The following is a 57,157-nucleotide window of genomic DNA, read 5'->3' as shown; positions in this document are numbered from 1 at the left end:
CCGCTGACGCGGCCGGAGCCTCCGGCGGGAGTATTTGGAACGAGATGAAGCCGGGGGATCCACCCGGGCTTCATCTCGTCCGAAATACTCCGGGGGAGTCCGCGCGCAGCGCGGACGGGGGCAGCGCCCCCCACGCCGTCGCAATTCAGCCGCCGGATCGAGCGAACGCCAAGCATGGCCGATGTCACCGCCCCCCGATCGGGGGGCGGGCCGCAGATGCGGTCATGTCTCGGGGCGCCGCCCCCGGGCGATGGGTTCAGCCGTATTCCCGCAGGTCCGCGGCCACCGCTTTCAGCATGTCCGCCATCAGGTCGGGATCAGCCGAATGCACCCGGTTCCAGGTCGGAATGAAGGGCGTTTCGGCCGGATTCTCCAGGAACACATGCCCGGCGGCAGTGATGTTCTCGGCGAACATCTCGATCGAGGCCTCCTCCTGGTGCCGGTCGACCCAGAGCCCGTTCATCCGCGCGTCGTTGTAATAGCAGTCCAGCAGGTCCAGCGCCGAGCGGTAATAGGTCGCCTTCAGCGTGCGGAACACCTCTTCGGAAAACACCGTCCCGTCGGCGGCCAGCTTGCGGAACACCGCCTTGCAGATGTCGATCGACATGCGCGACAGGCCCTGGCTCTTGTCCTCGGGGCTGAGATCCTGGTGCTTGTGGTCATAGGCATCCGCGATCTCGACCTGGCAGACCGACTTGGGCGCGAGGTTGCGCCAGGCCTCGGAGAGCACGCCGATCTCCAGCCCCCAGTCCGAGGGGATCCTGAGGTCCGGCAGGATCGAGGTCCGCATCGCGAATTCCCCCGACAGCGGATAGCGAAAGGCGCGCAGGAAATCGATGTAATCCCGGTCCCCGATCACCCGTTTCAGCGCGATCAGCAGGGGCGAGACCAGCATCCGGCTGACCCGCCCGTTGATCTTGCCGTCGCCGATGCGGGCGTAATAGCCCTTGGCCACCTGGTAGGGAAAATTCGGGTTCGCCACCGGATAGACCAGCCGCGACAGCATCTCGCGCTCGTAGGTGACGATGTCGCAATCGTGGATCGCCACCACCGCCGAATCCGCGCAGGCGATGAGGAAGCCGAGGCAGGACCAGACGTTCTTGCCCTTGCCCGGTTCGGTCGGCGCCAGGCCCAGCCCTTCGAGCCGGGCCTGGATTTCCAGCATCCGGGGGCTGTCGTTCCAGATCACCACGTGGTTCTGCGGCAGCACCGAGAAGAAGTCCCGCGCGTGGCGGTACTGCGCCTCGTCCGCCCGGTCCAGCCCGATGACGATCCGGTGCAGATAGGGCACCTTGGCCAGTTCCTGCAGGATGTTGGGAAGGGCGTCGCCCTCCAGTTCGGAATAGAGCGAGGGCAGGATGAGGCTGATCTTGCGGGTCGTGGCGAAATTGACGAGTTCGCGGGTCAGATCCTCGTCCGTTGTCGTGCGCAGGTTGTGGATCGTCGCGATATTGCCGTTCTGATGAAAATCCGTCACGCGGTCCGTCCCATGTCATCCGGCCGGGGTGTCGGCCTGATCCGAAACTAGCGGCAGGATCATTTCGTTCCAACCCGCCGGACCGGTTTTCGTGCTGCGGCGGATGCGACCTGCGGCTTCGCCCGGCAGTTCCGGCAGGCCCGGGCCATGCGGATTGGCGATGACGACGCCGATATCGGCCGTTGTCAGCATCTCGGCATCGTTGGGGGCATCGCCCAGGGCCACCATGCGGGTCCGGCCCAGCGAGGTGGCGAGTTCGGCCATCCGGTCGGCCTTGGTGCCGCCGAAGGACAGCGTCAGGTAGCGCCCACCCAGCCGGGCCGACACGCCCTGCGCCGCCAGCGCCGCGACAAAGGCATCGCGCCCGGCATCGTCGCCGCCCCAGATCCCCGGTTCCGAAAAGGCGCGGATGCGGGCCAGCCGCGCGCTTTCGGGCGGCAGGCCGGTGCGGCGGGCGACTTCGGCATCGGACCAGTCGCCAAAGCCCTCGAACCCGGCGCGCAGCGTCTCGGGCAGCCCCTTCAGCACCGCCCGCAGCCGGGGGTACTCCGGCCCCGGCGCATCGGCCCCCTGCCCCGCCGGCAGCAGCCCGGCGCCGTTCTCGACAATCGCGGGCCAGCGCTCCAGCCCCATCTCGCGGCGCAGCGGCGCGATCTCGGCCGCAGTCTTGGACGAGGCCAGCACCACCGGCACATCCAGCGCCGCCAGCCGGTCCAGCGCCGGGCGCGCCGGGCTCCAGTCATAGGTGGCATGGTCCAGCAAGGTGCCGTCGAGATCGGAAAAGACAATCAGGTCCAGGGCGGTCATTCAGGCTCTTGCTCCCTGCGCGCCGCTTGGGGTAGACGAAGCGCCACGGGTGATTAGCTCAGTTGGTAGAGCGCTTCGTTTACACCGAAGATGTCGGGGGTTCGAGTCCCTCATCACCCACCATCCGCATCAGGACAGCCCCTGCGTCACGGGTCCGCACCGGGCCAGCGGCCCCTTGGATTTCCAGGCATCGGACACTCGCCTGCCCTGCGCCCGGGCGCCCGGGCGGCGGCCCCTGCGGTCCCGCGCGACCTCGCCAATCCGCAAAGCTCCGGCCCCCGCCATCACATTTCGGACATCGGCTTGAGCCTCCCCCGGATCCGGCGTCTACTGCCCGGCGCAGACAAGGAGACGGGCATGCAGGCAGGACTCGACGCGGCGCTGGACAGCGCATTGGCCGAAAAACGCATCGTCGGCGCGGTGCTGATCGTGACCGAGGGCGGCAAGCGGGTCCATGCCCGTGCAGTGGGGCAATCGGACCGGGCCACCGGGCGGGCGATGCAGCTTGGCGACCGCTTCCGGCTCGCCTCGGTGACCAAGCCGGTGGCCTCCGCACTGTTCATGGCGCTGGAGGAGGACGGCACCTGGTCGCTGGACGCGCCGGTCACCGATTTCCTGCCCGGGTTCCGGCCCCGCCTGCCCGACGGCACGGCGCCCGAGATCACGCTGCATCACCTTCTGACCCACAGCTCGGGCCTGGGCTACAGGTTCCTTGAGGCCGAGACCGGCCCCTATGCCAGGGCCGGGATCTCGGACGGGATGGACCAGCCCGGCCTGTCGATGGCCGAGAACCTCGACCGGATCGCCGCCGCCCCGCTCTATTTCCCGCCGGGAACCGCCTGGCGCTACTCTGTCGGGATCGACGTGCTGGGCGCCGCGGCCGAGGCGGCCACCGGGCAGAGCCTGCAACAGCTGATCGACAGCCGCATCTCGGCCCCGCTGGGCCTGACCAGCCTGCGTTTCACCACACCGCCCGCGCCGGACCTCGCCACCGCCTATCTGGACGCCAGCCCCGAACCGATCCCGGCCGAGGACGGGATGCGCCCCCTGCTCTGGGACGAGGGCGGCGTGACCTTCGCCCCCTCCCGCGCCCATGACGCGGGTTCCTTCGCCTCTTGCGGCGCGGGGCTGACCGGATCGGCGCCCGATATCATGGCGGTGCTGGCCAGCCTAGCCGGGCATGGCACCCCGCTGCTGTCCCCGGACAGCGTGGCGCGGATGTCGCGGCCGCAGATCCCCACCGACATGCCCACGATCCAGGGCCCGGGGTGGAGCTTTGGATATGGCTGGGCGGTGCATACCGACCCGGCGGCATCAAACAGCGCGCTGCCCGCCGGCACGATGAAATGGGGCGGCGTCTACGGGCATTCCTGGTTCATGGACCCGGCGAACGACCGGATCTCGCTGCTGTTGACCAACACCGCCTATGAGGGGATGTCGGGCACGCTGCCGGACCAGATCAACAGCGCGATCTACGGCCCGGCCCCGGCGGGCTAGTCGTAGGCAAAGACCTCGTCCGACAGGTCGATGGCCTCGAATTCGTCCTTTTCGGTCCAGTAGTCCTGATTCAGCGCCCATTCCGGATCCGCCCCGCGCCGGGGCAGCACGTGCTGCCCGCGCAGCAGGTAGCCGGGGTTGAAGTCCGCTTCGTCCGCCCAGTCGTGGATCGGCATGTCCTTCTGCGAGGCGCGCAGCTGCGGTTCGACCCGGGATTTCTGCGTCTCCTGCATGTGGTCCAGCAGGCGGATCACGAATTTCGCCACGATCTCGGCCCGCAGCGTCCAGGACGAACGGAAATAGCCCATCACCCAGACCATGTTCGGCACCCCGGTGAACATCATGCTGCGATAGCCGACGGTGTCGTGGAAATCGACCGGCTGGCCATCAACCGAAAACGCCACGTCGCCAAAGGCGCAGAGGTCGAACCCCGTGGCCGTCACCACCACGTCGGCGGGCAGCAGATCGCCGGATTTCAGGCGGATGCCGTCGGGTTCGAACCGCTCGATCTCGTCTGTCACGATCGAGGCCTTGCCGCCCGCCAGCGCCTTGTAGAGATCGCCGTCCGGGATCCGCGCGATGCGCTGGCGCCAGGGCAGGTAGTCGGGGGTGAAGTGCGTGTCGACGTCGAACGCCTCGCCCAGGTACGCGCGGGCGACGCTCACCAGCTCGGCCTTCACCTGCTCGGGCTCGGAAAAGCACCGTTCGGTGAAATCATGGCCCATCAGCACGATCTCGCGGCGGACGATCTCGTGGATCCACTCCTCGCTCACCTGCAGGCGGCGCAGCTTGGTGGCGATCTCGATCTCGTTCTTCTCGGACCGGAAATAGGTGGGCGAGCGCTGCAACATGGTCACGTGATCGACCTGGTCGGTGACATTGGGCACCAGCGTCGCCGCTGTGGCGCCCGATCCGATGACCACCATGCGCTTGCCGGCGCCGTCGAAATCCTCGGGCCAGTTCTGCGGGTGGATGACCTCGCCCGCGAAATCCGCCATCCCCGGCCAGTCGGGCGTGTAGCCCTTGGAATGGCGGTAATAGCCCTGGCACATCCACAGGAAGCGGGCCGAAACCTCGTGCTCGCGCCCCGTGGCCTTGTCCGTCGCGGTCACGGTCCACAGCTTGCGGTCCGAATCCCATGCGGCGGTCGAGATGCGGGCGCCGAAATGCAGCGTGCCGGCCAGATCGTTTTCCTCGATCGTCTCGCGCATATAGGCGAGGATCTCGCCGGCCGTGGCGATCGGCGGCCCGATCCAGGGCTTGAAGCTGTAGCCAAAGGTGTGCAGGTCGCTGTCCGACCGGATGCCGGGGTAGGTATGGGTCAGCCAGGTGCCGCCAAAGCTTTCGTTGTCGTCCAGCACGGCAAAGCTGTCGCCGGGCCGCTCGGCCCGCAGGTAGCGCGCGGCGGCGATGCCCGAGATCCCCGCCCCCACGATCAGCACGTCCAGCGGCTCTGTCAGGGTTTCGAGCGATCCCGCAGCGCTCAGCCCGGTCATCTTGTTCATGCTGTCCTCCTCCAGACCCGACATTCGAAACCGATTGCACCGTTTTCCCGCGCAGATTGCAATGGCTGGCGGGCATCCGGCAGATGGATGGCAGGGCTGGCCACCGGCCAGGTCAGCGATGACACCGGAAGCAGAGGTCCGTTGAGCGGCCTCTGGGCGGCAGAGCGGTTGCCCCGCAGTCCGCGGGATACGACATGGGCTGGCTTGGCGAAGGCTTGGAAGACAGGGGGATCAGGCCGTGCCGCGCCCGATTGGTCGGCCACGCCCCCGGTTGTCGGGGAACCGATCCCCCTGCGCGCGACCATGCTGGCCGCAGTAGGCCGCCCCACCCGGCACCCGTCTGCCATCGACCGCGACTTCGACGCCTTGCCGTGCGACGTCGCAAAGAAGGGGCGCAAGCCAGGCCATCAGCGCCCCGGTCAGCCAGGAAAGGTCGCTCTTGTCTGCGCTGCGTTTTCCGGGCCGTGAATCACGCGGCGCATTGCAAATCGATGCATCCGGACCTTAGGTTGACCCCCCCGGAAGACACCTTGCAAAACGAAGAAAGGCCCCGAAATAATCGAGACCTTTCAAGGAATTAGATGGTGGGTGATAAGAGATTCGAACTCCTGACATCTTCGATGTGAACGAAGCGCTCTACCACTGAGCTAATCACCCGTGCGGCGGTGTTTAGCGTTACTCTTCCGCCTCTGCAAGCGGGTCTTTTTCGGCGGCTTCCACGGTGCCCGTGGACTGGCGGATGCGGGTGATCACAACCTTGCCGTTGTTCACGTTCTTGATCTTGTTGACCTTTATCTTGCCGAGCGGCTGCAGGTTCATTTCGCGTCCCGCGCCCAGAGCTTCGCCGAGGACGGCCATCACGGACTCGACCACCGGCTTCACATCCTTCTTCTTCAGGCCCGAGCGTTCGACAACCAGGTCGATCAGCTCTTTCTTCTTCAGCTCCGGCCCGGTGACGCTGGGCACGGTTTCGTCCACGACCTTCAGATCGGGCGTGGATGCGGCCGCGACGGCCGTCTTGGCGGCCGCGCTCGCAGTCTTGGCTGCGGTCGCGGTCTTGGTGGCGGATGTCTTCGTCTCCGCCGAACGGGTGGTAGTCGACTTGGCCATGTTTCAGTGCCCTCTGCTCAGGTTGCCCCCGTGCGCGGACCCTATCACCGGGGGCGGATCCAATCCAGTTGCGCCCAAAAATGGCCTTATTTTCAACGGCAACCGTCACCGCGAAACATCAGCGGCGCCCGGACTTCCGCCCGGCGACGGACCGCTTGACCTCAACCGCGGTTGAGGTTGCAGAGTGCGAGTCACCGGACTGGAACAGAGGCAGGCAGACATGAGCGAACACTCGACAATCGTCCCGGCAACGGCCGGGGCCACGGGCATCCTGGCCCCCGGGCAACGCGGGCCGGTCATGCTGATCTCGGCCGGGGTCGGCATGCATGCCTTCAACGACCTGGCGATCGCGGCCTCGGTCCCCGTGGCCTATTCCGATCTGGGCGCCCTGCCGATGCTGCCGGTGGCCTATGCGCTGTTCTTCATCGGCGTGGTGACCGGCGGGCTGCTGTCAGCCCGGCTCAGGTCGCGGTTCGGCGCGCGGCGGCTGGCGCTTGGCGCGGCGACGGTCTTTGTCACCGGGGTGCTGCTGACCTCCACCGCCCCGGCGGGCGCGGTCTTTGCCCTGGGCCGGGCGATGCAGGGGCTGTCGGACGGGCTGATCGTGGCGCTCTGCTACGGGCTGATTCCAGAACTGATCGCCCCCGCCCTCGTCCAGCGCGTCTTTTCGGTCGAGGCGGTCGTCTGGGCCCTTGCCGCCGCCCTTGGGCCGCTGGCGGGGGGCTTTGCGACCGAATATCTGGACTGGCGGGCGGCGATGCTGGTCTGCCTGCCCTTTGCCATCCTGTTCCTGATCTGTGCCACCCTGATCCTGCCCGCACGCCCGCCGCGCGCACCCGAACGGCGCGTCACCCCTTCCCTGCCGGTGCAGATGTGCCTGGCCGGGGCGGTGCTGCTGTCGGTCCCCGCCGCCCTGCCCGCCCTGCCCCTGGCGGCGCTGGCCATCCCCGTCGGGCTGGCCCTCTTTGCCGCCGCGCTGCACCGGGACGCGGGGGCCGACGACGCCTTCTTCCCGCGCGCGGCCTTTCGCACCGGCACCGTGGGGCGGGCCACATGGGCGCTGTTCCTGATGCCGGTGGCGCAGAGCGTATCCTCGGTCTTCCTGCCGCTGTCGCTGCGCGAGACCTTTGACATCTCGCCGGTCTGGGTCGGGTGGATGGCCGTCACCATGGCCATGTGCTGGAGCCTGTCGGCCATGTGGGTCGCGGCACGCCCGGCCGGGTTGCGCCACACATTGATGCGGGCCGGGCCTGCGTTCCAGGTGGCGGGCGCGCTGACCATCGCCTGCGGATTCTCGGCCGGGCTGCCCGGGCTGGTGGCGATCGGGCACGGGTTGTCGGGCGTCGCCTTCGGGCTGGTCTGGGGACCGGCGAACCAGGCGATCATGCGGGCCACGGCCGAGGGGGAGCAGGGGCGCACCAGCTCCTTCATGCCGACGATCCAGACGACGGGCTTTGCCGTGGGGGCCGGGCTGGGCGGATGGGCCGCCGGGCTGACCGGGCTGATCCCGGCGCTGCAATCGGGCTCCGGCACCGGGGCGGTCTGGGTGATCTGGGGCGGCGCGGCGGCGGTGGCGCTGGCGGGGCTGGCGGCGACGCTTTCGCTGCCACGGGCGATCCGGGACTGACCGGCCCCGGCCAGCCTGCGCGCCTGCCGCCGCGCCCACAGGCCCCGCCGCCAAGGCAGGGGGCGGCCCGCAAAACGAATAAGGCCCGCCACGGCAGATGCCGGGCGGGCCTTTGGTCTTTCGGTCAGGGCCGGGTCAGTGCGCGGTTGCGCCTTCGCCACCCTTTTCGCCCAGGGCACGGGCGGCTGCGGCGGCCTCTTCGGCCTCCTCATCCCATTCCACCGGATCGGGCTGACGGATCAGCGCCTGTTTCAGCACCTCGCGCACGTGGGTGACGGGGATGATGTTCAGCCCCTGCTTCACGTTGTCGGGGATGTCGGCCAGGTCCTTCTCGTTCTCTTCGGGGATGAAGACCGTGGTGATCCCGCCCCTGAGAGCGGCCAGCAGTTTTTCCTTCAACCCGCCGATGGCCGAGGCATTGCCACGCAGCGTGACCTCGCCGGTCATGGCGATGTCCTTGCGCACGGGGATCTGCGTCAGCACCGAAACGATGGCGGTCACCATCGCCAGGCCGGCCGAGGGGCCGTCCTTGGGCGTCGCCCCGTCAGGCACGTGGACGTGGATGTCCCACTTGTCGAAACGCGGCGGTTTCACCCCGATCTCGGGCGCGATGGAGCGGACATAGCTGGACGCGGCGTCGATGGATTCCTTCATCACGTCGCCCAGTTTCCCGGTCGTCTTCATCCGGCCCTTGCCCGGCAGGCGCAGCGCCTCGATCGACAGCAGGTCGCCGCCAACCGATGTCCAGGCCAGCCCGGTCACGACGCCGATCTGGTCGTCCTTCTCGGCCAGGCCATAGCGGAACTTCTTCACGCCCAGGTATTCGTCGACATTTGCCGCCGTCACCTCGACCGTCTCGGCTTCTTTCTTGATGATCTTGGTCACCGCTTTGCGCGCGATCTTGGCGATCTCGCGTTCCAGGTTCCGCACACCGGCTTCGCGGGTGTAGCGGCGGATCATCTCGTTCAGGGCGTCGTCGCTGATCGAGAATTCGCCCTTGCGCAGGCCGTGGTTCTTGATCTGCTTGGCCACCAGATGCTGCTTGGCGATCTCGCGTTTCTCGTCCTCGGTGTAACCGGCGAGCGGGATGATCTCCATCCGGTCCAGAAGCGGGCCCGGCATGTTGTAGGAGTTCGCGGTCGTCAGGAACATCACGTTGCTCAGGTCGTATTCGACCTCAAGGTAGTGATCCACGAAGGTCGAGTTCTGTTCCGGATCCAGCACTTCCAGCATCGCCGACGCCGGGTCGCCACGGAAATCCTGGCCCATCTTGTCGATCTCGTCGAGCAGGATGAGAGGGTTCGTGGTCTTGGCCTTCTTCAGCGCCTGGATGATCTTGCCGGGCATCGAGCCGATGTAGGTCCGACGGTGGCCGCGGATCTCGCTTTCGTCACGCACGCCGCCCAGCGAGATGCGGATGAACTCGCGCCCCGTGGCCTTGGCGACCGACTTGCCGAGAGAGGTCTTGCCCACGCCCGGAGGGCCGACGAGGCACATGATCGGCCCCTTCAGCTTCTGGCTGCGCTGCTGCACGGCCAGGTATTCCACGATGCGTTCCTTGACCTTCTCCAGCCCGTAGTGATCGGTATCCAGCACCTCCTGCGCATTGTGCAGGTTCTTCTTGGTGCGGGACTTCACGCCCCACGGGATCGACAGCATCCAGTCGAGGTAGTTGCGCACCACCGTCGCCTCGGCGCTCATCGGGCTCATGTTCTTGAGCTTCTTGACCTCGGCTTCGGCCTTTTCGCGGGCCTCTTTCGACAGCTTGGTATCGGCGATCCGCTTTTCCAGCTCGGCGACCTCGTTCTGGCCGTCCTCGCCATCGCCGAGTTCCTTCTGAATGGCCTTCATCTGCTCATTCAGATAGTACTCGCGCTGCGTCCGCTCCATCTGCGATTTCACGCGGGTCTTGATCTTCTTCTCGACCTGCAGGACGGACATTTCGCCCTGCATCAGGCCATAGACCTTTTCCAGCCGCTCGCTGACGCTGAGGGTTTCCAGCAGGTCCTGCTTCTGGCCCACGTCGATGCCCAGATGCCCGGCGACCAGGTCGGCCAGACGCGCCGGCTCGGTGCTTTCGGCCACGGCGGCAAGGGCTTCCTCGGGGATGTTCTTCTTGACCTTGGCGTAGCGCTCGAACTCGGCGCCGACAGAGCGCAACAGCGCCTCGATCGTGTCGCGGTCGCCCTCGGTTTCCTCAAGGTACTCGGCACGGGCTTCGAAGAAGTCGGGATTTTCCAGATATTCGACGATCTGCACGCGCGCCTGGCCCTCGACCAGCACCTTCACGGTGCCGTCGGGCAGTTTCAGCAGCTGCAGCACATTGGCCAGCACGCCGGATTCGTAGATTCCGTCGGTGTCGGGGTCGTCCTCGGCGGGGTCGATCTGGCTGGACAGCAGGATCTGCTTGTTGTCCGCCATCACTTCCTCAAGCGCGCGGACCGATTTCTCGCGGCCGACGAAGAGCGGCACGATCATGTGGGGGAAAACCACGATGTCGCGCAGCGGAAGGACCGGATACGACGGGTTGAGGGGATTCGTCATGCTCTATCCTTAGTTCAGGCGGAAAGCTCTGGCCCCGATGATCGGCGACCCGGCTTCCCCCGGTTTATGAAGGCTTAATCTGGGGCCCTGTCACCCCGGTTTCAACCTCGTTGCGGCCAGTGTGGCCTCAAGCGCGGGGCACAGGCAAGTTGCGAATGTGGTGCTTTAAGGGAAAATTGACAGGTGCCCGGTTAACCGTCGAATGGCGGACGTAACGGAAACTTGACGGCGCTCAGCCCGCCCCGGCCGGTGCCAGCCGCAGGTAGTCCGAAACCATCTGCAGCGCCTCGTCGACAAAGGCGGCGTCGTCCATGTCGCGCAGGGCCGAAACCTTCTGGACCGGGTCCAGCCGGGCGCGCAGCATCGCGGCCAGCTGGTCGATGGCGAAACCCGCCGCCGCCTCTGGCGCCGCATGCCCGATCTCGTCCCGGCGGGCCAGCACCAGCCCCAGCAGGGCGCGACGGGTCTCTCCCTGGATTTCGGCGTAATGCACGGCCAGCTCGGGCTGATCGGCGACCGCCGCCGACACCGCCGCCTTGGCCGCGCCGTGGTCGCGCGACAGGCTCAGCGTCACCTCCAGATAGCCCCGGAACAGGTCGCGGATGCGCGCGCCCTCCCACATCGCGGGATCGGAGGCCTGGCGGGTCAGCGCCGCGTAGGACTCGGTCATGCGGTTGAACAACGCCAGCAGCAGGGCCCGCTTGTCGCGGAAATGGTGATAGACCGATCCGACCGAGAACCCCGCCCGCCTGGCGATATCGGCGATCGAGGTCGCCTCGGCCCCCTTCTCCATCAGCAGCTCTTCGGCGGCATCCATCAGGGCGGCTTGGGTGCGCTCGCTGCGCGTCTGCTGCCCGGCGCGCCGCCAGTGCAGCTCGGAGGTCCAACGGTTTTCTGCCACGTCACGTCTCAAACTGAATTTGCGTTCGGTTTAATTGACAGGTCGCGGCGAGGATGTCAAAACCGAATCCAGATTCGGATTCACCCCATCGGGAGAGACACCATGAAAGACGTTGCACTGATCACCGGCGCCTCCAGCGGCATCGGCGCCGAAATGGCCCGGCTGCATGCCTCCAGGGGCGGCGACCTGGTGCTGGTGGCCCGGCGGCTGGACCGGCTGAATGCGCTGAAGGCCGAGATCGAGGCGAAACACGGCACCCGCGTGCTGGTGATCGCCGAGGACCTGAACGAAGAGGCGGCGTCGCAGCGGATCCACGACACGGTCGCGTCCGAAGGGGTCGAGCTGAGCTATCTGATCAACAACGCGGGCTTTGCCCTGCGCGGCAAGTTCCACGAACAGGACTGGACGCGGAACCGCGAGATGATCCAGGTGAATGTGATCGCCCTGTCGGCGCTCACCCGGCTGTTCCTGCCCGGCTTTGTCGCGCGCAACCGGGGGCGCATCCTGAACGTCGCCTCGACCGCCGCCATCGTGCCGGGGCCGCTGCAGGCGGTCTATTTCGCCTCCAAGAGCTTTGTGAAGTTCCTGGGCAATGCCATCGCCGAAGAGGTCAGCGACACCGCCGTCACCGTCACCACACTGATGCCCGGCGCCACGGCCAGCGAATTCGCGGCCACCTCGGGGATGGACAAGACGCCGCTGTTCGCCAACACCACCTCCGCCGCCGAGGTCGCCCGGATCGGCTATGAGGCGATGATGGCGGGAGAGCTGAACGTCTATGCCGGGGTCAGCCGGTCGCGCCGGATGATGATGCGGATCTCTCCGATGCTGCCGATGCGCTACATCCTGAAGACCGTGCGCAACATGCAGGAAGCGCAGCCGGGCTAAGGGGGCCTGCGGCGCCTTCCGAGTGGCCGGTGCGGGGCACATGCGGGGCTGCTGCCCCACACGGGGACGGAGCACGGACAAGGCCCGTGGAGGTCGCACTCCACGGGCCTTGTCCATGCTGGCATGGGGTCCGGCGCGGGGATCCCCGCACCGCGAGGCCCCGGCGCGGGGGCCGGGGGACCAACCGGGGGGCGGTGGTCAGCCGGCGGCCTGGCCTTGCTCGGCAGCGCCAAGGGCCGGGTAGTCGGTATAGCCCTCGGCCCCGCCGCCATAGAGGGTTTCGCGGTCGAGCTCGCTCAGCGGCGCGTCGCGGCGCAGGCGTTCCACCAGATCGGGGTTCGCGATGTAGGGCCGGCCAAAGGCCACCAGATCCGCCGCGCCCGAGGCCACGGCATTCAGCGCCATCGCGCGGTCGTAGCCGTTATTCGCCATGTAGGGCCCGTCGAAATGCGCCCGCAGCGCGGCGATGCTTTCGCCCTCGGCCAGCTCGCGCGAGCCGCCGGTCGCGCCCTCGACCATGTGCAGGTAGGCCAGCCCGAACCGGTTCAGCCCCTGGATCGCATGGGTGAAAAGCGGCGTGGGATCGGCGTCCGAAATCCCGTTGGCCGGCGAATAGGGCGACAGGCGCAGCCCGGTGCGCGCGCCGCCGATCTCGTCGGTGACGGCCTGCATCACCTCGAACAGGAAGCGGGTGCGGTTTTCGATGCTGCCGCCATAGGCGTCGTCGCGCCTGTTGGTGCCGGTCTTCAGGAACTGGTCGATCAGATAGCCGTTCGCGCCATGCACCTCGACCCCGTCGAACCCGGCCTCGATGGCCGAGCGGGCGGCGTGGCGGTAATCGGCCACCGTCGCGGCGATCTCCTCCACCGTCAGGGCACGGGGGGGCGAAGTCTCCTCGAACCCGTTGGCGGTGAAGGTCTTGACCCCGGCGGGCACGGCCGAGGCCGAGACGGGCGCCTGCCCCCCGGGCTGCAGCGAGACATGGCTGATCCGGCCCACGTGCCACAGCTGGATCACGATCCGGCCGCCCGCCGCGTGCACCGCGTCAGTCACCTTGCGCCAGGCGGCGACCTGGCCGGTGGTATGGATGCCGGGCGTGGCGAGGTAGCCCTTGCCCACGGGCGAGATCTGCGACGCCTCGGTCACGATCAGTCCGGCCCCGGCGCGCTGGCGGTAATATGCGACATGCAGGTCGCCGACCTCGCCGGTGTCGTTGTCGGCGCGGTTGCGGGTCAGCGGGGCCATGACGACCCGGTTCTTCAGCGCCATGTCGCCTGCGGTGAAGGGGGTAAACAGTGCTTCGGTCATCGAGCGTCCTTTCCTTGTGGGCCCGCCATACAGCCTGCGGCCCTGGACCATCCGAGGTAATGCCCCAACGCCGCATTACAAATGCCGGCAGCGCATGGCCCCGTCCCGTATTCGGATGCCCCGTCCCCCGGCGCCCGCGGTTTTGCGGGATGGTCAAAGAATGTTATCCTGCCCGAAGGTGTTGATGCTTCCGACAGGGACAGTCCCGATGCGCATAGTCCGAACCTTCCTTGCGGCCGTTCTGGCCGGCCTCGCCCCTCTGCCCGCCCTTGCCGTCGATCCGCTGGTCGAGCTGGGTTTCTGGTCCGAAATGTCCAGCGCCGCGAGCGACGGCATCCGGTCCTACCAGAAGCTGCAGGCCGAAACCGCCATGTGGAAGGCCGAGATAACGCGCCTGAAGGGTGAGTTGGACAAATGTCGTGGATGCGACCGGACGCAGCTGGAATCCGAGCTGGCGGGCTGGCAGCAGACGCAACAGAGCTTTCAGCAGTTCACCGGATCCGTGCTGGCCGGGATGGGCTACGACGCCAATGTGATGCGGTTCCTCGGGGTCGAGAACCCGGGCAGTTTCAGCGGATTGCAGGCCACCGGCCGGAGGGACCGCATCGACCTGTCCAAACAGCCCAGGCCAGCCTGGCTGGAAGACACGACACCGATGTGCAAAGGCATCTTCGACCAGTGGATGCAATGTTCGCAGGCCGCCATCGACGCGGGCCGCAGCTTTGCCGCCTGCAAGGAGATCGACAGGCTGGTCGCGTTCTGCGGCGAAGGCGACATGGCCGGCCTGCAGGACCGCCTGACCGTGCTGGAACTGCGCAAGGCCGGTATCGCGATCCCCGAGGTCAACGATGCCGGCTGGTATCTTGAAGTCGACTACGGCGTCTCGTCCCCCGAGGTCACGCCCCGCGTCGCCAAGAGCTGGCAGATGCGCGCGTATATGGACAAGAACTGGCAGCGCCGTTTCGTCGCCTACCGGTTCGACCGCCAGGGTGGCAGCTTCCTGCAGCGGGCCGAATATACCCGCTTCAACCTGGGCATTTCACGCGACCTGGCCAGCAAATGCTCGGGGCGGAACGTGAAACCCGAGCACGCGCGCGCCTGCGACAAGCTCAAGGCCGAAGAACACGGCATGCGGGCGGATCGGCATATCGGCGAGACAATCCTGCAATGCGATTACGGCACGCGCGCCTCCGGCATCGAACGTTACCTGTTCTGGCTGGGGCGCAGGCCGAGCTTTGCCGCCACGGCGGCCTCGCTCAGCCCCGAGGTCGGGCGGATGACCGTCGCGCACTTCTGCCCGATGAGTGAAGGCGCCGCACAGGCGCTTGCAAATGGCCGCCTGTCCCCGGAACGCGAAGCGGCGCTCGACTACACGCTGGATCTGCGCGACCTGGAAGACCAGGCCGATCTGCCGTCGAAAGAGGAGTACACCCCCGGCACCGTGCTGCGCCGCCTCGCCGGCTTTGCCGAGGCTGTGGAGGCCGCCGACCTGACCGCCGAAGAGCTGAACCGCGAGCGCGCGCGCCGTATGGCCCTGCTGGAACAGCAGGTGGGTCGCGCCGAACAGGCGGCGCAGGCGGCCAAGGCCCGCGCTGAAGAAGAGCGCAATGCCGCCGAAACCGCGAAGCGCGCCGAGCAGGCCGCGGCAAAGGCAACCGCAGCGGCCGCAGCGGCACCGGCAGCGGCGGCGGCGATTCCGCCCGATATCGTCGGCATCCGGCTACATATGACGCGGGCCGAGGCGCTGGCCGCCCTGGCCGACGCGCTTGGCCCCGTGCGGGCCGAATACCTGCCGCCGGTGAACGATGATCTGGAGATGCTGCGCGACACCGTGCATTACATCGCCGGGGACGGGTCGCTGGTGATCCTGGCCTTTGACGGACCAGGGCAGGACAGCCAGCTGATGGCCGCCGCCCGGACCATCGCGGCCGAACCGACCAGGGATCTGTGGCAGGCGTTCAAGGAGAAATATGCCGATTGGGGCCTCGCCCTGCCCGCCGGCAGCACCTGGGAAGACGAGCCCGGGCTTGCCATGTCGGCCGAGGCGACATGCACCTTGAACCCGACGAACCGTGCCGGGCCGATGGCCTTTGCCGGGGTCGCGACCGACCTGCACAAGGCGGTGGTCGGGCGCAGCGCGATCAGCCTGCGCTACAACGCGGCCGCGCCGGGCCGCTTGCGGGACTGCCCGGCCTCGGTCCGGGTCGATTTTCGCGAGGGCGCGGTGGCCACACTGATCGCCGATTTCGACATGATCGAGCGAAGGCATATCCAGCGCCTGGAGGGGGCGGCAAAGCCGAAGGCGCCGAAGCTCTGACCTTCCGGCGGCGGCCCGGGGGCCGGGGTCGAGGGTTCCGCGGCGGGGCCCCGGCGCAAGGCCGGGGCGTGGCAGATGCGGGGGGCGGTGGCGCGCCATCCGGGGCCGTGGTGCGCCATCCGGGGCCGAAGTGCGCCATGCGGGGCCGTGATGCGGTGCGGGCGGTGGCTGGTCCCCCATGCGGTGCCAGAGCAGTGCGGAGGGGCCGTTCAGGCCGCCTGCCCGGTCAGACCGGCTCGATATCCCCGGCGGCGCGGGTGGCGTGGAAATCGGCCTCCCAGGCGGCGAAAGTGCCGGCGGCGATGGCCGCGCGCATGCCCTGCATGATCTGCTGGAAGTAATGCAGGTTGTGCCAGGTCAGCAGCATCCCCGAGATCATCTCTCCGGCGCGGAAGACATGGTGCAGATAGGCGCGGGAATAGCCGCTGCAGGCCGGGCAGGTGCAGTCCTCGTCCAGCGGGCGGGGATCGTCGGCGTGGCGGGCGTTCTTGATGTTCACCTGCCCGCGCCGCGTCCAGGCCTGCCCCGTCCGGCCGGAGCGCGAGGGCAGCACGCAATCCATCATGTCGACCCCGCGCTTGACCGCGCCGACGATGTCGTCGGGCTTGCCCACGCCCATCAGATAGCGCGGCCGGTCCTCGGGCAGCATGCCGGGCGCATAGTCGAGCACGCCGAACATCGCCTCCTGCCCCTCGCCCACGGCCAGACCGCCGATGGCGTAGCCGTCAAAGCCGATAGCCTTCAGCGCCTCGGCGCTTTCGCCGCGCAGCGCCTCGGTCACCCCGCCCTGCTGGATGCCGAAAAGCGCATGACCCGGCCGGTCGCCAAAGGCCTCGCGCGAGCGGGCGGCCCACCGCATCGACAGGCGCATGGATTCGGCCACCCGCGCCTCATCCGCCGGAAGCGCGGGGCATTCGTCGAAACACATCACGATGTCCGACCCCAGCTGGCGCTGGATCTGCATCGAGGTCTCGGGCGACAGGAAATGCTTGGACCCGTCGACATGGCTGCGGAAGGTCACGCCCTCTTCGGTCAGTTTGCGCAGCTCGGCCAGGCTCATCACCTGAAAGCCGCCGGAATCGGTCAGGATCGGGCGCTCCCAGTTCATGAACCGGTGCAGCCCGCCCAGCCTTTCGACCCGCTCGGCGCCGGGGCGCAGCATCAGGTGATAGGTGTTGCCCAGCAGGATATCGGCCCCGGTGGCGCGCACGCTTTCGGGCAGCATCGCCTTGACCGTCGCCGCCGTGCCCACGGGCATAAAGGCGGGCGTGCGGATATCGCCGCGTGGCGTGCGGATCACCCCGGTGCGCGCGCGGCCGTCCACCGCCTTCAGCTCGAACGAGACCCGATCCGTCATGATCCGCCTTTCAGATAAATCCGCGCTTCTTTAACGGTCTTCACGCGGAATTGCCAAGGGGCGCGACATCCGCCCGCCTTGACCCGGGGGGCCGCCCGGGGGATGGTTTGCGCCGTCGTCGCCCGGGGAAAATCGCATCATGAAGGACGCGCCGCTCGTCACTCTGGTTCTGGCCGTGATCCTTGTCATGGCCCTGGGCTGGCTTCTGGTCGTGGGGCGGCCGATCCTGCTGCCCATCGTGACGGCGGCCATCTCGGTCTATGTCATGGGCTCGGCGACCGAGGCGCTGCGCCGCCAGCCGGTGCTGCGCCACCTGCCCACGCTGATCCTGCGCTCGGTCGTGCTGATCGCCTTTTCCCTGGCGGTGGTGGTGCTGGCGCTGGTGGTGACCTCGACCATCACCGACATCGTCGCGGTGCTGCCCAAGTACCAGGCCAACCTGATCGCCATGCTGGAACGCATCGCCGACCGCTACGATCTGGACAGCGCCGAGCTGTGGCAGGAAATCCGCAGCATGACCATCGACCGGATCAACCTGCAGAGCCTGACCCTGTCGATCCTCGGCGGCTTCACCGCGTTCGGCGCCACGATCTTTCTGGTCATCGTCTATGCCGCCTTCATGATGAGCGAACGCACCGTCTTCATGCGCAAGCTCAGCGCCGCCCTGGCGAACGAGGACTCCGCCGCCCAGACCATCCAGGCGGTGACCGACATCAACCGCAAGATCGGCGACTATCTGGCGGTCAAGACACTGGTGAACCTGATACTCGGCGTGGTGTCCTGGGTGATCCTGTGGTCGTTCAACGTGGATTTCGCCCTGTTCTGGGCCATCGTGATCGGGTTGTTGAACTACATCCCCTACGTCGGCTCGCTGCTTGGCGTTCTGTTCCCCTCGGTCCTGTCGCTGGCGCAGTTCGGCTCGATCCCCACTTCGGCGGCGCTGACGGTGCTGCTGACCGGGGCGCAGATGACCGTGGGCGGCGTGCTCGACCCGCGCCTGGTGGGCCGGCAGCTGAACCTGTCGCCCTTCGTGGTGCTGACGGCGCTGTCGTTCTGGTCCTCGCTCTGGGGCATACCGGGGGCGATCCTGGCCATCCCGCTGACCTCGATCGTGGCGATCATCCTGTCGCGGTTCGAGGCGACGCGCTTTGTCGCCATCCTGCTGGCGGAACGGGTCGACATGCCATCGCGCGAACGCAGGCCACCGCCGGATGCCAGGAAAGCCGCGGAATGACCGCGCACGCGCTGCGCCCCGCCACGCCCGCCGACGCGGCCGAGGTGGCCGCCCTGCATCTGACCATCTGGCGCGAAACCTATGGCGAGCTTGCCCCGCCCGAGGCGCTGGAGGCGCTCGACCTGCCGATGCGGCTGCGCCAGTGGACCGGCCTGCTGACCCGCACCGACGGCACCGGCGCGACCCTTGCGCTGGATGACGCGGGGCTGGCCGGGTTCGTCACCATCGGCCCGGCGGGCTATGACCAGATGGGCGAGCGGGGCGAGGTCAAGCACCTCTACATCGCCGCGCGGGCCCGCCGGTCCGGTCTGGGCACACGGCTGCTGAGCCACGGGATCGAACAGCTGAGGGCCGGGGGCTATCCCGGCGCGGCGCTGGTCGTCGTGCGCCAGAATGCCGGGGCGCGGGCCTTCTACACCCGGATGGGCGGGGTCGAGACGGCGAGGTTTTCCGACCCGGGTCCGCTCTGGCGGTCCGAGAACGTGATGATGACCTGGGCGTTCTGACCATCGCGGCGGCCTGCGGCGAGCGGGGGGCCGGCAGCGATCCGGGGCGGGGCGCATTCCCCCAGCCCACCGACGGATTGCCGCACCCTGACCGGGGCGCAGCGCCCCAGCCCCTTGCCGGTCTGCGGCACGCTGACGGGGGAGCTATTACCCAACCCGCCGCCCGATTGCGGCACCCTGACCGGGGGGCTGGAACATCCTGGTCACATCCGGTCTGTAGACCCTTCCCCGCCACCCCGATTCTCGCGGAGACTGCCCCCATGACCGATACCCCCACACCGCTCAACCTCGGCTGGGAGGAATGGCTGTCCCTGCCCGACCTCGGCCTGCCGGCCCTGCGGGCCAAGGTGGACACCGGCGCCAAGACCTCGGCCCTGCATGCCACCCATATCGAGACCTTCGGCCCCTCTGCCAGACCGCGCGTGCGGTTCACCGTGCACCCGATCCCGGCCCGCCACGATCTGGTGATCCCCTGTTCGGCAGAGGTGCTGGACCGGCGCGAGGTGACGTCCTCCAACGGCGACAGCGAGTTGCGCTACGTGATCCGCACCCGGATGGAGATCGGCGGCGAGGCCTGGCCCATCGAGGTCACCCTGACCGACCGGCGCGGCATGACCTCGCATATGCTGCTGGGGCGGCAGGCGCTGGCCGAACGCGCCACCGTGGTCCCGTGGGAGCGCTTCTGCCAGCCCGAGCTCAGCTATGACGTCTACCATTCCGCCACCGTCCGCCAGGCCGCGCCGAACCGGGCGCTGCGTGTCGCCGTCCTCAGCCGCGAGAACAACTATTCCACCCGCCGCATCGTCGACGAGGGCGAAAGCCGGGGCCATACGGTCGAGGTGATCGACACCGCCCGCTGCTACATGGCGATCAACGCGCTGGCCCCGGAAATCCATTATGACGGCCAGCGCCTGCCCCGCTACGACGCCGTCGTGCCGCGCATCGGGGCGTCGATCACGCCCTATGGCACCGCGCTGATCCGGCAGTTCGAAACCATCGGCACCTATTGCGTGAACGGCTCTGCCGGGATCACCGCCTCGCGCGACAAGCTGCATGCGCATCAGGTGCTGGCGCGGCACAAGATCGGCATGCCGGTCACGGCCTTTGCCAATTCGCCCAAGGATACCGAGAACCTGATCGGGCTGGTGGGCAAGGCGCCGCTGATCGTCAAGCTGCTGGAAAGCACCCAGGGCAAGGGCGTGGTGCTGGCCGAAACCGCCAAGGCGGCGGATTCGGTGATCTCGGCCTTTCGCGGGCTCAAGGCGAACTTTCTCGTCCAGCAGTTCGTCAAGGAGGCGGCGGGAGAGGACATTCGCTGCCTCGTCATCGGCAACCGCGTCGTCGCCTCGATGAAGCGCACGGCCCGGCCCGGCGAATTCCGCTCGAACCTGCATCAGGGGGGCGAGGCGACATCGGTGCGCGTCACCAAGGAAGAACGCGACACCGCGCTGCGCGCCGCCCGCGCCTTTGGCCTGAACATGGCCGGGGTGGACCTGCTGCGCTCCGACAGCGGGCCGAAGGTGCTGGAGGTCAACTCCTCCCCCGGGTTCGAAGGGATCGAGAAGGCCAGCGGCAAGGATGTCGTCTCGCGCCTCTATGACGAGATCGAGCTGCGCGCCCGCCCCGCCCCCGTGCGCCGCCGCAAGGGCGGAGAGGTCGCCGCGCCGGGCGAATGACACCCGGAGAGGCCGCTGGCGGCGGGGGCGTCCGGGGCGCTGTCGCGTGAGGCAAGACCCGGCGTGCAGTCCCGGGGGCCGGCGCGCAGTCCACTGGACCCTCGTGCAGTCCCGGGGTCCGGTGTGCGGGCCCCCTGTCCCGGCGCGATCCCGGGTCCGGCCGTGCAGCCCGGGGGCATGGCGTCAGTTGCCGGGAACGACCGCCCCCACGGGGCCGGAGGCGCACTCTACGGAACCAAAGCGCACTCCCGGGAACCGGCTGGACGGGGCATCGGCGGACCCGGCCCCGCCCTGCGGCGGGGCGCGGCGGTCAGTCGTCGCCGTAGCTCTTCTTCTGCGCCTGGAACATGCCGGCATAGAGCCCCTGCTGGGCCATCAGATCCGCATGGGTCCCCTGCTCGACGATGGTCCCGGCATCCATGACGTAGATCCAGTCCGCCCCCACGACCGACGACAGCCGGTGCGCGACGATGATCGTCGTCTTGCCCTCCGAGACGATGCCCAGGGATTTCTGGATCTTCTCCTCGGTCTTCTGGTCCAGCGCCGATGTCGCCTCGTCCAGCAGCAGGATCGGCGCGCCGCGCAGCAGGGCGCGCGCGATGGCGATCCGCTGCTTCTGCCCGCCCGAGAGCTGGCTGCCCTTCGGCCCCAGCGGCGCGTCGCCCCGGGCGCGGATCAGCTCGGCGATCTCGGCGGCCTCGGCGGCGGCCCAGATCTGCTCGTCCGTGGCTTCGGGGCGGACGTAGCGGATATTCTCCCAGATCGAGGAGTTGAAGATCACGATATCCTGCGCCACCACGGAAAACGCGCTGCGCAGCGACTTGACCTTGAGCGAGTTGATCGGCTTGCCGCCGATGCGGATCTCGCCCTTTTCGACGTTGTAGAGGCGGGTCAGCAGGCTGAGCACCGTGGTCTTGCCCGACCCGGTCGCGCCCACGATGGCTGTCCGTTTGCCTCCGGCGATGGTCATGTCCAGATCGTGGAACAGCGGCGCCGAGGGGCTGTAGTGGAAGGCGACGTTGTTCAGCGTGATATCCGCCTGGGGATCGAACTCGTCGCTCGCATCGGGCGAATCGGTGACGCTCGGCTTCTGCTCGAACAGGGAATAGACCGAATCCAGGATGATCAGGTTGGCCTGCAGACGGGTGAAGAACTGCGCCAGCAGCCGCGCCGGGTCAAACACCAGCACGATGCCCAGCAGGAAGGCGATGATCCCCGCCCCGTCCAGCCCGCTTTCCGGGTCGAGCGCGAGGTACCCGCCGCCGCCGATCACCAGAACGTAGACAAAGGCCGAGCTGAGGTCGATCGAGGGCGCGACCAGCGCCTGCGCCGCCTGCAGCCGGATCGACAGCGACTTGATCTCGACCGTCGCCTTGCGCAGGCGGTGTTTCTCGTTCTCTTCCTGGCCCGAGATCTTGACCGTGCGCATGCCGTTCGACATCTCCTCGATGCCCGTCATGTAGTTGCCAAGCGCGTTTTCCGCCGAGCGCTGCACCGTCTTGATACGGTCCGACACGCTCTGCATGATGAAGAAGATCGCCGGCAGCACGATTACGGCGGTCGAGAACAGGATCGGCGACTTGTAGATCAGATAGCCCGAGACGATGATCACCGTCGCCGCATCGCGCACCGCGTTGACCGTCTGCTGGCCGACGAAATCGCTGAGGTCCTGCGCCTGGTTGACCATCCGCAGGATGATCTCGCCCGAATTCGTGCGCTCGAAATACGCCAGGTCCAGCGTCATCAGGTGCTGGATCAGGTCGCGCCGCAGCTTGAGCACCGCATCCGAGGCCAGCCAGACCGACAGGCGCGGCACGAGGTAGGACATCAGCCCGCGCACGGCGAACAGCCCGAAGACGATGATGCAGACCTTGATCAGTTCGGTCTTCTGGCCGCTGTCGAAGATGACCCGCAGGCCGTCCTCGGTCAGGCGCAGGAACTGCTGATAGACCAGGCCCTGGATCATGACCATGCCCAGCACAAGGAACAGCCACGGCGTCTTCTGCTTGAGATAGCCGTGCCAGAACCAGCTGATGTTGGCGCGGTCCTTCTCGGTAAAGAGCGGACGCTTGTCCTTGGGCTCGCGTTTCTTGAAGGGGTTCAATCCCATGTGGTGGTGAGCCTCTTGCCTGCCGCCTCGTCCGGCGGATGGATAGCCTGCCCGGCCGGCGTTGTCACGGTCGCGTCTGTGCCCCGGGCGGATTTGCCGCCGGGCCGCGTCATCCGGTCCCAGATGGGCAGGCGGCAGAAGATGTCAACCGCACGGGCCGGACGCCGTGCCGTCACCCGCCGGGCCGGTCCGCGCGGTGACGCGGGACAGGCGTCCCGGATCGCGCCGGTCCGCGGCGCCCCGGACCGCGCCGCCGGGCGTTGCAGGCGCCGGGCCGGCGGGATATCCCGGGCGCGCCGGGCAGGTTTCGATCCGGATCCTTCTTTCCCCGGTGCCAGCCCCCTGCCGCGCCCCCGCTACAAGGCCCCGCCCATGAGCGTCCTCATCTCCCTGTTGCCGGATTTCATCCTCATCGTTCTGGGGCGCCTGCTGAAAAAGGGCGTGGCCGAGGCCGCCTGGGTCGGAATCGACCGGCTGAACTACATGATTCTCTTTCCCTCGCTGATCTTCATTTCGGCCCTCGGGCGGCAACCCGCCGCCGCCGATCTGCTGACCATCGGGCTGGGCGTCTGGTCGATCATCCTGCTGGGCATGGGGCTCGCCTGGCTGGTCCGCCCCCTCGGGCCCGAGCGGTTCCTCGATTTCGCGGGCACCTGGCAAACGGCGTGGCGGTTCAACACCGCGCTTGGCTTCGTCGCGATCCAGGCCTTGCCCGAGGGCGCGCGGGCCCTGCTCTCCATCGCCATCGGGCTGGCGGTGCCGCTCGCGAACATCCTCGCGGTTTCGGCCCTGTCGCGCGGGCAGGCCATGTCGCTGTCGCGGACCCTGGTGCAGGTCGTCACGAATCCCTTCCTGCTGGCCAGCGTCGGGGGGATGACCCTGTCGATCCTGGATGTCACCCTGCCCCACCTGGTCCGCGCGCCGCTGGAGCATCTGGCCGTTTCGGCCCTGCCGATCGCGCTGCTGTCGATCGGGGCGGCGCTGGATTGGCGGGCGCTGATGCGGCTGGACCCGTTCATGCTGGCGATCAACGCGATCAAACTGCTGATCCTGCCCGGGGCGGCCTACCTCGTGACCTGGGCCATCGGGCTGTCGCCGCTGCATGCCTCGGTCCTGGTGGTCTTTGCCGCCTTGCCGACCGCCTCGGCATCCCATGTGCTGGCCTCGGTCTTTGGCGCGGACCGGCAGATCGTGGCCACGCTGATCGCCCAGACAACGATGATCGGCTGCTTTACCCTGCCGCTGTGGCTGATGCTGGTGACGTGACCGCGCGCGTGCGTGCGGCAGTTGGCGTGGCGCACTGACTGACCAAGCGCCCCGCGGGGCGCGACGGGCGGCGCCGCGCCCTGGTCGGCAAGACCGGGCCAGCCCCGATCCGGCCCACCTACTGCAGAGGACGCAGCCCGCAGGTCAGACCCGTCACTCAGAGGTCGGTACCGACAGGCCCCCTAGGCCGCCCTCCGCCGCCGGTCCTGCCACAGGCGCGCGGCCACGGCCTGCGGCTCGGCCACCCCCAGCGTGTCCAGCGCCAGCGCGGCGGTGCTGATCACCACCGCCTCGGCGAAATCGTCCTGCACCCGGCCGTCCCAGAGCGCCAGCAGCGCCTCGGGTTCGGTCTGGGTCTCGGCCAGGCGGCGGCGTCCCTCGGCGGCGGTGCCCGTGGTGCCGGTCCAGGCCTGCCCGTCGCGCAGCCCGAAGACCTGGATATCCTTGACCGGGTGATGCTCGAACTCGCCGCCGCCGCCCTTCAGCACGGTCAGCCGCTCCTGCCCCAGCAACAGCGCGGCATCGGCCTGCAGCTCGCGGTAGGGCGGATGGAACACGCCCTGCACCGCCGTTCCCGCACCCGCCGGGTTCAGCATCCGCAGCACCGTGTTCACGCAGGAGCGCAGCCCCAGCACCTCGCGCAGCCGCAGCAGGGCCATCAGCCGGGGCGAAATCGCCTCCAGCGGCAGATAGGCGATCCCGTCCTCCTCCAGGATCGCCGAACCCTCGGCCATGCTCGCGCCCGAGCGGATGCCCAGCCCCGGCAGCACCGCGCGCACCGAGGCGCGGCCCTGCTGGTGCGAATTCCAGCCGTGCAGCAGCACCGCGTGCCCCGCCCCGGCCAGCAGCCGTGCCGAAAGCAGGAACCACGGCAGCCCGCGCGTGCGCCCGGCGGCATAGCTGGGCCAGTCGAGCGCGGGGCGCGCGCCGGGCCAGTGGCCCAGGCTGGCGCGGGCGGCGGCGGTGAAACCGGCGATCTCCTCGGGCCGCTCGCCCTTCATCCGGATCAGCATCAGGATCGCGCCGATGGCCTCGGGCGCGGCATCCTCCTGCAGCATGGCGGTCATCGCGGCATGCGCCTCGTCCAGGGTCATCGAGCGGGCGCGGCCCTGACCGCGTGCGAGGATCTGGACGAAGGGCGACAGGCTCATTCCGCGGCTTCCCTCAGGGTTGCCCGCGCCAGAAGCGCGGCGATCTCGGGCCGGCACGAGCCGCAGTTGGTGCCCGCGCCAAGGGCCTCTCCGATCGCTTCTACACTGAGAGCGCCACCCGAGGAAATGGCCCCGAGGATCGTGTTCACCCCCACGTTCAAGCAGGCGCAGAGGATCGGCCCGGGATCCGGGCGGTCGGCCCCCGGACGGCCCGACAGGACCGGCACGTCCGCCTCTCCCAGCAAACCGGCCAGATGATCGCGCGACACCGCCACCGGCTCGGGCGCGACAAAGATCGCGGCCTTCAGCACGCCGTTTTCGCTAAAGGCCATGCGGGTGATGCCCCGGTGCGGGTCGCTCAGCATCTGCATCTCGGCCCCGGGCAGGCCGAACAGGCGGCGCGCCTCGGCCTCCCAGTCATCGGGGGCGCGGGTGCCGGCAAGCTCCAGCCGCCAGCCGCCCTCGGTCCTGGCGCGCGCCCAGTAATCGGCCTGGGGCACAGGTTCGCCCGCCGAGACGGCAAAGGCGAACCAGCTGGCCGCGAAGGGCGCGATGGCCACGGCGGCGGCCTTGCTTTCCGGCTGGCCCGAGACGGGATCGACCACCGGGGCGATCAGCGCATCGACGCGGCCCGTGGGCGCGGTCTCGCCGGTCCAGTGCATGGGGGCAAAGACCTCGCCCCGGCGCAGGCGGTCGGTGATCAGCACGCGCAGCACGGCGCGGCCGTGACGGCTGGTGATCTCGGCCAGCCCGGCGGGGGACAGACCCAGCATCGAGGCATCGGCGGGATGCACCTCAAGAAACGGTTCGGCCAGATGGCGGCTGAGGCGGGGCGATTTCGCCGTGCGCGTCATCGTGTGCCACTGGTCGCGGATGCGCCCGGTGTTGAGCCGCCAGTCGAACCCGTCACCCAGGGCCACGGCGGGCGCGCGGTGCGAAACGGGCAGCAACCGACCCCGGCCCGAGGGGGTAAAGAACCGCCCGTCGCCAAAGAACCGCCCGCCGCGGCGGGTGTCGCTCACCGGCCAGCGCACCGGCTCCATCGCCGCGAATGCGCTGTCGGTCATCGCGGCAAGGCCGGAGATGTCGAAATCCAGCCCGAACCGGCCCGCGATGCCCGACAGCGTGGCATATTCGCGAAAGATCTCGGCGGGGCTGGCATAGTCGAAGGCGCGGAACCAGCCCATGCGGCGGCCCACCTCGGCCAGGATCGCCCAGTCGTGGCGCGCCTCGCCCGGGGGCGGCAGCACGGCGCGCTGGCGGCTGATGGTGCGGTCGGAATTGGTGACGGTGCCGTCCTTTTCGCCCCAGCCTGTGGCGGGCAGCAGCACATCGGCCAGCCGCGCGGTGTCGGTCCGGGCGGTCAGGTCGTTGACAACCACGAAATCGCAACCCGCAATGGCGGCACGCACCGCATCGGCATCGGGCATCGAAACGGCGGGGTTGGTGCAGATGATCCACAGCGCCCTGATCCGCCCCTCGCCCACGGCGCGGAACATGTCGACAGCCTTGAGCCCGGGCGCATCGGGCATGGCCGGGGCCTGCCAGAACGCGCGCACGGCAGCGCGGTGCGCGGGATTTTCCAGCTCCATATGGCAGGCCAGCATATTGGCCAGCCCGCCGACCTCGCGCCCGCCCATGGCATTGGGCTGGCCGGTCACGCTGAAAGGGCCCATGCCGGGCCGTCCGATACGGCCCGCGGCAAGGTGGCAGTTCAGGATCGCGTTCACCTTGTCGGTCCCGCTGGAGGACTGGTTCACGCCCTGGGAATAGACGGTCACCACCTTCTCGGTCCGGGTCCAGAGGTCATAGAACCGGCGCAACAGGTCGCCGTCCAGCCCGGTAGCCGACAGATCGTCGGACGAGGCCGCATCCAGCGCCGCGCCAAACCCGTCGAGATGGGCGGCAAAGCCCGCGTCGACCGCGCCCTGTTCCAGGATCTGCACCAGCAGCCCGTTGAACAGCGCCACATCGCCCCCCGGTGCAATCGGCAGGTGCAGGTCGGCGATGTCGCAGCTGGCGGTGCGGCGCGGGTCGATCACCACGACCTTCATCCCGGGCCGCGCGGCCTTGGCGGCGGCGATGCGCTGGTAGAGCACCGGGTGGCACCAGGCCAGGTTCGATCCGGTGAGCACGACGAGATCGGCCAGCTCCAGGTCCTCGTAGGTCCCGGGCACGGTGTCGGTGCCAAAGGCGCGGCGGTGCCCCGCGACCGAGGACGCCATGCAAAGCCTTGAATTCGTGTCGATATTCGCCGAACCGATGAACCCCTTCATCAGCTTGTTGGCGACATAGTAATCCTCGGTCAGCAATTGCCCCGAGACGTAGAAGGCCACGCCGTCCGGCCCGTGTTCGGCGATGGTGTCGCGGAACCGGGTGGCGACGAGGTCCAGCGCCTCGTCCCAGCTGGCGCGGGCGCCGCCGACCAGGGGCGTCAGCAGGCGGCCGGACAGGCCGACCGTTTCCCCCAGTGCCGTGCCCTTGGAACAGAGGCGCCCGCGGTTGGCGGGATGATCGGCGTCCCCCTCGACCGTCATGCCCCCGGATCCGTCCGGGCGGGCCAGCACGCCGCAGCCCACGCCGCAATAGGCGCAGGTCGTGCGGATGGCGGGCGCGGCGACCCCCTCCCCCGTCCCGTCCCGTGCCAACGGCAGGGGGGAACGCGGCGGTGCCACGGCCGGGGATGCCGGGCCGTCCGGCGCGCGGACGGGGGCAGGCCGGGCGGCGCCGGGGGACAGGGGGCGGTCCATCAGGCCGCCGCCTTCTTGCCGACAGAGGCAGCGTCGATCAGGATCCGCTTGCCCTCGATCCGCACCGGATAGGTCGCGATGCGGCCCGCGTCGGCGCCCTGCGCCTCGCCCGTTTCCAGCGAAAAGACCCAGTTGTGCAGCGGGCAGGTCACCTTGGTGCCATGCACGATCCCCTCCGACAGCGGCCCGCCCTTGTGCGGGCAGCTGTTGGAGGCGGCAAAGACCTGATCCTCGGCGGTGCGGAACACCGCCACGCAGCCCACGGGCGTCTTGACCAGGCGCGCGCCCCGCAGCGGCACGTCGTCGATATGTCCGATGTCGATCCAGCTCATTCCGCGGCCTCCAGGGTGATGTCTGCGATCGGCTGGTAGCGGTCCGCGCGGTTGTGCACGTGTTCGGCCCAGGGATCCTTGCGATAGACGGATTGCGAGAGTTCGAAACGTTCGTTCAGGGCGGCGCGCTCTGCCGGATCGGCCAGCACCGCCTTGACCCAGTCCAGCCCCACCTTGGCGATCCACTTGTAGGGCCGGTCGAGGTACTTGGCGTTCTCGCGGTAGAGCTGGATGAAGGCGGCGGTCCATTCGATCGCCTCGTCCTCGGTCTTGACGTCGACAAGGCGTTCGGTCTCCTTCACATCCATGCCGGCCGCGCCGCCGACACCGACCTGATAGCCGCTGTCGACGCAGACGATGCCCACGTCCTTGCAGGTCGCCTCGGCGCAGTTGCGGGGGCAGCCCGACACCGCCAGCTTGACCTTGTGCGGCGTCCAGGACCCCCAGAGCTTCTTTTCCAGCCTGATGCCCAGCCCGGTGCTGTCCTGGGTGCCAAAACGGCACCAGTCGGACCCGACGCAGGTCTTCACCGTGCGCAGGCCCTTGGAATAGGCATGGCCCGACACCATCCCGGCGGCGTTCAGATCGGCCCAGATGCCCGGCAGGTCCTCTTTCTTCACGCCCAGCAGGTCGATCCGCTGCCCGCCGGTCACCTTGACCGCGGCGCCGTATTTCTCGGCCGCCTGCGCGATGGCGATCAGCTCCTTGGGATCGGTCATGCCGCCCCACATGCGGGGCATCACGGAATAGGTGCCGTCCTTCTGGATATTGGCGTGATTGCGTTCGTTCACGAAGCGCGACTGCGGGTCGTCCTGATAGTCCAGCGGCCAGTCCGCCAGCAGGTAGAAATTCACCGCCGGGCGGCAGACATGACAGCCGTTGGGCGTTGTCCAGCCCAGCTCCTGCCAGACGGCGGGCTGGGATTTCAGCTCTTGCAACTTGATCAGACGGCGGAGGTCCTCATGCGTCAGATCGGTGCAGCCGCAGACGGATTTGGCGGCGGGCATGACAAAATCGTCGCCCAGCGTCACCGCCAGCACCTGCTCAACCAGCCCGGTGCAGGTCCCGCAGGAATTGCTGGCCTTGGTCTGCGCGCGCACCGCATCCAAAGTGCCCGCGCCGCCCTGGATGGCCTCGACGATCCGGCCCTTGCACACGCCGTTGCAGCCGCAGATCTCTGCGTCAGCCGGTAAGGCTGCAACGGCCGCCATAGGGTCCGCCGCGGCCCCCCCCTGATAGGCCGGGCCGAAGATCAGCGTGTCGCGCATCCCCGACACGTCCTCGCCGTCCTTCATCAGGCCGTAGAACCAGTTGCCGTCGGCGGTGTCGCCATACATCACCGCGCCGACGATGCGGTTCCCTTCCAGCACGAGGCGCTTGTAGACACCGCGTGCCGGGTCGCGGAACACGATGTCCTCGCGGCCCTCGCCCTCGGCGAAATCCCCGGCCGAGAACAGATCGCAGCCCGTCACCTTCAGCTTGGTCGACACCTCGCGCGCCACGAAATGCGCGGTGTCCTCAAGCAGCGTCCTGGCCACCACCCTGGCCTGATCGTAAAGCGGCGCGACCAGCCCGAAGAGCGCGCCGTTGTGTTCCACGCATTCGCCAAGCGCCAGCACGTCGGGGTCCGAGGTGACCATGTGATCGTCCACCGTGACACCGCGCGCGACCTCCAGCCCGGCCTCTTTCGCCAGGGCCACGCTGGGGCGGATACCTACCGCCATGACCAGCAGGTCGCAGGGCAGTTCGGTCCCGTCATCCAGCAGCAGGGCACGGACATGGCCCGTGCCGTCGCCGAGGATCTGCCGGGAATTGGCCGAGCAGCGGACATGGATGCCCTTGTCGACCAGCGCCTTGCGCAGCAGGTAGCCGGCGGCCTCGTCCAGCTGGCGTTCCATCAGATGGCCCATGATGTGCACGACGGTCACCTCGACCCCGCGCGCGGCCATGCCGGCGGCGGCTTCCAGCCCCAGCAGGCCGCCGCCGATCACCACGGCCTTTGCCCCCGGGGTGGCGCCAAGGCCGATCATCCGCTCGGTGTCTTCGAGATCGCGATAGGCGATCACGCCGTCCAGATCATGGCCCGGCAGCGGGATCATGAAGGGGGTCGACCCGGTCGCGATCAGCAGCTTGTCATAGGGCACTTCGCCCTTCTCGCCGACCACCACCTTGCGGGCCCGGTCGATCCGCGCGACCTTTTCGCCGAACCGGCAGGTGACGTTGTGCTCGGCGTACCACCGATCGTCATGTGTCACGATCTGCTCATAGGTCTTTTCGCCCGACAGCACCGGAGACAGCATCAGGCGGTTGTAGTTCCCGCGCGGCTCGGCGTTGAAGAGCGTCACGTCATAAGCACCGGCATCCGTTTCGAACAGATGCTCCAGCGCGCGGCCCGACGCCATTCCGGCGCCGATGACGACAAGTTTCTTGGTCATCTTCCATACTCCGTTTCGGTGATGGGCCAGCCGCGGGATGCGCCCCGGCAGCACCGGCCCCTGCCCCTCATTCCGCCGCAAGGGCCTGCGGCGCGGGCTTGGGTTTCGGCTTGGCGCCATGCTCGTATTCCTCAAGGAAATCGAGCACTTGCTGGCGGTAGTTGTAGTAATCGGGATGCTCCAGCAGCGCCTTGCGGGTGCGCGGGCGCGGCAGGTCGACATCGACGACCTTGCCGATGGTGGCCTGCGGCCCGTTGGTCATCATCACCACGCGGTCGGCCAGCAGGATCGCCTCGTCCACGTCATGGGTGACGCAGACGGCGGTGACCTTGGTGCGCGACCAGACCTCCATCAGCACCTCCTGCAGCTCCCACCGGGTGAGGCTGTCGAGCATGCCGAAGGGTTCATCCAGCAGCAGCAGCTTGGGGCTGAGCGCAAAGGCCCGGGCGATGCCGACCCGCTGCTTCATCCCGTTGGAGAGCGCGCTGGCCGGTTTATCCATATGATCAGCCAGCCCGACCCTTTCGAGGTAATACTCAACGACATCCTGCCGTTCGGCCCGGGATGCTTTCGGGTAGACCCGGTCGACACCGACACTGACGTTCTCCTTCGCCGTGAGCCAGGGGAAGAGCGAGGGCGACTGGAACACCACCGCGCGTTCGGGATCGGCGCCGCGCACCTCGTAGCCGTCCAGCTTGATCACCCCTTTCGAGATCGAATTCAGACCGGCCGTCATGGTCAGCACGGTGGACTTGCCGCAGCCGGAATGGCCGATCAGGCTGATGAATTCGCCCCGGTTGAGCTTGAGGTTGAAATCCTCGACCACGGTCAGCGGGCCCTTGGGCGTGGCATAGATCTTGTGCAGGTTGTCGAAGGACAGGAAGCGGTCGTCGATCATCCCTTCCTGCGCCTTGGCCACCGCCGCCGGGACCGCGTGGATCGGCGAGACATTCGGCAGCACGCGGGTCTCTTCGGCCTTGGCCTCGATGCCGACATCCATCAGATAGGTCGTCACCCGGGCGCGCAGGGCCTTGAAGGTCTCGTCATGGTTCATCGCCGTGCGGTCGCGCGGACGCGGGATCGAAACGGCAAAGCTTTCGCCCAGGGTCCCGTCCGGGTTCAACGCGATGATCCGGTCGGCCAGCAGGATCGCCTCGTCCACGTCGTTGGTGATCAGCACGCAGGTCTTCTTGTCCTGTTCCCAGATATGCTCGATCTCGTCGGCCAGGTTGGCGCGGGTCAGCGCGTCCAGCGCCGACAGCGGTTCGTCCAGCAGCAGCACCTCGGGGTTCATCGCCAGCGCCCGGGCCACGTTGACCCGCTGGCGCATGCCCCCGGACAGTTCCGCCGGGCGGCGGGTGGCGGCGTGGCTCAGTCCCACCATGCCGACGTAATGGGCGACCCTGGCCTCCTTCTCCTTGCCGGACATACCCGGAAAGACCGTGTCGACGGCCAGGCGGACATTGCCCTGCACCGTCAGCCAGGGCATCAGCGAATAGTTCTGAAAGATCACCCCGCGTTCCGGGCCGGGGCCGGTGATCGGCTGGCCCTTGAAGGTGACCTTGCCGGAGGAGGGCATGTCCAGCCCCGCCATCAGGTTGATCAGCGTCGTCTTGCCGGTGCCGGAAAAGCCGAGGAGCACGAGGAATTCGCCCTCCCGGACTTCCAGGTCGATCCCTTTCAGCACGTCGGCCCGGTGGGTGCCTGCGCCGAAGCTCTTGGAAACGGCGTCGAACTTGAGAATGCTCATGGCATGTCCTTTCGCGCTGGTGCGGCTCAGCGGTGGTTCGAGAAGGTAAAGAGCGACTGCAGGGCGAACATCACGCGATCCAGCAGGAAGCCGATGATGCCGATGGTGAAGACGGCGACCATGATCCGCGCGAGCGAAGAGGACGAGCCGTTCTGGAACTCGTCCCAGACGAATTTGCCCAGGCCCGGGTTCTGCGCCAGCATCTCGGCGGCGATCAGCACCATCCAGCCCACCCCCAGCGACAGGCGCAGCCCGGTGAAGATCAGCGGCAGGGCCGAGGGCAGGACCAGCTTTGTGATCTTGGTCCAGGTGTTCATCTTCAGCACCTTGGACACGTTCACCAGATCCTTGTCGATCGAGGCCACGCCAAGCGCGGTGTTGATCAGCGTCGGCCAGAGCGAACAGAGCGTGACGGTGATCGCCGAGACCAGGAACGACTTGGCAAAGAAGCCGTCGTTGGTGGTGTAGACGGCCGAGACGACCATGGTCACGATGGGCAGCCAGGCCAGCGGGCTGACGGGTTTGAAGATCTGGATCAGCGGGTTCAGCGCGGCATTTGCGGTGACCGAAAGACCGGCCGCGATGCCCAGCGGGATCGCCACGGCCGAGGCCAGCAGAAAGCCGAAGAACACGGTGAAGATCGAGGTGCCGATCTGGTCGTAATAGGAGGGCGCGCCGGTATAGGCGATGTCCTTGACCTCGTCGGCCTTGCCCTGCTCGATCAGCCGGGCGTTGCGCTTGTCGACGCGGGCCTGGAAATCGGCCGCCTTTTCCGCCTTCTGGACAGCGTCCTCGTGCAGGGTCACGGCCTCCTGCCAGACGGCGACGGGGCCGGGAATGGCGCCCAGCGAGGTCTGAACCCGGGGGGCGAGGTTCGCCCAGAGCGCCAGGAACAGCGCGATGGCCAGCAGCGGCACGCCCAGCAGGCGCCAGACATCCTTCATCTGGGCGCGGGGGTTGTCGCCGGCGGCGGCCTTGAGCAACGGGGTCAGCCAGGCCAGGCCCAGCACGTTGAACCACTTGTCGGCGGCGTTGATGCGGGTGAACAGCCGGGCGCGGCGCGCCTCGCGGGCCTGATCGCGGACGAAATCTGGATCGACGGTCGTCATGGGGTCATTCCTTTGAAACGGTGTCGCGTCGGTTTGCGGGGGGGGGGCGGGACGGTGGCGCATCACGCCGCCCGCTAGGTGCCCGGGGATGGCGGGCGGGGTGTCGTTGCGCAGGAACGCACGTCCGTCCGCCATCAGGGGGCTCAGCCCTGGACCTCGTTGCCCACGACCTTCTGCGTGCCCTTCAGGCCGATCGGCAGGCTGTCGAGGTAGGCGTTCGGTGTCCGGGCGTCGAAGGGGATACCGTCGATGATGTCCGCGGCCGGGGTCGGCGCCTTGTAGCCATCGCTGTCCCAGGGGAAATCGGCCGCATCGGCCAGGCCTTCGTCGACCAGCATCTGCGCGGCCTTCAGGTAGATCCCGGGCTTGTAGACCGATTTGGCGACCTCATCGAACCAGCTGTCGGGCCTGGCCTCGGGGATCTGGCCCCAGCGGCGCATCTGGGTCAGATACCAGACGGCGTCCGAATAGAACGGATAGGTCGCGTTGTAGCGGAAGAAGACGTTGAAATCGGGCACCTCGCGCGTGTCGCCCTTTTCGTATTCAAAGGTGCCGGTCATCGAATTCGCGATCACCTCGGCATCCGCCCCCACATATTCGGGGCGCGACAGGATCTCGACGGCCTCTTCGCGGTTGGCGTTGTCGTTCTCGTCCAGCCAGATGGCGGCGCGGATCAGCGCCTTGGTCACCGCCAGCGTGGTGTTGGGGTTTTCCTCGGTGAAGGCGGCGGTCATGCCAAAGACCTTCTCGGGGTTGTTCTTCCACAGCTCGTAATCGGTGATGACCGGCACGCCGATCCCCTTGAACACCGCCTGCTGGTTCCAGGGCTCGCCCACGCAATAGCCGTTGATCGTGCCGGCTTCGAGCGTGGCGGGCATCTGCGGCGGCGGGGTGACCGACAGGAAGACCTCGGCGCCGATCTGGCCGGTCACATTCTCGGGCGAGTAGTAGCCGGGGTTGATCCCGCCGGCCGCCAGCCAGTAACGCAGCTCGTAATTGTGGGTCGAGACCGGGAAGACCATGCCCATGTTGAAGGGCTTGCCCTCGCTGTTGAATGTCTCGATCACCGGCTTCAGATGGCTGGCCGAGATCGGATGCGCGACCTTGCCATCCGCATCGGTCGGCAGGCCGGGTTTCATCATCTCCCAGACCTCGTTGGACAGGGTGATGCCATTGCCGTTCAGGTCCATCGAGAAGGGCGTGACGATATGCGCCTCGGTGCCATAGCCGATGGTCGCGGCCAGCGGCTGGCCGGCCAGCATATGCGCGCCGTCCAGCGTGCCCGAGATCACGCCGTCCAGCAGGACCTTCCAGTTGGCCTGGGCTTCGAGGGTGACGAAGAGGCCCTCGTCATCGAAAAAGCCCTGCTCATAGGCGACAGCCAGCGGCGCCATGTCGGTCAGCTTGATGAAGCCGAAGGTCAGCTGGTCCTTTTCCAGATCCAGCATCTCGGCCACGGCCGGGCCGGTCAGCGCGGTCGAGGCCAGAAGGGCGAAGGCGACGTGTTTCATTCCGTTGTTCCTTTCCTGCACCCGGGCCGCGAAAGGGACCGGGCAAAACAAAAAAGCCGACGACACGCTCCGCGAACCTGATGTCGCGAAGGGTCGAGCGGCTTTGCTCAGCTAACCCAGTCATTGGGAAGAATGTCGTTGGACCGACGCCATTGCCGATCCGTGCCGAATCCCTAGCGCGGCCCCGGCCCGTCACGCAAGCGTGATGGCGCGGCGCGCGGCGCGGGCCCCGCAAATACATGCGCAGCGTTCGAATGCTTGCCTAGAAAAGCGTCAATCCGGGGCCGAAGGATCAAAAATCCGGCCATCGAAAAACCGGTCGCGCCGCAGGAACAGCCGCCCCGAGACCGAGGCGACGGCGATATCGGTCTCGACCGCGCCTTCCAGCTTTTCCGAGGCGCCGGGCAGTTCGGCGCCGGTGTCCCTGAGCATCCGGCGGTAGAGATCGGTGCGGAAGACCTGCCGCGCCAGGCGCGCGGCCTCGTCCCGGTCCAGCCCGGTGCGCGCGGCCAGCTGGCGCGCGATCCAGGCCGCCTGGCTGCGCCAGGGGAAATTCGCGGCGCCCCGGTGGAATTCGACGAAGCCGGGCACATGGCGCTCTCCGCCGCTGGCCGAAATCGTCAGCCGGCCGGTCATCGCGCGGTCGATCACCTCGGCCGGCATGTCCAGATATTCCGACCGGGCGAGGATCTCGCTGGCCACGGTATGGCTGTCGGGCTGGCCCAGCCAGCGCCCGGCCCGCCAGACGGCGCGCATCAGCTGGCCCAGCAGAACCGGCGCGTCCTCGGCCCAGTCGGTGCGCACGGCCAGAACCTTTTCCGGGGCGAAGGCCCAGATCGCATTGCCGGGCAGCAGCAGTTCCCCCACCCCGGTCTCGACCGCGATGGAGCCCCAGGGCTCGCCCACGCAGAAGGCGTCGATCTCGTCCGCCGCGATGGCCCTGGCCATCAGCGGGGGCGGCACGGTGCGGATGTCGACCTCTTGCGGGGCGGGCAGGCCCAGGGCCGACAGCCAGTAGTAGATCAGCTCGGAATGCATCGAGAAGGGAAAGGGCACGCCGAGGCGCAGCCGCCCGCGCGCCGCGGCGATCAGCGCCCGGCCCGCGGCGGTCGCATCGGCGAAATCGAACCGGTAGCCCGCCGCGCGCATCCGTTCGGCCACCGCGCCACTGACACCGATCACATCGCCGTTCACCGACAGGACCGAGACCGCCGAAAGCGGCGTCGCCATGCCGCCCAGACCCAGGGCCATCGCCACCGGCACGGGCGAGAGCATATGCGCCGCCTCGACCCGACCGAGGACCAGCATGTCGCGCACCTGGCTCCACGAGGCGGCGCGCTGCAGGTCGAGCTCGATCCCCTCTTCCGAGGCAAAGCCCATTTCCTGCGCCACGATCAGCGGCGCGGCATCCACCAGCGGCACGAAGCCCACGGCCAGGGTCGCGCCGCTCAAGACAGCAGCCCCGCCGCGGTCACCAGCGCCTCGGCCACCTCGGCCACCTTGCGGTTCTGGTCCATCGCCGCCTTGCGCAGCAGCGCATAGGCCGCGTCCTCGTCCAGGCCGCGCGCCTTCATCAGCAGGCCCTTGGCCCGGTCGATCACCTTGCGCTCCTCAAGCGCGCGCTTGGTGGCGGCCAGTTCGGTGCGCATCTGGCGGAACATGTGAAACCGCGCCATCGCGGCGTCGAGCACCGGTTTCAGGCGGTCCGCGCGCATGCCGTCGACCACATAGGCCGACACCCCCGCCTCGATCGCCGCCTTGGTCAGCCCGGCGCCCGACTGGTCGGTGAACATCGCCACCGGGCGTTCCAGCGGGCCGGAGGCGAGGGCGAGTTCCTCCAGCATGTCGCGCGAGGGATTGGCCACGTCGATCAGCACCACATCCGGGTTGCGTTCCGTGATGCGGCGGGCCAGGCCGGTGACCTCGCCGATGACATGGATGTCGTAATCGCCCGCCTCGCGCAGGCTGTCCACGATCAGGAGCGCCCGCTCCCGGTCCATTTCGACAACGACAATTGAGAGGCGCGTGCTCATGCTGCGATGCAACATGAAACCGGGGTGGCGCGCAACGGGAAAGCGGTGCGACAGGGGGGCCGGGCGCCGCGGGCGCCCTGGCCGGGGCAAGGGGGTCTGTCTGCCCCCCTCTTGCGCCTGCGGCGCAATTCACCCCCCGAGGATATTTCCGGCCAGAGGAAGCAGGGGGGTGGCGCGGACCGGGACGGGTTTGGCACGGGAGCGGCGGTGTCGGGTCCCGGCTGGCGATGTCGGGCGGGTGCGGGCGATGGGGGGTGCTTTTCCGCCGCCCCGGGCTGCGGTAAGGCTGGGGGATGGCGCGCACCATTCTGTTCAACAAGCCCTTCGACGTGCTGTCGCAGTTCACCGACCGCGGGACGGCGGGCAGCGGGCGGCGGACGCTGTCGGACTTCATCGACCTGCCCGGTGTCTATCCGGCGGGGCGGCTGGATCGCGACAGCGAGGGGCTGATGGTGCTGACCTCGGACGGAAGGCTGCAGGCGCGGATCGCCGACCCGAAGCACAAGATGGCCAAGACCTACTGGGCGCAGGTCGAGGGGCTGCCCGACGACGCCGCGCTGGAGGCCCTGCGGCGCGGGGTGGCGCTGAAGGACGGGATGACGCGGCCGGCCCGGGTGACGCGGATCGCGGCGCCGGGCGACCTCTGGCCGCGCGATCCGCCGATCCGGGTCCGCCCGTCGATCCCCGATTGCTGGATCGCGCTGGAACTCCGCGAGGGCCGCAACCGGCAGGTGCGGCGGATGACGGCCCATGTCGGCCACCCGACCCTGCGCCTGATCCGGGCCGCCATCGGGCCCTGGAGCCTGGACGGGCTGGCACCGGGCGAGTGGCGCGACACCGGGGGCTGAGGGCATCCGCCCCCATCGCCCGGGCCTGCCCCGGCGGAGAGAGGCCCGGAGCGTGGCCGCGGCGACTCACCCGCGGGCGAAAACTTGCCCCCTGCCCGTCGCATCCTTGCCCCGAAGCGGCGATATGACCTGACATGACCAAGGGGCGCCCAGCCGGGACAGGACCCGCCGCAGGACGGACAGCAAGATGAGAGCAGACATGACCGACACCCGGAGCGGGGACAGCCCCCTCATCCCCGTGACCGCGCGCAGCCTGCGCCTGATCCTCGTGCTGATGATCGCCATGATCGTCTTTACCGCGGTCGAGATCGGCGCGCCCGAACTGCTGGGCCGCCAGCCGGGCTATGTGGATTTCCACATCTTCCACCTGGTGGGAGAGCTGTTCTGGCGCGGCGACCTGGCCGTGGCCTATGACGCGCGCGCGCTGATGCCGATCCAGTGGGAGCGCGCCGGGACCGAGATCTTCATGCCCTGGACCTATCCGCCGATCTTCAACCTGGTCTCGGCCGGGCTGGCGCTGATGCCGCTGTGGCTGGCCTATCTGGTCTTTGCCAGCCTGGGCCTGGGCCTGTGGCTCTGGGTGATCCGCCGGCTCGCCGGGCCGCAGTTCGCCCCGGTGCTGATGATGGTCCTGCCCTCGCTGATCGTGACCCTGCGCTACGGGCAGAACGGGCTCTATTCCACCACGCTGGTCGGGCTTTTCTGCCTGCTCTGCCTGCGCGGATCGGCCTGGCGCGGGGTGCCACTGGGCCTGATGGCCTACAAGCCGCACCTGGGCGTGGGGCTGGTGCTGGTCGCGCTGCTGCGGCTCGACTGGCGCGCCATTGCGGTGGCGGCCGCGGTGACCGTGGCGCTGATCGGCGCGGCGACGCTGGCCTTTGGCCCGGACATCTGGGCGGCTTTCCTCGCCTCGGCGCGGGAGTCCGGCGAATTCCTGCGGCTCGGCTTCTACCCGCTGTTCCGCATGACCTCGGTCTATGCGCTGATCCGGGCCTTCGACATGGCCCCGGGGCTGGCCATGGGCATCCACCTGACGCTGGCCCTGCTGGCGCTGGCCGTGGTGGTCCATGCCAGCCTGGCGAAATGGGCGCCGCACCGTGTGCTGGCGCTGGCGGTGCTGTCCTGCGTGGCGGTCAGCCCCTACAACTACGACTACGACCTGTGCATCCTGTCCGTCGCCCTGGCCCTGGCCGCGCCCGATCTGGCCCGGCTGGGCAGCGCGGCCGAGCGCGGTCTGCTTTTCGCCGCCTCGTGGCTGGCCTGCGGATACGGGCTGGGCAAGGTGCTGGCCTTTGGCCCGGTGGCCGACGATGTCCCCTCGCTCGGGGCGATCGGCGTCATCGCCGTCTGCGCGATCACCTGGCGCATCCTGCGCCGGGCCGAGCGCGGCGAGCAGGTCCCCGCCCTGCACCCTCAGACGGCCTGAGCCTCCGTCGCCGGATCTGCCCAGGGCCGTCCCGCGGTGCGACAGGTCAGATCGGCAGCGCCGTCGTCGCCTTGATCTCTTCCATCGAGAGCAGGGCGGTGACGTTGTGGACCTTCACCTCGGAGATCAGCGCCTGGTAAAAGGCGTCATAGGCGCGGGCATTGCGCACGCGGACCTTGAGGATATAGTCGATTTCCCCGGCGAGGCGGTGCGCCTCCTGCACCTCGGGGCGCTTTTTCAGCGCGGTCAGGAACTGCCCCTGCCAGGCCGCGTCATGTTCGGATGTGCGGATCAGAACGAAGAAGCAGGCCTCGAATCCGAGCGCCTCGGCATCCAGGATGACGGTCTGCTGACCGATGATCCCGGCGTCCTTGAGCTTGCGGATCCGATTCCAGACCGGAGTCTTCGAAGACCCAACTTTCTTGGCGATTTCGTCCAGCGACTGGCTGGCGTCCTCTTGCAGCTGCGAAAGGATTTTCTGGTCGATGTCATCTAACCGGACGGACATTTTGACTGCCTCTGTTGTTATGGAACACTTACCACGATGTACCGCCGCCTAGGGATCTCGTCCTTATTTCCGGGGGTTACTGGCACATAACAGGGAATGTTTCTTAGATTATGGGGTGAGTCAAACAGTACGCCACGCTCAAAAGGATAGGTCCATGAGGCATTTTCCGGTCTTCATGAATATGGAACACGCCCGGGTTGTCCTCTCCGGTGGCGGGGATGCTGCGCTTGCGAAACTGCGGCTGCTGCTGAAAACCCCTGCGCGTATCGAAGTATATGCCGAGGCGCCCGCGCCGGAGATCGAGACCTGGCAGGGCGAGGGGCTGGTTCACCTCTACCGCCGCGCGCTGCGGGGCGGCGATCTGCCCGGCGCCACGCTGGCCTATGCGGCGGACGAGGACGCGGCCCGCGATGCCCGCACCGCCGCTCTGGCCCGCGCGGTCGGCGTGCCGATCAACATCGTCGACAACCTGCACGACAGCGGCTTCATCACGCCCGCCATCGTCGACCGCAGCCCGGTCTGCGTCGCCATCGGAACCGAGGGCGCGGCCCCCGTGCTGGCCCGGTCGATCAAGGCCGAGATCGAGGAACGCCTGCCCGCGTCGCTGGGCGTGCTGACCCGGGCCGCGCAGGGCTTTCGCAAGGCGGCCGAGGCGCTGCCCTTCGGCGGTCCGCGCCGGGCCTTCTGGGCCGAGTATTTCGACCGCGCCGGCCCCGAGGCCTATCGCGCCGAGGGCGAGGTCGGGCTGGGCCTGGCCCTGACCGGCCTGCTGGACCGTCACCTGGCGCAAACGCCCTCCGAGGGGCGGATCACCCTGGCCTGGACCGGATCGGACGATCCCGACCTGCTGACGCTCAAGACCCGCAAGGCGCTGGATGCCGCCGACGTGGTGGTGCACGACGCCGACATCGCCCCCGCCGTGCTGGAACTGGCGCGGCGCGAGGCGCGGTTCGTCGCGCTGGAGCGCCCGACCGACGTGCCGCCGATGCCGCGCCTGCTGAACGCGCAGACCGGGGGCGGGGCGCATGTGCTCTATCTCTCGGCCCGCCCCCTGCCCGACCGGCTGGAACAGGGCTGCCGCGCGGCCGGGATGGATGTGACCGTCATTCCCGGCGTGGCCGACCCCGCCCGCCCCGCCGCCGCCGCCCTCAAGGAGACCGCCTGATGCCCCGCGCCTTTACCCCCAAAGTTGTCACCGCCAATGACCTGCTGGAAGGCGACGTGGTCTATCTGACCGCGGACGACCGCTGGACCCGGCACCTGGCCGAGGCCGAGCTGCTGAGCGACGAGGCCCATGCCGCGCTGCGCCTGATCGAGGCCGAGAAGCAGGGCAACATCGTCGTCGGCGCCTATCTGGCCGACATGAAGCCGGGCGCGCATGGCCCCGAGCCGACCCATTTCCGCGAGGATTTCCGGCGCACCGGCCCGTCCAACTACTTCCACGGCAAGCAGGAACAGGCCCGCGCCTGATCCCGCCACCGCAGCACGCAGCACGCAGCAACGGGGGCCGGACCCTCGCCACGGAGACCGAGATGTATCAGTACAACGAATTCGACCGCGACTTTCTGGCCACCCGCAACGCGCAGTTCCGCGCGCAGGTGGAACGTCGCATCGACGGCTCGCTGACCGAGGACGAATTCAAGCCGCTGCGCCTGATGAACGGGCTTTACCTGCAGCTGCACGCCTACATGCTGCGCGTCGCGATCCCCTATGGCACGCTGAACGCGCGCCAGATGCGCCAGCTGGCGATGATCGCCGACCGCTGGGACCGGGGCTATGGCCATTTCACCACCCGGCAGAACATCCAGTACAACTGGCCCAAGCTGCGCGACGTGCCCGACATGCTGGACGCGCTGGCCGAGGTGGGGATGCATGCGATCCAGACGAGCGGAAACACCATCCGCAACGTCACCGCCGACCATTTCGCCGGGGCCGCCGCGGACGAGATCGCCGACCCCCGCCCCGTGGCCGAGCTGCTGCGCCAGTGGTCGACCGATCACCCGGAATTCCAGTTCCTGCCGCGCAAGTTCAAATTCGCCGTCACCGGCAGCCCGAACGACCGCGCGGTGACCCGCGCCCATGACATCGGCGTGCGGATGATCGAAAAGGACGGCAAGGCGGGCTATGAGGTGCTTGTCGGCGGCGGCCTGGGCCGGACGCCGATGATCGGCAAGGTGATCCGCGATTTCCTGCCGCGCGAGGATCTGCTGCCCTACATGGAAGCGATCGTCAGCACCTACAACCTGCTGGGCCGGCGCGACAACAAGTACAAGGCGCGGATCAAGATCACCGTGCACGAGAACGGCATCGACACCATCCGCGAGCGGGTCGAGGCCCGGTTTGCCGAACTCAAGCCGCTGTTTTCCGGGGTCGACCAGCAGATGCTGGCCGAGATCGAAAAGCAGTTCGCCCCGCCCGCCTTCCGCAACGCGCCGACGGATGCCTATGACGCGGCCTATCGCGCGGATCCGGTGTTCCGCGCCTGGTGCGACACGAACCTGCATCCGCACCGCTCCGAAGGCTATGCCATCGTCTCGATCTCGCTCAAGAAACACGGCGAGACGCCCGGCGACGCCACCGGCGATCAGATGCGCGTGATGGCCGACCTCGCCGAACGCTACGCCCATGACGAGCTGCGCATCAGCCACGAGCAGAACGTGATCCTGCCCCATGTCCACCGCTCGGACCTGCCCGCGCTGCACGCGGCGCTCAAGGCGGCGGATCTGGCGACGGCGAATATCGGGCTGATCTCGGACATCATCGCCTGCCCCGGCATGGATTACTGTGCCCTTGCCACCGCCCGGTCGATCCCGGTCGCGCAAGAGATCGCGCAGCGCTTCGAACAGCTGAAGCTGGAACATGACATCGGCCCGCTCAAGCTCAAGATCTCGGGCTGCATCAATGCCTGCGGGCATCACCACGTCGGCCATATCGGCATCCTGGGCCTGGATCGCGCGGGGGTCGAGAACTACCAGATCACCCTGGGCGGGGACGGCACGGAAACCGCCGAGATCGGCCAGCGCGCCGGGCCGGGCTTTGCCTATGACGAGGTGACGGACGCCGTGGAGCGCATCGTGCGCGCCTATCTGAAGCTGCGGGAGGGGTCGCAGGAGACCTTCCTCGAAACCTACCGCCGTCTTGGGGCAGAGCCCTTCAAGGAAGCGCTCTATCCCAAGGAAACGGTCGATGCCTGAAGCAGCCATGGACTTCAGCGGCGAGACGGGGGCCGAACAGGCCGCCCGGATCGCCGAGCTGAACGACCGCTACCGGCATCACGGGGCCACCTCGGTCCTGACCGGGGCGTTGCAGGATCCGCAGGCGGGCAGCCTGGCGCTGGTCTCGTCCTTCGGGGCGGAATCGGTGGTGCTGCTGCATCTGATCTCGATCATCGACCGCAAGACGCCGGTGCTGTTCATCGACACGCAGATGCTGTTTCCGGAAACGCTGGTCTATCAGCAGGAACTGTCGGAACGGCTGGGGCTGGAAAGCGTCCATCTGATCCGGGCCAGCGCGCAGAGCCTGGCCCATGAAGACCCGGACGACACGCTGCACCAGTTCGACACCGACGCCTGCTGCGACCTGCGCAAGGCGCGGCCGCTGCAACAGGCGCTGTCGGGCTATGACGGCTGGATCACCGGGCGCAAGCGCTTCCAGGGCTCGACCCGCGCGGCGCTGGAATTCTTCGAGGCCGACGGCCCCACGCGCATCAAGGTGAACCCGCTGGCCCACTGGGCCCCCGAGGACATCCGCGCCTATATGGACGAGAACCGCCTGCCCCGGCATCCGCTGGTGGCCAGGGGCTATCCCTCCATCGGCTGCGCGCCCTGCACCTCTCCGGTGGCCCCGGGCGAGGATCCCCGCGCCGGGCGCTGGCGCGGGCAGGACAAGACCGAATGCGGCATCCATTTCGTCAATGGCAAGGCCGTCCGCAAGGGAGTGAACGCATGACCGTCATCGTGACCGACAGCGGCTTTGCCGCCGATACCTGGCCCGAGGATTTCGACGCCGCCGATGTCTTCGACCTCGCCCCGGACGCCGACCCGGCCGAGGTGGCGCTGGACCCGATGCCGCGCATGATCCGCGTGGCCTTCCCCTCCTTCGCGGACGGGCGCGGCTTCACCATCGCGCGCCGCCTGCGGCTGATGGGCTATACCGGCCGCCTGCGCGCCGCGGGCCATGTGATCGCGGACCAGTACGCGATGGCGCGGCGCTCGGGCTTCGACGAGGTCGAGATCACCGACGAGATGGCCGCCCGCCAGCCCGAAGACCAGTGGCAGTTCCGCGCCGACTGGCGGGCGCATGACTATCAGTCGCGCCTGCGCGCCGGCTGAACCACTGGATAGTTTGCACACAAACGATTATGCTAGAGGGTACGCCCCGGAAAGAAACCATGACCGAGCTTGCCGTGACCGACACCAAAGCCGACGCACCGAAAGTCCCGACCCTGCCCGACGCCCAGACCGTCACGGCGGTAAAGCACTGGACCGACACGCTGTTTTCTTTCCGCGTGACCCGGCCGGCCTCGCTGCGCTTCCGCTCGGGCGAATTCGTGATGATCGGCCTGATGGGCGATCCGGACCCCAAGACGGGCAAGCAGAAACCGCTGCTGCGCGCCTATTCCATCGCTTCGCCCTCCTGGGACGAAGAGCTGGAATTCTACTCGATCAAGGTGCAGGACGGGCCGCTGACCTCCAGGCTGCAGCATATCCAGCCGGGCGATCAGGTGATCCTGCGGCCCAAGCCCGTGGGCACGCTGGTGCATGACGCCCTGCTGCCGGGCAAACGCTGCTGGTTCTTCGCCACCGGCACCGGGATCGCGCCCTTTGCCTCGCTGATCCGCGACCCCGAGACCTACGAGCTTTACGACCGGATCATCCTGACCCACACCTGCCGCGAGGTGAAGGATCTGGAATACGGCCGCCAGCTGGTCGACAGCCTGCGCAGCGACGAGATGATGCGGGAGTTGCTGGGCGACGGGCTGGACAAGCTTGTCTACTACCCCACGACCACCCGCGAGCAGAGCCCCAAGATGGGCCGGGTCACCGACCTGCTCCGCTCCGGAGAGCTGTTCCGCGACCTCGGCATCGACGATTTCGGGCCCGAGCACGACCGCGCGATGGTCTGCGGCTCGATGGGCCTGAACGTCGAGATCAAGGAAATCCTCGAAAGCCACGGCCTGCGCGAAGGCGCCAATTCCGAGCCGCTGGAATACGTGGTCGAAAAGGCCTTCGTCGGCTGAACGCAGGGCGCCGGCCCCGCCCCGGCTCCCCGCCCCGCCCGCTTCCTCTGGCCCGAAATATCCCGGGGGAGTCCGCGCACAGCGCGGACGGGGGCAGCGCCCCCTCCCACCTCCGCACTTTGCACTGTCCCCGGGTAACGGGGGCGATGCCTCACCTGGCCGCCACGTTGCGCGGCAGGGGCACTGCAAATAACGGATAGACCGGCCCCCTCCCCCCGGCGACACCGCGCGCCCGCGCGCGGATCATCGCGGCCCCGACACCTCCCGGCGCCCTCCGGTGGCACGGGTCGGCCGCTGCCCCAGCCACACATCCGCGCCACGTCAGGACGGCCCCCCGTCGCGCCAGCGCCCGCGGCGCGACGGGGCACAGTGGCATGGGCGCGCCCCGGGTCCCGCCGCATCACGGCACCGGTGCCTCCGGCATCGCCCTGTCCGGCCCGGCCGCGGTGGCTTTGCCACCCTCCAACCCGCGCAGTCCCCGCCGATATCGCCCCTCTGCAACCGGGGCGCGGCGGCGACACCAGCCCCGGCCACGCCGCGTGCCGCAACCTCCGGGGTCTGCGCGGCCGGGGTTGTAACCCATTTCGCGCCTGTGTAGCTAATCCTTGCATTACGGGAGGATCGCAATGACATACCCAATTCGTGCCCTGACATTTGTCGGGGCCATCGTGGCGCTTGGCACCCCCGCCGTCGCACAGACCGAGGTCAAGATCGGCTATGCGCTGGCGCCTGACAGCCATTACGGCGTCGCGGCCAAGAAATTCGAGGAAGTCGTGACCGCCGAAACCGGCGACGACTTCACCTTCACCCACTTCCCCTCGTCCGGCCTGGGCGGCGAGCGCGAGGTGATCGAGGGCCTGCAACTGGGCACGATCGAGGCGACCATCGTCTCCTCCGGCACCCTGGCGAACTTCGTCCCCGATACCGGGGTCTTCGACATCCCCTTCCTGTTCCGTGACCTGACCCATGCCCGCGCGGTGCTGGACGGGCCCATCGGGCAGGAGATCCTGGCCAAGTTCGACAATGTCGGCCTGCATGGCCTGGCTTGGGGCGAACAGGGCTTCCGCCACATCACCAACAACCGCAACCCGATCCACACCCCCGCCGATGTCGCGGGGCTGAAGATCCGGACGATGGAAAACCCGGTGCACCTGGCGGCCTTCAACGCCATGGGCGCGGCCCCGACCCCAATGGCCTGGCCCGAGGTGATCTCCTCGCTCCAGCAGGGCGTGATCGACGGGCAGGAAAACCCGCTGTCGGTGATCGTCTCGGTCAAGCTGAACGAGGTGCAGAAGTACCTGACCCTGTCGGGCCATGTCTATTCGCCCGCCATCCTGCTGGTTTCGAAACCCTTCTGGGACGGGCTGAGCGACGCACAGAAGGCCGCCTTCGACACCGCCGCGGCCGAGGCCGTGGTCGCCATACGCGGCTTCGTCGACAATGTCGAGACCACCGGCGTCGAGACGCTGAAGGCGCGCGGGATGGAGGTCAACGCCCTCTCGCCCGAGGAAAAGGCCGAGTTCCAGGCCTCGATCAAGTCGGCCTACGAGGGCTATTACAAGACCTACGGCCAGGACCTGGTCGAGTCGATCGTGTCGTTCCAGTGAACCACCGCCGCCGGCGCCCCCGTGGCGCCGGCGCCTGTCCCGGGGCCGTGTCTTGAAAAGGCTGGAAACCGCTTTCGTCACGCTGAACGGCTGGGCGCTGATCGCGATGCTTTCGGCGATGGCCCTCATCGTCGGCACCAATATCACGCTGCGCTACACCACCTCGCATTCCCTGCCCTGGGCGGACGAGGCCGCGCGCTACCTGATGATCTGGATGACCTTCGGCGGCGCCGGGCTGGTCCTGCGCACCGGCGGCCATGTCGCCATCACCAACCTGCAGGACGCCCTGCCCGCAACCGGGCAAAAGATCATGCGCGCCGCCATCGTGCTGGGGCTGCTGGTCTTTTTCGGCTTCATGGTGCAGGTCGGCTATCAATATGCGCAGCGCATGCAGTACCAGGTGACCCCGGCCCTGCGCCTGCCGTTCCTTTATGTCTATGCCGCCATGCCGGTCGGCTTCTCGCTGCTGATCCTGCACCTGCTGCTGATCGCGCGGCCCTTCATCACTGCGGGCAGCTACAAGCGGCTGGACGACGCAGAGGGGGGCACGGCGACCCTGCCGGGCGGGGCCAATGGCTGAGATCCTCTTTCCCGCCCTCTTCGTCCTGCTGGCGCTTGGCCTGCCCGTCGCCTTTGCCATGGCGATCTCGGTCTTCATCGCGCTCAGCTTCGGCTCGTCCTATCCGCACCTCGTGGTGGTGAAGGAGATGTTCGCCGGGCTCGACAGCTTTCCCCTGCTGGCGGTGCCCTTCTTCATCCTCGCGGCCGAGATCATGACCGGCGGCGCGGTCACGATGGCGCTGCTGCGGCTGGCGCAATCGCTGGTCGGTCACCTCAAGGGCGGGCTGGGCCATGCCAATGTGGTCAGTTCCGCCATGTTCGCCGGCATCTCGGGCAGCGCGCTGGCCGATGCGGCGGGCCCCGGCACGATGATGATCCGGATGATGGAACGCGGCGGTTATGACCGCGCCTATGCCGGGGCGCTGACCATCGCCAGTTCCGTCGTGGGGCCGATCATCCCGCCGTCGATCACCATGATCATCTACGCGATGCAGGATCAGGCGGTCTCGGTCGGCTCGCTCTTCATGGCGGGGGTGCTGCCGGGCCTGCTGATCACCGCGATGGTGCTGCTGGCCAACGCCCGGGTGAGCCACCGGCGCGGCTATGCCAGCGGCGCGCCGATGCCGCCGCTGCGCGATATCCTGCGGATTTTCATCTATGCCATCCCGGCCCTGCTGCTGATCGTGCTGATTGTCGGCGGCATCCGCTTCGGCATCTTCACCCCGACCGAGGCCTCGGTCATCGCCGTCTTCTACGCGCTGGTCGTGGGCATGGCGGTCTATCGCTCGCTGCGCCTGCGCGACCTGCCCGCCATCGTGCTGCGCGCGGCGCTGACGGCGGGGGCGGTGCTGCTGATCCTGGGTGCGGCGCGGGCCTTTGCCTGGATCCTGATCATCGAGGGTATCCCGCAGTTCCTGGCCCAGACGATCATCGCCTGGGACCTGTCGCCCATCGTCTTCCTGCTGGCGGTGAACCTGCTGCTGCTGATCTTCGGGCTGTTCATGGACCCGCTGCCAGGGGTGATGATCCTGGTGCCGATCCTGGCGCCGATCGCCTCGGCCCTGGGGATCGCGCCGGATCACTTCGCCATCGTGGTGATCGTGAACCTGACGCTGGGCCTGACCACGCCGCCGGTGGGCAGCCTGATCTTCGTCGTCTCCTCGACCATGCGGATCAAACCCTCGACGCTGATCCGCGAGATGCCGCCCTTCTTCGTGGCGCTCTTCCTGTCGCTGATGGTGATCACCTTCGTGCCGGCCCTGTCGACCTGGCTGCCCCGGCTGAGCGGCTTCTGAGGCCCGGCCGGGGCGGGTGACTCACTCGGCGGCGAGCTCTCCGTTGGCGATCTGCTCGGCCTCGATCGACTCGAACAGCGCCTTGAAGTTGCCCTCGCCAAAGCCGTCGTCGCCCTTGCGCTGGATGAACTCGAAGAAGATCGGTCCGATCACGGTTTTCGAGAAGATCTGCAGCAGGATCTTGGTCTCGCCCCCGTCCAGCACGCCCTCGCCGTCGATCAGGATGCCGTGGCGTTTCATCCGGTCCACGGGTTCGCTATGCCCGCTCACCCGGTCGAAGGACAGGTCGTAATAGGTGTCCGGCGGCCCGGGCATGAACTGCACGCCCTTCTCGGCAATCGCGTCGGTGGCGTCATAGATGTTGCGCGCGCCGACGGCGATGTGCTGGATCCCCTCGCCGTTGTATTTCTTCAGATAGGCCACGATCTGGCCGGTCTCTCCCCGATCCTCGTTGATCGGGATGCGGATGCGCCCGCAGGGCGAGGTCAGCGCCCGGCTGAACAGCCCGGTGAACTTGCCCGCGATGTCGAAGAAGCGGATTTCGCGAAAGTTGAACAGGTCGCCGTAGAAGCGGAACCAGGTGTCCATGTTCCCCTTGTGCACATTGTGCGTCAGGTGATCGAGGTAATAGAACCCCACGCCCTCGGGCTTGGACTGGCGCAGCCAGTCGAATTCGCGGTTGTAGGGCGAGGTCTCGTAATACTCCTCGATGAAATAGATCAGCGAACCGCCGATGCCGACGATGGCGGGCACGTCCATCGCCTTGCCGGGGCCGTCGTAGGGCTCGGCCCCATTCTTCACCGCATGGTCATAGGCATGCTGCGCATCGACCACGCGCCAGCCCATCGACGGGGCACAGGGGCCGTGTTCCGCGATGAAGCGGGCGGCATGGCTGTCGGGCTCGGCGTTCAGCAGATAGGTGATGTCGCCCTGCTGCCAGAGCTCGATATCCCGGGTCTTGTGACGGCCCGTCAGCTCGTACCCCATGCGCGCGAAAAGCTGGCGCAGCTCCTCGGGTTCGGGATGGGCGAATTCGACAAATTCGAAGCCATCCGTGCCGGCGGGGTTCTCGGCGGTGATGGTCGATTTCGGGGCATCGTGCGGGAATGGACCCATGAGTCATCTCCTGTTCAGCGCGTTTGTGCCAGTCTACCGCACAAGCCACTGGAGTTTTGCGCATTCACAAGGCAGAAACGACCCATTCCTGCGGGTTTCCCGCACCGAAAGGCTGGCACCACGCGAGGATCCCGCATATGCTGGACGAAATGGATATCCGCCTGCTGGCGGCACTGCAAAAGAACGCGCATCTCACCGCGCAGGAGCTGGGAGAGCTGCTCCACCTCTCGCCCAGCCAGGCCGGGCGCAGGCGGCAGAAGCTCGAAGGCGACGGCATCATCACCGGCTATAACGCCCGTCTCGATCCGACGCGGCTGGGTCTGGCGATCCAGGCCTTCGTTCAGGTCCAGCTGGGCACGCACGGACCGGAGCAGAGCCGCGAATTCGCGCGGCTCGTCTCGACCCGGCCCGAGATCACCAGCGCGTGGACCTTGACCGGCGAAGCGGATTATCTTCTGCGGGTGTACTGCGCCGACCTGGCCGCACTGAACCGGCTGATCCACGAGGTCCTTCTGCCGCACCGCGCGGTGACCCGGGTGCAAAGCCAGATCGTGATGGACCAGTTCAAACAGGACGCGCCGCTGCCGATGTAGGCGGGCCGTTCCCAGGGGCCTCGCCGCGAGGCCCGCCCAGACTTCGCAGGCCCGCCAGGGCCCGCACAGACGCCCCGGGGCCCTGCCCGCCCCAGCCAGACCGGCCCCCGGCCAGCGGGGGCCGCCGACCTCACCCAGCCGCGGGGCCCGCCGCCCCCTGACCGGCCCAGCACCCGACGGGACACTCGAATGGACGGATTCCTCTACCAGGCCACGATCTACCTGCTTGCGGCGGTGATCGCGGTGCCGATCGCATCCCGTTTGGGGCTGGGGTCGGTGCTGGGCTACCTGCTCGCCGGCATCGTGATCGGCCCGGTCCTGGGGCTGGTCGGAAGCGAAACCGAGGACCTGCAGCATTTCGCCGAATTCGGCGTGGTGATGATGCTGTTCATCATCGGGCTGGAACTGGAACCCAGGGCGCTCTGGGACATGCGGCACAAGCTGATCGGCCTGGGCGGGCTGCAGGTTGTCGGCACCACCCTGGCGGTCACCGTGGTGGGGATCGCCATCGGCCAGTCCTGGTCGATCTCGCTGGCCGTGGGCATGATCTTTGCGCTGTCCTCGACCGCCATCGTGCTGCAGACCCTGAACGAAAAGCGCCTGATGACGACCCAGGGCGGGCGCTCGGCCTTCTCGGTCCTGCTGACGCAGGATATCGCGGTGATCCCGATGCTGGCCCTGCTGCCGCTGCTGGCCATCGGCGCCATGCCCCAGATCGCCGCCGACGGATCGCTGGGCCACGCCGAGGACGCCGCCCATGCCTCGATGTCGCTGGTCGAGGGGCTGCCCGGCTGGGGTGTCACGCTGGTGACCCTCGGCGCGGTCGGGCTGGTGATCCTGGCCGGCACCTACCTGACGCGGCCGGTGTTCAACTTCATCCACATCGCGCGCCTGCCCGAGATGTACACCGCCCTGTCGCTGCTGATCGTCGTCGGCATCGCCTTCCTGATGATCATGGTCGGCCTCTCGCCCGCGCTCGGCACCTTCCTCGCCGGGGTGGTTCTGGCCAACAGCGAATTCCGGCACGAGCTGGAATCGGATATCGAGCCGTTCAAGGGCCTGCTTCTGGGCCTCTTCTTCATCACCGTGGGCGCCGGCATCAACTTCACCGTGCTGCTGGCCGAACCCCTGCTGATCCTGGGCATGGCGCTTGGGCTGATGGTGCTGAAGGGCGCGGTGCTCTACCCGCTGGGCCGGATGTTCAAGCTGCGCGGGCGCAACCTGTGGCTCTTTACCCTGTCGCTGGCGCAGGCGGGGGAATTCGGCTTCGTGCTGGTCTCGTTCTCGCGCCAGACCAACGTTCTGCCGGCCGGGCTGGCCGAACAGGTGCTGCTGGCCATCGCCGTGACCATGCTGCTGACGCCGCTGTTCTTCATCCTCTACGACCTGCTGTCGCGGCGCATCGCCGATGCCGGCATCGCGCAGGAACCCGACGAGATCGACGAGGGCGGCCCGGTGATCATCGCCGGCATCGGCCGGTTCGGCCAGGTGGTGAACCGGCTGGTGGTGTCGAGCGGGTTCAAGACAGTGGTGCTGGATCACGACGTCGCCACGGTCGAGGTGATGCGCCGCTTCGGGATGAAGGGCTATTTCGGCGATCCCACCCGCCCCGACATCCTGCGCGCCGCGGGGCTGGGCAAGGCCCGCGTGCTGGTGGCCGCGATGGACGACCCCGACGCGGTCCTGCGGCTGGTGCACTATGCCAGGGCCGAGCGGCCCGACCTGCACATCGTCGCCCGCGCCCATGACCGGACCCATGTCTACGGCCTTTACCAGGCCGGGGCCGATGACATCGTGCGCGAGATGTTCGACAGTTCGCTGCGCGCCGGGCGCTACGTGCTGGAACGCATGGGCCTGACGGAATACGAGGCGAAAGAGGCGCAGCACACCTTCTACCAGCACGACCGCCACACGGTGCGCGAGCTGGCCGAGCTCTGGGATCCCGAGATCCCCGCCTCGAAGAACGAGGAATACATCGCGCGCGCCAAGGAGCTGGAGAAGGACCTGGAAAGCGCCCTGTCCAACGCCCTCGCAACGATCCGCAAGGACGTGGCCTGACCGCCGCGCCGCCCTGGCGCTGCCGACGCAAGCCATAGCACCCTGTAACGACACGCCCCGGGCCTGCCCCGGGGCCCGCGCCGCCAGAGCCACCCCTCGGCCACACGCGGACCGCGATCCGCTGGGACAAGGCCTGACCGCCGCGCCATCCACCCCTCGCCAATGCGCCCGCACCGCCGGGCGCAGGCACCGGACGGGACGGTGGGCGGGGCGATGCCGCCGGCCCTGCCGGCGGCGAGCGCCGTTCAGCCGTCCGACACCCCGGCCTCGGCAAAGGTCGCCATGCCGGACAGGCAGGCCACCGCGCCCTTCAGCACCGGGATCGCCAGCGCCGCGCCCGAGCCTTCGCCCAACCGCATGCCCAGCGACAGCAGCGGCGCCTTGCCGAGACGCTCCAGCAGCGCGCCGTGGGCGGACTCGGCGCTCACATGGCCCGCGACCGCGTGATCCAGCGCCCCGGCGCTTGCGGCCTCCAGGCAGGCGGCGGCGGCGCAGCAGATGAACCCGTCCAGGATCACCGGGATGCGCAGGCTGCGCGCGCGGGCCATGGCCCCGGCCATCGCCGCCAGCTCGCGCCCGCCGAGGCGGCGCAGCACCTCGATCCCGTCGCCCTTGCCGCCATGCAGCGCGACCCCGGCCGACACCACCCGCGCCTTCAGCGCCAGCCCGTGGTCATCGACCCCGGTGCCGCGCCCGACCCAGTCCTCGGCCGCCCCGCCGTACAGCGCATTTGCAACGGCGGCCGCCGCGGTCGTGTTGCCGATGCCCATCTCGCCGGTCACCAGCAGGTCGGCCTGCGGGTCGACCGCATCCCATCCGACCGACAGCGCCTCGGCCAGTTCGGCCTCGCTCATCGCGGGGCTTTCGGTGAAATCGGCGGTCGGGCGGTCCAGCGACAGGGCATGCACATCCATCCGCGCCCCGGCGGCCTTGCTCAGCTGGTTGATCGCCGCGCCCCCGGCCCGGAAATTCAGCACCATCTGTTCCGTCACCGCGGCGGGAAAGGCCGAAACGCCCTGCGCCGTCACCCCGTGATTGCCCGCAAAGACAATGACCTGGGGCATGGTGATCGCGGGGCGCGGATCGCCGCGCCAGGCGGCGTACCAGATGGCCAGATCCTCCAGCCGGCCAAGCGCACCCGGCGGCTTGGTCAGCTGGCCGTTGCGCTCTGCGGCCCCCGCGCGGGCCGCGTCCGAGGGACCGGACAGCGCGGCCAGCGCGGCGCGGAAATCGTCAAGGGTGGCAAAGCTCTGGGGCACGCTCTGGGACATGGGGAAACTCCGATTGATCCTGGCCGGAACCCCGTGTCTAACCGAGGCACCTCCGAGAGCAAGGCGAAATGACGAAGCCCGAGACACCGAAGCCCTTCACCCCCCTGTCCGACCTGGCCGCCGCGCTGGTGCTGCTCAGCCGCCTGCCCGTGCCCGCCTCCGGCCCGGTGGGGGCGGGGGCCGTATGGGCCTATCCGCTGGCGGGCGTGGTGCTGGGCGCTCTGGCGGCGCTGCTGGCCTGGGCCGCGATGACGCTTGGCCTGCCGCCGGTGCTGGCGGCGGGCCTTGTTCTGGTTGCGCTGGTGGTGATGACGGGCGCGATGCACGAGGACGGCCTGGCCGATGTGGCCGACGGGTTCTGGGGCGGCTGGACCCGCGAGCGGCGGCTCGAGATCATGAAGGACAGCCGCATGGGCGCCTATGGCACCATCGCGCTGGTCCTCTCGCTTGGCCTGCGCTGGCAGGCGCTGGCGCTGGTGCTGGCGCAGGGCACATGGGGCCCGCTGATCGCCGCCGCCGCCCTGTCGCGCGCCGCCATGCCCGCGGTGATGGCGGCCCTGCCCCATGCCCGCGACACAGGGTTGTCCCACAGCGTCGGGCGTGCCAGCCCGGCCCGCGCCCTGGCCGCCGCGCTGATCGGCGCCGCCATCGCGCTGGCCTGCCTGCCACCGCTGCAGGCGCTGGCAGGCCTGCTGGTCGCGGCCCTGGCCACGCTTGCCCTTGCCGCCCTCGCCCGACGCAAGATCGCCGGTCAGACAGGCGATGTTCTGGGCGCCACGCAGCAGGTCGCCGAGATCGCGATTCTGCTGGTGCTGGCGGCCTGAACGCTCCCCTTCTGCCATTCTCACGGCCAGCGGCAACAGGGCTGGACCATGCCGGAAACCGCGGGCACTAATGGCGGGCAAGCCGAACGGAGGAGTGACTGCAATGACCAACGGGGCCGACCTGCTCTGCGATACGCTGCTGGAAAACGAGGTGGATGTCTGCTTCGCCAATCCCGGCACGTCCGAGATGCATTTCGTCGCGGCGCTCGACCGCAAGCAGAACATGCGCTGCGTGCTGGGCCTGTTCGAGGGCGTAGTGACCGGCGCCGCCGATGGCTATGCCCGGATGTCCGGCAAGCCCGCCGCCACGCTGCTGCACACCGGCCCGGGCCTGGCCAATGGCCTGGCCAACATGCACAACGCCCGGCGCGCCTTTACCCCGATGGTCAACGTGGTGGGCGATCATGCGGCCTATCACCTGCCCAACGACGCGCCGCTGACCACGGATATCGAAAGCCTCGCCAAGCCGATGTCGCGCTTCGTGCGCCGGATCGCCGGGGCCGATGACGTCAGCCGCGCCACCGCCGAGGCGATCAGCGCCGCCCGTGCCGCCCCCGGCGGCGTGACCACGCTGATCCTGCCCGCCGACGCCGCCTGGACCGATGTCCCCGACGACAGCCCGATCAGCAAGGCCAGCCTGCGCACCCCGCCGCCCGCCGACCCCAAGCGGGTGGACGCGGCGGCCAAGGCGGTGAAATCCGGCGCGAAGCCTGTGCTGATGCTCGCCGGGACCGCCCTGCGCGACGGCCCGCTCAAACGCGCCGCCGCCATTGCCGAGGCAACCGGCGCGCGCATCATCGCCCAGCAGTCCAACGGCCGGGTCGAACGCGGCGCGGGCCGGGTGCCGGTGGAACGGGTGCCCTATGTCATCGACGTGGCGATGAAGTTCCTGGAAGGCACCACCCACCTGATCCTGATCGGCGCGAAAAGCCCGGTCACCTTCTTCGCCTATCCCGGCCGCCCCACGACCCCCCTGCCCGAGGGCTGCGAGGTCATCACCCTGGCCGAGAACACCGACGACCTGCCCGGCGCCATCGACCAGCTGGCCGAGGCGCTTGGCGTCAAACCCGGCGCCGCGCCCGGCATCGCGACAGCCGAGATCCCCGGCCTGCACTCCGGCGCGCTGACCACCGCCGCCATCGCCTCGGCCGTGGCCAATTACCTGCCCGAACACGCGATCATCTGCGACGAGAGCGTCACCTCGGGGCGCGAATTCTTCGGCTTCACCCACGGTGCCGCGCCGCATGACCACCTGCAGGTCACCGGCGGGGCCATCGGCGGGGGCATCCCGCTGTCCGCCGGTGCCGCGATCGCCTGCCCCGACCGCAAGGTGCTGAACCTGCAGGCCGACGGCTCGGGCATGTACACCAACCAGGCGCTCTGGACCATCGCGCGCGAGAAATCCGACGTCTGCACGGTGATCTTCTCCAACCGCCGATATGCCATCCTGCAGGGCGAGCTGAAGAATGTCGGCGCCGGCGAACCGGGGCTGAACGCACAGCGCATGCTGAACCTCGACGACCCGTTCATCGACTGGGTCTCGCTCGCCAAGGGCATGGGGGTCGAGGCCGCGCGCGCCGAAACCGCCGAGCAGTTCAACGACCTGCTGAAAACCGCCATGTCCCGCAAGGGGCCGTTCCTGATCGAGGCGATCGTCTGATGGAGCTGCCTGTCAACCGCTTCAAGGCCGGGCTGGCCTCGGGGAGATGCCAGATCGGGCTCTGGACCTCGCTGCCCGGCACCGTGCCGATAGAGATCCTGTCGCACTGCGGGTTTGACTGGCTGGTGCTGGACACCGAACATGCGCCGGGCGATCCGCTGACCATCCTGCCGCAGCTGCAGACCATGGCCGCCTTTGACACCGCGCCCGTGGTGCGCGCGGCCTGGAACGACAGCGTGCTGATCAAGCGCTTTCTCGACCTCGGGGCGCAGACCCTGCTGCTGCCCTATGTGCAGACCCGGGCCGAGGCCGAGGCCGCCGTGACCGCCATGCGCTACGCCCCGCGCGGCGAGCGTGGCATGGCCGGATCGGTGCGCGCGGCGGGCTATGGCCAGATCGCCGACTACGTACACCGGGCCGAAGAGGAGCTTTGCCTGATCGTGCAGGTCGAAACCCGCGAGGCGCTGGACAACCTCGAAGACATCGCCAGCGTCGACGGGGTGCATGGCGTCTTCATCGGCCCGGCGGACCTCTCGGCCAGCCTGGGCCACCCGGGCGACCAGTTCCACCCCGAGGTGGTCGCGGCCATCGAGGGTGCGATCACCCGGCTGGTCAAGCTGGGCGTGCCCGCCGGCATCCTGACCTTCCGCGACGATTTTGTCCGCCGCTGCATCGAGCTGGGCGCGGCCTTTGTCGCCGTGGGCATGGATTCCGGCCTGATGGCCCGGGCCGCACGGGAGCTGTCGGACCGATACCGACAGGACTGAACCAACACCTGCGAAGGAGGAGAACGCAATGACCAGAGCCGTATTGAGAGAGGATCGCGGGCCGCTGCGGATCCTGACGATGAACCGCCCCGAGGCGCGCAACGCGATGAACGCCGACCTGACCGCCCAAATGCTGGAGGAAGGCCAGGCCGCGGCCGAGGATGCATCGGTCCGCGCCGTGAT

The 57,157-nt window shown here is 68.3% G+C and carries 46 protein-coding genes and 2 tRNA genes (1 of these 48 cut by a window edge); 26 read left to right on the top strand and 22 right to left on the bottom strand.

Features of this window, described 5'->3' with window-relative positions; translation table 11 throughout:
- Positions 1-256: 256 nt before the first annotated feature.
- Positions 257-1,477, bottom strand: coding sequence for a glycosyltransferase family protein (locus GLS40_RS11385; RefSeq protein WP_160382842.1), 1,221 nt, complete (start codon positions 1,475-1,477; stop codon positions 257-259).
- Between the two features lie 15 nt (positions 1,478-1,492).
- Positions 1,493-2,284 (bottom strand): HAD-IIB family hydrolase, encoded by a 792-nt coding sequence (locus GLS40_RS11380; RefSeq protein ID WP_160382841.1) that lies wholly within the window; start codon positions 2,282-2,284, stop codon positions 1,493-1,495.
- Between the two features lie 47 nt (positions 2,285-2,331).
- Here GLS40_RS11380 and GLS40_RS11375 point away from each other — a divergent pair.
- Both GLS40_RS11375 and GLS40_RS11370 read left to right on the top strand, forming a co-directional pair.
- A tRNA-Val gene (locus GLS40_RS11375) sits at positions 2,332-2,407 on the top strand.
- A gap of 234 nt (positions 2,408-2,641) precedes the next feature.
- The gene (locus GLS40_RS11370) at positions 2,642-3,781 is read left to right on the top strand and encodes a serine hydrolase domain-containing protein (protein WP_160382840.1); all 1,140 of its coding nucleotides are present in this window, start codon (positions 2,642-2,644) and stop codon (positions 3,779-3,781) included.
- Here GLS40_RS11370 and GLS40_RS11365 read toward each other — a convergent pair.
- From GLS40_RS11365 to GLS40_RS11355, 3 genes are all read right to left on the bottom strand, one after another.
- A complete protein-coding gene (locus GLS40_RS11365) occupies positions 3,778-5,286 on the bottom strand; it encodes a flavin-containing monooxygenase (RefSeq protein ID WP_160382839.1) in 1,509 nt (502 codons plus the stop codon). The genes GLS40_RS11370 and GLS40_RS11365 overlap by 4 nt on opposite strands.
- A 582-nt stretch (positions 5,287-5,868) precedes the next feature.
- A tRNA-Val gene (locus tag GLS40_RS11360) sits at positions 5,869-5,943 on the bottom strand.
- An 18-nt stretch (positions 5,944-5,961) separates the two neighbouring features.
- Entirely contained in the window at positions 5,962-6,396 is a 435-nt protein-coding gene (locus GLS40_RS11355) for an HU family DNA-binding protein (protein ID WP_160382838.1), read from the bottom strand.
- Between the two features lie 220 nt (positions 6,397-6,616).
- Between GLS40_RS11355 and GLS40_RS11350 the strand changes: the two genes are divergently transcribed.
- Positions 6,617-8,023 (top strand): MFS transporter, encoded by a 1,407-nt coding sequence (locus tag GLS40_RS11350; RefSeq protein ID WP_160382837.1) that lies wholly within the window; start codon positions 6,617-6,619, stop codon positions 8,021-8,023.
- A gap of 135 nt (positions 8,024-8,158) precedes the next feature.
- Here GLS40_RS11350 and lon read toward each other — a convergent pair whose 3' ends face one another.
- Positions 8,159-10,567, bottom strand: coding sequence for an endopeptidase La (gene lon / locus GLS40_RS11345; protein ID WP_160382836.1), 2,409 nt, complete (start codon positions 10,565-10,567; stop codon positions 8,159-8,161).
- Positions 10,568-10,799: 232 nt separating this feature from the next.
- A complete protein-coding gene (locus GLS40_RS11340; RefSeq protein WP_160382835.1) occupies positions 10,800-11,468 on the bottom strand; it encodes a TetR/AcrR family transcriptional regulator in 669 nt (222 codons plus the stop codon).
- A gap of 102 nt (positions 11,469-11,570) precedes the next feature.
- Between GLS40_RS11340 and GLS40_RS11335 the strand changes: the two genes are divergently transcribed.
- Positions 11,571-12,356 carry an SDR family NAD(P)-dependent oxidoreductase gene (locus GLS40_RS11335; protein WP_160382834.1) on the top strand — a complete coding sequence of 262 codons (786 nt, stop codon included), beginning with the start codon at positions 11,571-11,573 and terminating at the stop codon, positions 12,354-12,356.
- 198 nt (positions 12,357-12,554) lie between these two features.
- Here the strand turns inward: GLS40_RS11335 and GLS40_RS11330 are convergent, their stop codons facing one another.
- Positions 12,555-13,664 carry an alkene reductase gene (locus GLS40_RS11330; protein ID WP_160382833.1) on the bottom strand — a complete coding sequence of 370 codons (1,110 nt, stop codon included), beginning with the start codon at positions 13,662-13,664 and terminating at the stop codon, positions 12,555-12,557.
- A 208-nt stretch (positions 13,665-13,872) separates the two neighbouring features.
- On the opposite strand from GLS40_RS11330, the gene GLS40_RS11325 reads away from it, so the two are divergent.
- Positions 13,873-15,981, top strand: a complete 2,109-nt coding sequence (locus GLS40_RS11325) for a hypothetical protein (protein ID WP_160382832.1) — start codon at positions 13,873-13,875, stop codon at positions 15,979-15,981.
- 226 nt (positions 15,982-16,207) lie between these two features.
- Here GLS40_RS11325 and tgt read toward each other — a convergent pair whose 3' ends face one another.
- Positions 16,208-17,338, bottom strand: a complete 1,131-nt coding sequence (gene tgt, locus GLS40_RS11320) for a tRNA guanosine(34) transglycosylase Tgt (protein ID WP_160382831.1) — start codon at positions 17,336-17,338, stop codon at positions 16,208-16,210.
- A gap of 139 nt (positions 17,339-17,477) precedes the next feature.
- Here tgt and GLS40_RS11315 point away from each other — a divergent pair, with 139 nt between their 5' ends.
- From GLS40_RS11315 to rimK, 3 genes are all read left to right on the top strand, one after another.
- Entirely contained in the window at positions 17,478-18,572 is a 1,095-nt protein-coding gene (locus GLS40_RS11315) for an AI-2E family transporter (protein ID WP_160382830.1), read from the top strand.
- The gene (locus GLS40_RS11310) at positions 18,569-19,078 is read left to right on the top strand and encodes a GNAT family N-acetyltransferase (protein WP_160382829.1); all 510 of its coding nucleotides are present in this window, start codon (positions 18,569-18,571) and stop codon (positions 19,076-19,078) included. The genes GLS40_RS11315 and GLS40_RS11310 overlap by 4 nt, the downstream gene beginning before the upstream one ends.
- A gap of 260 nt (positions 19,079-19,338) precedes the next feature.
- Positions 19,339-20,754, top strand: a complete 1,416-nt coding sequence (gene rimK, locus GLS40_RS11305) for a 30S ribosomal protein S6--L-glutamate ligase (protein WP_160382828.1) — start codon at positions 19,339-19,341, stop codon at positions 20,752-20,754.
- Positions 20,755-21,064: 310 nt separating this feature from the next.
- Here the strand turns inward: rimK and GLS40_RS11300 are convergent, their stop codons facing one another.
- Complete coding sequence (locus GLS40_RS11300) at positions 21,065-22,864, bottom strand: ABC transporter ATP-binding protein (protein ID WP_160382827.1); 1,800 nt, start codon at positions 22,862-22,864, stop codon at positions 21,065-21,067.
- 372 nt (positions 22,865-23,236) lie between these two features.
- Between GLS40_RS11300 and GLS40_RS11295 the strand changes: the two genes are divergently transcribed.
- Positions 23,237-24,130 carry an AEC family transporter gene (locus tag GLS40_RS11295; protein ID WP_160382826.1) on the top strand — a complete coding sequence of 298 codons (894 nt, stop codon included), beginning with the start codon at positions 23,237-23,239 and terminating at the stop codon, positions 24,128-24,130.
- A gap of 182 nt (positions 24,131-24,312) precedes the next feature.
- Here GLS40_RS11295 and GLS40_RS11290 read toward each other — a convergent pair whose 3' ends face one another.
- From GLS40_RS11290 to GLS40_RS11250, 9 genes are all read right to left on the bottom strand, one after another.
- Positions 24,313-25,281 (bottom strand): glycosyl transferase family protein, encoded by a 969-nt coding sequence (locus GLS40_RS11290; RefSeq protein WP_160382825.1) that lies wholly within the window; start codon positions 25,279-25,281, stop codon positions 24,313-24,315.
- On the bottom strand, positions 25,278-28,031 hold the full coding sequence (locus GLS40_RS11285; RefSeq protein ID WP_160382824.1) for a nitrate reductase: 2,754 nt from the start codon (positions 28,029-28,031) through the stop codon (positions 25,278-25,280). Before GLS40_RS11285 ends, GLS40_RS11290 begins: the two co-directional genes overlap by 4 nt.
- Entirely contained in the window at positions 28,031-28,363 is a 333-nt protein-coding gene (nirD, locus tag GLS40_RS11280; protein WP_160382823.1) for a nitrite reductase small subunit NirD, read from the bottom strand. The genes GLS40_RS11285 and nirD overlap by 1 nt, the downstream gene beginning before the upstream one ends.
- Positions 28,360-30,798 (bottom strand): nitrite reductase large subunit NirB, encoded by a 2,439-nt coding sequence (gene nirB / locus GLS40_RS11275; RefSeq protein WP_160382822.1) that lies wholly within the window; start codon positions 30,796-30,798, stop codon positions 28,360-28,362. The genes nirD and nirB overlap by 4 nt, the downstream gene beginning before the upstream one ends.
- A 67-nt stretch (positions 30,799-30,865) precedes the next feature.
- Complete coding sequence (locus tag GLS40_RS11270; protein ID WP_160382821.1) at positions 30,866-32,548, bottom strand: ABC transporter ATP-binding protein; 1,683 nt, start codon at positions 32,546-32,548, stop codon at positions 30,866-30,868.
- Positions 32,549-32,574: 26 nt separating this feature from the next.
- Positions 32,575-33,657 carry an ABC transporter permease gene (locus GLS40_RS11265; RefSeq protein WP_160382820.1) on the bottom strand — a complete coding sequence of 361 codons (1,083 nt, stop codon included), beginning with the start codon at positions 33,655-33,657 and terminating at the stop codon, positions 32,575-32,577.
- A gap of 143 nt (positions 33,658-33,800) precedes the next feature.
- The gene (locus GLS40_RS11260) at positions 33,801-35,168 is read right to left on the bottom strand and encodes a CmpA/NrtA family ABC transporter substrate-binding protein (RefSeq protein ID WP_160382819.1); all 1,368 of its coding nucleotides are present in this window, start codon (positions 35,166-35,168) and stop codon (positions 33,801-33,803) included.
- A gap of 273 nt (positions 35,169-35,441) precedes the next feature.
- Entirely contained in the window at positions 35,442-36,620 is a 1,179-nt protein-coding gene (locus GLS40_RS11255) for an ABC transporter substrate-binding protein (protein WP_160382818.1), read from the bottom strand.
- A complete protein-coding gene (locus tag GLS40_RS11250) occupies positions 36,617-37,201 on the bottom strand; it encodes an ANTAR domain-containing response regulator (RefSeq protein ID WP_160382817.1) in 585 nt (194 codons plus the stop codon). Before GLS40_RS11250 ends, GLS40_RS11255 begins: the two co-directional genes overlap by 4 nt.
- Positions 37,202-37,494: 293 nt before the next feature.
- Between GLS40_RS11250 and GLS40_RS11245 the strand changes: the two genes are divergently transcribed.
- Positions 37,495-38,049, top strand: coding sequence for a pseudouridine synthase (locus GLS40_RS11245; protein WP_160382816.1), 555 nt, complete (start codon positions 37,495-37,497; stop codon positions 38,047-38,049).
- A gap of 199 nt (positions 38,050-38,248) precedes the next feature.
- Positions 38,249-39,475 (top strand): glycosyltransferase family 87 protein, encoded by a 1,227-nt coding sequence (locus GLS40_RS11240; protein ID WP_160382815.1) that lies wholly within the window; start codon positions 38,249-38,251, stop codon positions 39,473-39,475.
- Positions 39,476-39,521: 46 nt separating this feature from the next.
- Here the strand turns inward: GLS40_RS11240 and GLS40_RS11235 are convergent, their stop codons facing one another.
- Positions 39,522-39,983 carry an Lrp/AsnC family transcriptional regulator gene (locus tag GLS40_RS11235; RefSeq protein WP_160382814.1) on the bottom strand — a complete coding sequence of 154 codons (462 nt, stop codon included), beginning with the start codon at positions 39,981-39,983 and terminating at the stop codon, positions 39,522-39,524.
- A gap of 154 nt (positions 39,984-40,137) precedes the next feature.
- Here GLS40_RS11235 and GLS40_RS11230 point away from each other — a divergent pair, with 154 nt between their 5' ends.
- The 9 genes from GLS40_RS11230 (at position 40,138) to GLS40_RS11190 (ending at position 48,685) form a co-directional block, all read left to right on the top strand.
- Positions 40,138-41,148: an NAD(P)-dependent oxidoreductase gene (locus tag GLS40_RS11230; RefSeq protein ID WP_160382813.1), complete on the top strand. Its 1,011-nt coding sequence runs from the start codon at positions 40,138-40,140 to the stop codon at positions 41,146-41,148.
- Positions 41,148-41,453 carry a DUF2849 domain-containing protein gene (locus GLS40_RS11225; RefSeq protein ID WP_160382812.1) on the top strand — a complete coding sequence of 102 codons (306 nt, stop codon included), beginning with the start codon at positions 41,148-41,150 and terminating at the stop codon, positions 41,451-41,453. Before GLS40_RS11230 ends, GLS40_RS11225 begins: the two co-directional genes overlap by 1 nt.
- Positions 41,454-41,515: 62 nt before the next feature.
- Positions 41,516-43,177: a nitrite/sulfite reductase gene (locus GLS40_RS11220; protein ID WP_160382811.1), complete on the top strand. Its 1,662-nt coding sequence runs from the start codon at positions 41,516-41,518 to the stop codon at positions 43,175-43,177.
- Positions 43,170-43,931: a phosphoadenylyl-sulfate reductase gene (locus tag GLS40_RS11215; protein ID WP_202076093.1), complete on the top strand. Its 762-nt coding sequence runs from the start codon at positions 43,170-43,172 to the stop codon at positions 43,929-43,931. The genes GLS40_RS11220 and GLS40_RS11215 overlap by 8 nt, the downstream gene beginning before the upstream one ends.
- A complete protein-coding gene (locus GLS40_RS11210) occupies positions 43,928-44,314 on the top strand; it encodes a DUF934 domain-containing protein (protein WP_160382810.1) in 387 nt (128 codons plus the stop codon). Before GLS40_RS11215 ends, GLS40_RS11210 begins: the two co-directional genes overlap by 4 nt.
- Before the next feature lie 59 nt (positions 44,315-44,373).
- The gene (locus GLS40_RS11205) at positions 44,374-45,222 is read left to right on the top strand and encodes a ferredoxin--NADP reductase (protein WP_160382809.1); all 849 of its coding nucleotides are present in this window, start codon (positions 44,374-44,376) and stop codon (positions 45,220-45,222) included.
- A gap of 626 nt (positions 45,223-45,848) precedes the next feature.
- Positions 45,849-46,829 carry a TRAP transporter substrate-binding protein gene (locus tag GLS40_RS11200; protein WP_160382808.1) on the top strand — a complete coding sequence of 327 codons (981 nt, stop codon included), beginning with the start codon at positions 45,849-45,851 and terminating at the stop codon, positions 46,827-46,829.
- Between the two features lie 52 nt (positions 46,830-46,881).
- The gene (locus GLS40_RS11195; protein ID WP_160382807.1) at positions 46,882-47,409 is read left to right on the top strand and encodes a TRAP transporter small permease; all 528 of its coding nucleotides are present in this window, start codon (positions 46,882-46,884) and stop codon (positions 47,407-47,409) included.
- Positions 47,402-48,685: a TRAP transporter large permease gene (locus GLS40_RS11190; protein ID WP_160382806.1), complete on the top strand. Its 1,284-nt coding sequence runs from the start codon at positions 47,402-47,404 to the stop codon at positions 48,683-48,685. Before GLS40_RS11195 ends, GLS40_RS11190 begins: the two co-directional genes overlap by 8 nt.
- 21 nt (positions 48,686-48,706) lie before the next feature.
- Here GLS40_RS11190 and hppD read toward each other — a convergent pair whose 3' ends face one another.
- Complete coding sequence (hppD, locus tag GLS40_RS11185) at positions 48,707-49,801, bottom strand: 4-hydroxyphenylpyruvate dioxygenase (RefSeq protein WP_160382805.1); 1,095 nt, start codon at positions 49,799-49,801, stop codon at positions 48,707-48,709.
- 137 nt (positions 49,802-49,938) lie between these two features.
- Between hppD and GLS40_RS11180 the strand changes: the two genes are divergently transcribed.
- Both GLS40_RS11180 and GLS40_RS11175 read left to right on the top strand, forming a co-directional pair.
- Positions 49,939-50,394, top strand: a complete 456-nt coding sequence (locus GLS40_RS11180; RefSeq protein ID WP_160382804.1) for an Lrp/AsnC family transcriptional regulator — start codon at positions 49,939-49,941, stop codon at positions 50,392-50,394.
- A 189-nt stretch (positions 50,395-50,583) separates the two neighbouring features.
- Positions 50,584-52,452: a monovalent cation:proton antiporter-2 (CPA2) family protein gene (locus tag GLS40_RS11175; RefSeq protein WP_160382803.1), complete on the top strand. Its 1,869-nt coding sequence runs from the start codon at positions 50,584-50,586 to the stop codon at positions 52,450-52,452.
- A gap of 245 nt (positions 52,453-52,697) precedes the next feature.
- Here the strand turns inward: GLS40_RS11175 and cobT are convergent, their stop codons facing one another.
- Positions 52,698-53,723 carry a nicotinate-nucleotide--dimethylbenzimidazole phosphoribosyltransferase gene (gene cobT, locus GLS40_RS11170; RefSeq protein WP_160382802.1) on the bottom strand — a complete coding sequence of 342 codons (1,026 nt, stop codon included), beginning with the start codon at positions 53,721-53,723 and terminating at the stop codon, positions 52,698-52,700.
- A 68-nt stretch (positions 53,724-53,791) separates the two neighbouring features.
- Here cobT and cobS point away from each other — a divergent pair, with 68 nt between their 5' ends.
- The 4 genes from cobS to GLS40_RS11150 form a co-directional block, all read left to right on the top strand.
- Positions 53,792-54,547: an adenosylcobinamide-GDP ribazoletransferase gene (gene cobS, locus GLS40_RS11165; protein ID WP_160382801.1), complete on the top strand. Its 756-nt coding sequence runs from the start codon at positions 53,792-53,794 to the stop codon at positions 54,545-54,547.
- 103 nt (positions 54,548-54,650) lie between these two features.
- Entirely contained in the window at positions 54,651-56,207 is a 1,557-nt protein-coding gene (locus GLS40_RS11160) for an acetolactate synthase large subunit (protein WP_160382800.1), read from the top strand.
- The gene (locus GLS40_RS11155) at positions 56,207-56,974 is read left to right on the top strand and encodes an HpcH/HpaI aldolase family protein (protein ID WP_160382799.1); all 768 of its coding nucleotides are present in this window, start codon (positions 56,207-56,209) and stop codon (positions 56,972-56,974) included. Before GLS40_RS11160 ends, GLS40_RS11155 begins: the two co-directional genes overlap by 1 nt.
- Before the next feature lie 28 nt (positions 56,975-57,002).
- Positions 57,003-57,157, top strand: the 5' portion of a protein-coding gene (locus GLS40_RS11150) for an enoyl-CoA hydratase-related protein (RefSeq protein WP_160382798.1). 640 nt of this gene lie beyond the right edge of the window; only the first 155 of its 795 coding nucleotides appear in the window; it begins with the start codon at positions 57,003-57,005; its stop codon lies off the right edge, out of view.

It is taken from the genome of Pseudooceanicola pacificus (genome assembly GCF_009789075.1).
Taxonomy (GTDB): Bacteria; Pseudomonadota; Alphaproteobacteria; order Rhodobacterales; family Rhodobacteraceae; genus Pseudooceanicola; species Pseudooceanicola pacificus.
This window is presented reverse-complemented; position numbering and strand designations above follow the sequence as displayed.

Bases quoted from the DNA above. Each gene is read 5' to 3' on its own strand.
- GLS40_RS11380 (WP_160382841.1), bottom strand. From the start codon at position 2,284: ATGACCGCCCTGGACCTGATTGTCTTTTCCGATCTCGACGGCACCTTG.
- GLS40_RS11370 (WP_160382840.1), top strand. From the start codon at position 2,642: ATGCAGGCAGGACTCGACGCGGCGCTGGACAGCGCATTGGCCGAAAAA.
- GLS40_RS11365 (WP_160382839.1), bottom strand. From the start codon at position 5,286: ATGAACAAGATGACCGGGCTGAGCGCTGCGGGATCGCTCGAAACCCTG.
- GLS40_RS11355 (WP_160382838.1), bottom strand. From the start codon at position 6,396: ATGGCCAAGTCGACTACCACCCGTTCGGCGGAGACGAAGACATCCGCC.
- GLS40_RS11350 (WP_160382837.1), top strand. From the start codon at position 6,617: ATGAGCGAACACTCGACAATCGTCCCGGCAACGGCCGGGGCCACGGGC.
- lon (WP_160382836.1), bottom strand. From the start codon at position 10,567: ATGACGAATCCCCTCAACCCGTCGTATCCGGTCCTTCCGCTGCGCGAC.
- GLS40_RS11335 (WP_160382834.1), top strand. From the start codon at position 11,571: ATGAAAGACGTTGCACTGATCACCGGCGCCTCCAGCGGCATCGGCGCC.
- GLS40_RS11330 (WP_160382833.1), bottom strand. From the start codon at position 13,664: ATGACCGAAGCACTGTTTACCCCCTTCACCGCAGGCGACATGGCGCTG.
- GLS40_RS11325 (WP_160382832.1), top strand. From the start codon at position 13,873: ATGCGCATAGTCCGAACCTTCCTTGCGGCCGTTCTGGCCGGCCTCGCC.
- tgt (WP_160382831.1), bottom strand. From the start codon at position 17,338: ATGACGGATCGGGTCTCGTTCGAGCTGAAGGCGGTGGACGGCCGCGCG.
- GLS40_RS11315 (WP_160382830.1), top strand. From the start codon at position 17,478: ATGAAGGACGCGCCGCTCGTCACTCTGGTTCTGGCCGTGATCCTTGTC.
- GLS40_RS11310 (WP_160382829.1), top strand. From the start codon at position 18,569: ATGACCGCGCACGCGCTGCGCCCCGCCACGCCCGCCGACGCGGCCGAG.
- rimK (WP_160382828.1), top strand. From the start codon at position 19,339: ATGACCGATACCCCCACACCGCTCAACCTCGGCTGGGAGGAATGGCTG.
- GLS40_RS11300 (WP_160382827.1), bottom strand. From the start codon at position 22,864: ATGGGATTGAACCCCTTCAAGAAACGCGAGCCCAAGGACAAGCGTCCG.
- GLS40_RS11295 (WP_160382826.1), top strand. From the start codon at position 23,237: ATGAGCGTCCTCATCTCCCTGTTGCCGGATTTCATCCTCATCGTTCTG.
- GLS40_RS11290 (WP_160382825.1), bottom strand. From the start codon at position 25,281: ATGAGCCTGTCGCCCTTCGTCCAGATCCTCGCACGCGGTCAGGGCCGC.
- GLS40_RS11285 (WP_160382824.1), bottom strand. From the start codon at position 28,031: ATGGACCGCCCCCTGTCCCCCGGCGCCGCCCGGCCTGCCCCCGTCCGC.
- nirD (WP_160382823.1), bottom strand. From the start codon at position 28,363: ATGAGCTGGATCGACATCGGACATATCGACGACGTGCCGCTGCGGGGC.
- nirB (WP_160382822.1), bottom strand. From the start codon at position 30,798: ATGACCAAGAAACTTGTCGTCATCGGCGCCGGAATGGCGTCGGGCCGC.
- GLS40_RS11270 (WP_160382821.1), bottom strand. From the start codon at position 32,548: ATGAGCATTCTCAAGTTCGACGCCGTTTCCAAGAGCTTCGGCGCAGGC.
- GLS40_RS11265 (WP_160382820.1), bottom strand. From the start codon at position 33,657: ATGACGACCGTCGATCCAGATTTCGTCCGCGATCAGGCCCGCGAGGCG.
- GLS40_RS11260 (WP_160382819.1), bottom strand. From the start codon at position 35,168: ATGAAACACGTCGCCTTCGCCCTTCTGGCCTCGACCGCGCTGACCGGC.
- GLS40_RS11250 (WP_160382817.1), bottom strand. From the start codon at position 37,201: ATGAGCACGCGCCTCTCAATTGTCGTTGTCGAAATGGACCGGGAGCGG.
- GLS40_RS11245 (WP_160382816.1), top strand. From the start codon at position 37,495: ATGGCGCGCACCATTCTGTTCAACAAGCCCTTCGACGTGCTGTCGCAG.
- GLS40_RS11240 (WP_160382815.1), top strand. From the start codon at position 38,249: ATGACCGACACCCGGAGCGGGGACAGCCCCCTCATCCCCGTGACCGCG.
- GLS40_RS11235 (WP_160382814.1), bottom strand. From the start codon at position 39,983: ATGTCCGTCCGGTTAGATGACATCGACCAGAAAATCCTTTCGCAGCTG.
- GLS40_RS11230 (WP_160382813.1), top strand. From the start codon at position 40,138: ATGAGGCATTTTCCGGTCTTCATGAATATGGAACACGCCCGGGTTGTC.
- GLS40_RS11225 (WP_160382812.1), top strand. From the start codon at position 41,148: ATGCCCCGCGCCTTTACCCCCAAAGTTGTCACCGCCAATGACCTGCTG.
- GLS40_RS11220 (WP_160382811.1), top strand. From the start codon at position 41,516: ATGTATCAGTACAACGAATTCGACCGCGACTTTCTGGCCACCCGCAAC.
- GLS40_RS11215 (WP_202076093.1), top strand. From the start codon at position 43,170: ATGCCTGAAGCAGCCATGGACTTCAGCGGCGAGACGGGGGCCGAACAG.
- GLS40_RS11210 (WP_160382810.1), top strand. From the start codon at position 43,928: ATGACCGTCATCGTGACCGACAGCGGCTTTGCCGCCGATACCTGGCCC.
- GLS40_RS11205 (WP_160382809.1), top strand. From the start codon at position 44,374: ATGACCGAGCTTGCCGTGACCGACACCAAAGCCGACGCACCGAAAGTC.
- GLS40_RS11200 (WP_160382808.1), top strand. From the start codon at position 45,849: ATGACATACCCAATTCGTGCCCTGACATTTGTCGGGGCCATCGTGGCG.
- GLS40_RS11190 (WP_160382806.1), top strand. From the start codon at position 47,402: ATGGCTGAGATCCTCTTTCCCGCCCTCTTCGTCCTGCTGGCGCTTGGC.
- hppD (WP_160382805.1), bottom strand. From the start codon at position 49,801: ATGGGTCCATTCCCGCACGATGCCCCGAAATCGACCATCACCGCCGAG.
- GLS40_RS11180 (WP_160382804.1), top strand. From the start codon at position 49,939: ATGCTGGACGAAATGGATATCCGCCTGCTGGCGGCACTGCAAAAGAAC.
- GLS40_RS11175 (WP_160382803.1), top strand. From the start codon at position 50,584: ATGGACGGATTCCTCTACCAGGCCACGATCTACCTGCTTGCGGCGGTG.
- cobT (WP_160382802.1), bottom strand. From the start codon at position 53,723: ATGTCCCAGAGCGTGCCCCAGAGCTTTGCCACCCTTGACGATTTCCGC.
- cobS (WP_160382801.1), top strand. From the start codon at position 53,792: ATGACGAAGCCCGAGACACCGAAGCCCTTCACCCCCCTGTCCGACCTG.
- GLS40_RS11160 (WP_160382800.1), top strand. From the start codon at position 54,651: ATGACCAACGGGGCCGACCTGCTCTGCGATACGCTGCTGGAAAACGAG.
- GLS40_RS11155 (WP_160382799.1), top strand. From the start codon at position 56,207: ATGGAGCTGCCTGTCAACCGCTTCAAGGCCGGGCTGGCCTCGGGGAGA.